Annotated in this window: 36 protein-coding genes (2 of these 36 running past the window's edge); 3 read left to right on the forward strand and 33 right to left on the reverse strand. The window is 38.3% G+C overall.

Annotation, left to right across the window (positions count from 1 at the left end):
- From OOZ15_RS00775 to OOZ15_RS00820, 10 genes are all read right to left on the reverse strand, one after another.
- Nucleotides 1-1,134, reverse strand: the 5' portion of a protein-coding gene (locus tag OOZ15_RS00775; RefSeq protein WP_265953750.1) for a tetratricopeptide repeat-containing sensor histidine kinase. The gene continues 912 nt to the left of window position 1, outside the view; 1,134 of the gene's 2,046 nt are visible here — the first part of the coding sequence; its start codon is at nucleotides 1,132-1,134; its stop codon lies off the left edge, out of view.
- Nucleotides 1,135-1,278: 144 nt separating this feature from the next.
- Complete coding sequence (locus OOZ15_RS00780) at nucleotides 1,279-3,231, reverse strand: DUF349 domain-containing protein (protein WP_265953751.1); 1,953 nt, start codon at nucleotides 3,229-3,231, stop codon at nucleotides 1,279-1,281.
- A 125-nt stretch (nucleotides 3,232-3,356) separates the two neighbouring features.
- Nucleotides 3,357-4,484: a chromate efflux transporter gene (gene chrA / locus OOZ15_RS00785; RefSeq protein ID WP_265953752.1), complete on the reverse strand. Its 1,128-nt coding sequence runs from the start codon at nucleotides 4,482-4,484 to the stop codon at nucleotides 3,357-3,359.
- Between the two features lie 3 nt (nucleotides 4,485-4,487).
- Entirely contained in the window at nucleotides 4,488-4,931 is a 444-nt protein-coding gene (locus OOZ15_RS00790; RefSeq protein WP_265953754.1) for a DoxX family protein, read from the reverse strand.
- A gap of 70 nt (nucleotides 4,932-5,001) precedes the next feature.
- Nucleotides 5,002-5,736, reverse strand: a complete 735-nt coding sequence (locus tag OOZ15_RS00795; protein WP_265953756.1) for a shikimate dehydrogenase family protein — start codon at nucleotides 5,734-5,736, stop codon at nucleotides 5,002-5,004.
- Nucleotides 5,729-6,748, reverse strand: coding sequence for a DUF368 domain-containing protein (locus OOZ15_RS00800; RefSeq protein WP_265953758.1), 1,020 nt, complete (start codon nucleotides 6,746-6,748; stop codon nucleotides 5,729-5,731). The genes OOZ15_RS00795 and OOZ15_RS00800 overlap by 8 nt, the downstream gene beginning before the upstream one ends.
- A gap of 4 nt (nucleotides 6,749-6,752) precedes the next feature.
- Nucleotides 6,753-7,667 (reverse strand): polyprenyl-phosphate transporter, encoded by a 915-nt coding sequence (locus tag OOZ15_RS00805; protein WP_265953760.1) that lies wholly within the window; start codon nucleotides 7,665-7,667, stop codon nucleotides 6,753-6,755.
- A 32-nt stretch (nucleotides 7,668-7,699) separates the two neighbouring features.
- Nucleotides 7,700-9,100: a tetratricopeptide repeat protein gene (locus tag OOZ15_RS00810; RefSeq protein WP_265953762.1), complete on the reverse strand. Its 1,401-nt coding sequence runs from the start codon at nucleotides 9,098-9,100 to the stop codon at nucleotides 7,700-7,702.
- An 87-nt stretch (nucleotides 9,101-9,187) separates the two neighbouring features.
- On the reverse strand, nucleotides 9,188-10,381 hold the full coding sequence (locus OOZ15_RS00815) for an aspartate aminotransferase family protein (RefSeq protein ID WP_265953764.1): 1,194 nt from the start codon (nucleotides 10,379-10,381) through the stop codon (nucleotides 9,188-9,190).
- The gene (locus OOZ15_RS00820; protein WP_265954074.1) at nucleotides 10,378-12,159 is read right to left on the reverse strand and encodes an OstA-like protein; all 1,782 of its coding nucleotides are present in this window, start codon (nucleotides 12,157-12,159) and stop codon (nucleotides 10,378-10,380) included. The genes OOZ15_RS00815 and OOZ15_RS00820 overlap by 4 nt, the downstream gene beginning before the upstream one ends.
- A 304-nt stretch (nucleotides 12,160-12,463) precedes the next feature.
- Here OOZ15_RS00820 and OOZ15_RS00825 point away from each other — a divergent pair, with 304 nt between their 5' ends.
- Both OOZ15_RS00825 and OOZ15_RS00830 read left to right on the forward strand, forming a co-directional pair.
- The gene (locus OOZ15_RS00825; protein ID WP_265953766.1) at nucleotides 12,464-15,625 is read left to right on the forward strand and encodes a SusC/RagA family TonB-linked outer membrane protein; all 3,162 of its coding nucleotides are present in this window, start codon (nucleotides 12,464-12,466) and stop codon (nucleotides 15,623-15,625) included.
- 10 nt (nucleotides 15,626-15,635) lie between these two features.
- Nucleotides 15,636-17,087 (forward strand): SusD/RagB family nutrient-binding outer membrane lipoprotein, encoded by a 1,452-nt coding sequence (locus OOZ15_RS00830; protein WP_265953769.1) that lies wholly within the window; start codon nucleotides 15,636-15,638, stop codon nucleotides 17,085-17,087.
- Nucleotides 17,088-17,271: 184 nt separating this feature from the next.
- Here OOZ15_RS00830 and OOZ15_RS00835 read toward each other — a convergent pair whose 3' ends face one another.
- The 13 genes from OOZ15_RS00835 to OOZ15_RS00895 all read right to left on the reverse strand — a co-directional run bounded on the left by OOZ15_RS00835 (nucleotide 17,272) and on the right by OOZ15_RS00895 (nucleotide 37,979).
- The gene (locus OOZ15_RS00835; RefSeq protein WP_265953770.1) at nucleotides 17,272-18,543 is read right to left on the reverse strand and encodes an adenylosuccinate synthase; all 1,272 of its coding nucleotides are present in this window, start codon (nucleotides 18,541-18,543) and stop codon (nucleotides 17,272-17,274) included.
- A gap of 19 nt (nucleotides 18,544-18,562) precedes the next feature.
- Entirely contained in the window at nucleotides 18,563-19,006 is a 444-nt protein-coding gene (locus OOZ15_RS00840) for a Fur family transcriptional regulator (RefSeq protein ID WP_265953771.1), read from the reverse strand.
- Between the two features lie 41 nt (nucleotides 19,007-19,047).
- The gene (locus OOZ15_RS00845; protein WP_265953772.1) at nucleotides 19,048-21,252 is read right to left on the reverse strand and encodes a RelA/SpoT family protein; all 2,205 of its coding nucleotides are present in this window, start codon (nucleotides 21,250-21,252) and stop codon (nucleotides 19,048-19,050) included.
- Nucleotides 21,253-21,396: 144 nt separating this feature from the next.
- Nucleotides 21,397-21,927, reverse strand: coding sequence for a hypothetical protein (locus tag OOZ15_RS00850; protein WP_265953773.1), 531 nt, complete (start codon nucleotides 21,925-21,927; stop codon nucleotides 21,397-21,399).
- 79 nt (nucleotides 21,928-22,006) lie between these two features.
- The gene (locus tag OOZ15_RS00855) at nucleotides 22,007-22,132 is read right to left on the reverse strand and encodes a hypothetical protein (RefSeq protein WP_265953774.1); all 126 of its coding nucleotides are present in this window, start codon (nucleotides 22,130-22,132) and stop codon (nucleotides 22,007-22,009) included.
- 156 nt (nucleotides 22,133-22,288) lie between these two features.
- Entirely contained in the window at nucleotides 22,289-24,241 is a 1,953-nt protein-coding gene (locus OOZ15_RS00860; RefSeq protein ID WP_265953776.1) for a glycoside hydrolase family 43 protein, read from the reverse strand.
- Between the two features lie 24 nt (nucleotides 24,242-24,265).
- Entirely contained in the window at nucleotides 24,266-26,326 is a 2,061-nt protein-coding gene (locus tag OOZ15_RS00865) for a family 43 glycosylhydrolase (RefSeq protein WP_265953779.1), read from the reverse strand.
- 2 nt (nucleotides 26,327-26,328) lie between these two features.
- On the reverse strand, nucleotides 26,329-29,439 hold the full coding sequence (lacZ, locus tag OOZ15_RS00870; RefSeq protein WP_265953781.1) for a beta-galactosidase, LacZ type: 3,111 nt from the start codon (nucleotides 29,437-29,439) through the stop codon (nucleotides 26,329-26,331).
- Between the two features lie 18 nt (nucleotides 29,440-29,457).
- Complete coding sequence (locus OOZ15_RS00875) at nucleotides 29,458-30,678, reverse strand: glycoside hydrolase family 88 protein (protein WP_265953783.1); 1,221 nt, start codon at nucleotides 30,676-30,678, stop codon at nucleotides 29,458-29,460.
- 6 nt (nucleotides 30,679-30,684) lie between these two features.
- Nucleotides 30,685-31,956 carry a BNR repeat-containing protein gene (locus tag OOZ15_RS00880; RefSeq protein ID WP_265953785.1) on the reverse strand — a complete coding sequence of 424 codons (1,272 nt, stop codon included), beginning with the start codon at nucleotides 31,954-31,956 and terminating at the stop codon, nucleotides 30,685-30,687.
- A gap of 39 nt (nucleotides 31,957-31,995) precedes the next feature.
- Nucleotides 31,996-33,240, reverse strand: a complete 1,245-nt coding sequence (locus tag OOZ15_RS00885; protein WP_265953786.1) for a DUF2264 domain-containing protein — start codon at nucleotides 33,238-33,240, stop codon at nucleotides 31,996-31,998.
- Between the two features lie 116 nt (nucleotides 33,241-33,356).
- Entirely contained in the window at nucleotides 33,357-34,952 is a 1,596-nt protein-coding gene (locus OOZ15_RS00890; RefSeq protein WP_265953789.1) for a RagB/SusD family nutrient uptake outer membrane protein, read from the reverse strand.
- Between the two features lie 18 nt (nucleotides 34,953-34,970).
- The gene (locus OOZ15_RS00895; RefSeq protein WP_265953790.1) at nucleotides 34,971-37,979 is read right to left on the reverse strand and encodes a SusC/RagA family TonB-linked outer membrane protein; all 3,009 of its coding nucleotides are present in this window, start codon (nucleotides 37,977-37,979) and stop codon (nucleotides 34,971-34,973) included.
- A 1,040-nt stretch (nucleotides 37,980-39,019) separates the two neighbouring features.
- On the opposite strand from OOZ15_RS00895, the gene OOZ15_RS00900 reads away from it, so the two are divergent.
- Nucleotides 39,020-39,811, forward strand: a complete 792-nt coding sequence (locus tag OOZ15_RS00900) for a DUF3405 domain-containing protein (protein WP_265953791.1) — start codon at nucleotides 39,020-39,022, stop codon at nucleotides 39,809-39,811.
- A 61-nt stretch (nucleotides 39,812-39,872) separates the two neighbouring features.
- On the opposite strand, the gene OOZ15_RS00905 is transcribed toward OOZ15_RS00900, so the two are convergent.
- The 10 genes from OOZ15_RS00905 to OOZ15_RS00950 form a co-directional block, all read right to left on the reverse strand.
- Nucleotides 39,873-40,751 (reverse strand): hypothetical protein, encoded by an 879-nt coding sequence (locus tag OOZ15_RS00905; protein ID WP_265953793.1) that lies wholly within the window; start codon nucleotides 40,749-40,751, stop codon nucleotides 39,873-39,875.
- Nucleotides 40,752-40,754: 3 nt separating this feature from the next.
- Nucleotides 40,755-41,828 (reverse strand): glycosyltransferase family 2 protein, encoded by a 1,074-nt coding sequence (locus tag OOZ15_RS00910; protein WP_265953796.1) that lies wholly within the window; start codon nucleotides 41,826-41,828, stop codon nucleotides 40,755-40,757.
- A 2-nt stretch (nucleotides 41,829-41,830) separates the two neighbouring features.
- Complete coding sequence (locus tag OOZ15_RS00915) at nucleotides 41,831-43,129, reverse strand: HlyD family secretion protein (protein ID WP_265953798.1); 1,299 nt, start codon at nucleotides 43,127-43,129, stop codon at nucleotides 41,831-41,833.
- A 2-nt stretch (nucleotides 43,130-43,131) separates the two neighbouring features.
- Nucleotides 43,132-45,333, reverse strand: coding sequence for a peptidase domain-containing ABC transporter (locus tag OOZ15_RS00920; RefSeq protein ID WP_265953799.1), 2,202 nt, complete (start codon nucleotides 45,331-45,333; stop codon nucleotides 43,132-43,134).
- A gap of 24 nt (nucleotides 45,334-45,357) precedes the next feature.
- Nucleotides 45,358-46,911, reverse strand: a complete 1,554-nt coding sequence (locus tag OOZ15_RS00925) for a redoxin family protein (RefSeq protein ID WP_265953800.1) — start codon at nucleotides 46,909-46,911, stop codon at nucleotides 45,358-45,360.
- A gap of 404 nt (nucleotides 46,912-47,315) precedes the next feature.
- On the reverse strand, nucleotides 47,316-48,908 hold the full coding sequence (locus OOZ15_RS00930) for a cysteine peptidase family C39 domain-containing protein (protein ID WP_265953801.1): 1,593 nt from the start codon (nucleotides 48,906-48,908) through the stop codon (nucleotides 47,316-47,318).
- A gap of 268 nt (nucleotides 48,909-49,176) precedes the next feature.
- Nucleotides 49,177-49,854, reverse strand: a complete 678-nt coding sequence (locus tag OOZ15_RS00935) for a response regulator (RefSeq protein WP_265953802.1) — start codon at nucleotides 49,852-49,854, stop codon at nucleotides 49,177-49,179.
- A gap of 781 nt (nucleotides 49,855-50,635) precedes the next feature.
- Nucleotides 50,636-54,022, reverse strand: coding sequence for a VCBS repeat-containing protein (locus OOZ15_RS00940; RefSeq protein WP_265953803.1), 3,387 nt, complete (start codon nucleotides 54,020-54,022; stop codon nucleotides 50,636-50,638).
- Nucleotides 54,023-54,319: 297 nt separating this feature from the next.
- Nucleotides 54,320-55,969, reverse strand: a complete 1,650-nt coding sequence (locus tag OOZ15_RS00945; RefSeq protein ID WP_265953805.1) for a RagB/SusD family nutrient uptake outer membrane protein — start codon at nucleotides 55,967-55,969, stop codon at nucleotides 54,320-54,322.
- An 11-nt stretch (nucleotides 55,970-55,980) separates the two neighbouring features.
- Nucleotides 55,981-57,671, reverse strand: the 3' portion of a protein-coding gene (locus OOZ15_RS00950) for a SusC/RagA family TonB-linked outer membrane protein (protein WP_265953807.1). Its footprint extends 1,387 nt past the window's final position; the window shows 1,691 of its 3,078 coding nt (coding positions 1,388-3,078); the start codon falls outside the window, past its right edge; it ends in the stop codon at nucleotides 55,981-55,983.

Below are 57,671 nucleotides of genomic sequence, written 5' to 3' on the forward strand. Positions count from 1 at the left end.
GTGGGCAGCCAAACCTTTGGTGTTGTCGCTGTTGAAAATACTATCGGTGTAATTTTTGAATTGCTCGTGATAAGTCAAGGCTTTTTCATAGTCCCGGGTTTGTTTGTAGATATAGGAGAGGATTTCAGCGCTTTGCTTTATTTCTTCAAATGAATTTAATGCTTTGCCAGCGGTTAATGCTTCTTCGGCATAGGTTTTTGCGAGATCAAATTCATTCAGGTGGCAATACGCTTCGGCAATCCCATTCAGTAAAGAGGTTTTTCCTCTGGGATCATCAATTTTTTCATAGAGCGAGAGCGATTCCATAAAAGTTTTCAAGGCTTCTTCGTGCCGCTCCGTTTCGACAAACAATTTTGCTTTGACCATCAAAGCAAAAGCTAACCAGTCATTATACCCCAACTCTTTGAAAATGGAAATACTTTTTTCAATATTCTCAAACCCTTTATCAAATTCTTTTACCCTCAGTTGAAAATCAGCCAAATTACTCAAGGTTTGCCCCTGAGCCAGAACATGACCTGTTTGTTCATTGATCTTTTGGGTTTTTTCAAGGAGGTTTAATGCTTTATGATATTCTTTTTGAGTACCGTAGGTGAGCCCGAGGTTTTCATAGGCCATTCCCAGGTATAAAAGCTCATCTTTTGTTTTGTCTTTTGCTTTTTCACCAATGTTGATGGCTGTTAGACTAGCTTCAACAGAATTTTTGATGTCCCCGTCATAATCATAAAAAATAGAGAGACTGTTGTAGCATGTCAGTATATATTGCAGATTGTTTATTTCCAGGGCTTTTTCAAGTGCTTTTTTGACCAGGGGAATTGACTTTTTATATTCGCCAAGTTCACTGTAATAAAATCCTAAATTATTATTTGCTTCAATAATACCTTTGGGATAATCAATTTCGTTTGCCAATTGTAGGGACTTTTCTGCATATAGCTTTACCGTATCGTTGTTTACGTAGTAATGCCATTGAGCATAAGCATTAAGCAGATTGATGTATGCAGTATCTTTTGTCTTCCCGGGAATATTCCTAAAACGCTCAATCTCTTTGGAAAGGCTGTCTATTTTCCGTGTTTGTCCATAGGCAAGATTGCCAAAAAGCAGACATAACAGTAAAATATAAAGTAGTTTAAACTTCATTTAGGGACTAATATTGCTGCAAAATTTAATATAAATTCCATTAAATGGGCTATTTTTTCGATGTTCTGCTCGAAAATGTGTTAAGTTCTATTTGAAAATATCTATTATTTTGTTGATGTTTAAAAGTTGATCACAATCTCACTCCTAATCCATGTTCTTCAATTTTTTCAGCTTTGCTTTCCACAAATTAAGATCTTCTACGTGTTTTTCTATATTTTTTTGAACCTCTTTTACTATCGGGTTTGATTCATCGGCATTGATAAACTGAAGGTTGTTTTCCAATTGACGTATTTCTGATTTCACCTCGTCAATCTTTCTTCTGATATATATTCTTTCGTTACTGATTAACGAATCATTGTCTGAATTGGCCAATTGATCCAGTTTGTTGCCATATTTGATAAGTTCAGCCTTTTGTTTGTCAAGATCCAGCTTTTTGAACAGGGCATCCAAAATTTTATTGAACTTACCCTCGATATTCTTTTTGTTGTACGGAACCCTACCTATTTTTTTCCAATCGGCAATAAAACTTTTTATTTGCTCAAGGTCTTTTTCCTTGTCGCCCGACAGTTGATATTCTTTTAAATCATCCAAAAAGGCTTTTTTCTGTTCAAAAGCATCCATTTCTTCTTTGAAATGTTCGTTCTTTCTGGCGTGAAGTCTGTCAAAATAATGATTACAAGCCGTTTTGAATCTGTTCCAAATCTTGTCGGAATGCTTTCTGGGCACATGACCTATCTTTTTCCAGTCAGCTTGTATTTTTTTCATGATAGGAGTGGTGCTGTCCCAATCATCACTGTCTTTCAGGGATTCGGCCGTGTTAACCAGCTCCATTTTCTTATCAAGATTCTTTTGTTGCTCCTTTTTCAGGTTTTTGTAATAGGCATTTTTATTTCGGTTGAATTTCCGTACCGTTTCTTTAAAAGATGCCCAGGTTTGTTCATTCACTTTGTAGGGAACCCTTCCGGCATTGAAAAAATCCTCCCGCAGGGCTTCCACTTCCTTGATCTGTTTCTGCCATCCACTATGGTTACTGGCAGGTTTTAGGGTGATAATCTCGATCTTTTTGATGATGTCCTGTTTTACAACCAGATTAGCTTCATGAATGGCATCCTGATTTTTAAAATATTCCTGACGCTTTTGATGGATTGCCTTGGTTGCGGCACTAAATCGGTTCCAAATATCTTCGCGGTGTTCGCGGTCAACCGGACCAAGATCTTCTTTCCATTTTTTGTGAAGTAATTGCAACTCTCTAAAAGCTTTGTTTACATCCCTTATTTCGGCGAGGGCTTCTGCCTGTGTTATAAGTTTTTCTTTCTCTTCCAGGTTGTGTTTAAAGTCTAAGTCACGCAAATCTCTGTTGAGATCCAGGAAGTCATAAAAAATTTCCACATGATGATGGTAAGTGCGCCAAACATCGTTGTAGTTTACTCGAGGAACAGGTCCTGCGTTACGCCAGCGGTCTTGCAACTCCTTGAAGTGCTTATAGGTGTCGTTGATGTTTTCTTCAACATTGATAAGCCCTTTCAACTCTTCAATAATTTCCAATCTGTTTTCCAAACTGGATTTTAAGCGATGTTCTAGATTTTTGTAGTATTGGTTGCGTTTGTCTTTGTATTCAGAATAGACCGTGTTGAAACGCTTTTTGGTAGCCGAGGTGTAGTTGAAATCAATCTCATTGCCGCCATCGTTTATAAAATCTTCTTTTTTCTGTTCGAGTAGCTCTTGATATTTTAAATCGAATTCAGATTTAATCTGATCGACATGATTTTTAATGGCTTGAATTTTTTCTTTTCTGACCAGCTTTTCAAGTTCATCGACCAATTTGTCCATACTTATGGCATGGTAGTCGAGCATAGGGATCTTATGCCTGTCCTTATGTCCGTCATCTTCAGCATCTTCAGCATTCGATTCGTCGATCTCATCCTGTGGATCATCTTCCTCTCCTTCTTTTTCTGAAGTGGGATGCTCATTTTCTTCATCTTTTGAGGCCGGTGAAGCAGCGGTTTCTTTGGTTTCTACTAGGGATGTGTCTTTATTAGTATCATTCTCACTTCCATCTGCAGCCGGCTGCAGGTTATCGTCTTTTTCTGCTAACATTTCTATAAATGTTTAAGGTTCATCAATGCTTTGGACTTGAAAGATACTAACAAGTATGAAATTAGCCAAGTTTTTAAAGGTTTCAGCGCGAAATATTTACGTGGAGTAGTAGGGCTATCTGGTTGTTAAGCTACAAAACTCAATAAATAGCCCAATAAAGCCCCACCAATCACTGTCCACATGGAATTTACTTTTTTAAGGCCAAAGAGTAAGCCTATACTGATGAGGGCGATAACAATTGCTTTCCAATCGGTTAGGGTGTCTTTACTCATTTCAATCAATACGGCTATCATAACGGCTACTGCTGCGATATTCACACAGTCGAGGAAATAACCGAGTAGTTTGGATTGCCTCATTTTTGGAACAAGCGGGTTGAGCACCAAAACAAAAAGAAAAGAAGGGAGGAATATTCCCAATGTAGCCATAATAGCTCCCCAAAACCCGGTCATTTGATATCCGATAAAAGTTGCGGTTGATAACACAGGCCCGGGCGTGAACTGACCAACAGCTACCGCATCGATGAGTTCTTGTCTCGTGAGCCAACCTTTGGTCACTAATTCAGCATCAAGATAGGCAAAAAGCACATAACCACTTCCGTATAAAACGGCACCCACTTTAAGGAAGGTCCAAAACACTTTTAGGGTGGTTACAGTCGTGACGCTCGCTGTAGAAACCTGAAGCAATAGCAATGGAGAAATAGTTTTTAAGTTAGCTGAAAGCTTGTATCGTGTGTAGAAATACAAGGCACCGATAATACCTGCACTTAAAAGTGCAATAACTTCATTGACTCCCAGCAGGCTTACGATAAGGACAAGGGCTCCTAAAACACCAAGCTCCCAACTTTTTAAGGCTTTTTTACCCAATCTTAAAATTGCTGAAGCGATAATAGCCAACACAGCAGGTTTTATACCAAAAATAAAAGGTTCCACTTGTGGTAATTGTCCATATTCGGCATAAAGCCATGCAAAAACTCCGGTAATAACCACCGCCGGAAAAACAAAAGAGATACCGGCAACAAAGAGGCCGGGAATCCCGCCACGTTCGTGTCCACAGTGCATGGTCATTTCAGTTGAATTGGGACCGGGGATTAAATTGGTGGCGCCTATCAAGTCCAAAAAATGTTGCCTGTCCATCCACTGTCGTTTGTTTACAACCTCTTCCTCCATCATGGCAATATGAGCTGCAGGCCCGCCAAAGGAGATACAACCTAATTTGAAAAAGAGTAGGGCAATTTCTTTTAAGTGTATTGTCATTTTTTATTCAGTTTCACGGTGGTTTTGTCGGGTTAGCCATTTGTCGATAGACCAGAGACCTCCTCCTTTTATAAAAAGGAAAATGCTACCGAGAAGCATCGCCCAATCGGTTCTGCTGCTGTGCATCATTTGCCAAAAGCCGTCAATAGATAAGATTTTCATCTTTGTAGTCGCTATGGCTGTAAGCATGATGGTTATAAGCGGAATAGAAGCCAGTCGTGTAAATAGCCCAAGAAGAATGAACAAGCCACATAGAATTTCAAAGAAACCGACAAACGAACTTAAGAAATCCGCAGCCGGGAGACCGATTTTTTCAAATCTTCCCGCACCTCTGACAGCAGGAAATAAAAATTTTTGAATCCCTTCTGAAAGGAAAACCACACTAACCATCAAACGGATAATGAAAGTCGTTGTGGAAGGGTCTGTTTTTAATATTCTTTGAAACATAATGAGGCTTTTGTTTCAATCAAAGATAAATAAAAATTTTGTGGAGGGCTGATGTCTAAAAGCCGAAAAACTAATCATTCCATATCTCCCAAGCTTTTTCTGCTTGCAATTTTAGCATTTTGTGTCCATTTACAGCCGTGGCCCCTTGTTTTTTGGCATGGGCCATAAAGCTGGTTTCAGACGGATTATAAATAAGGTCGTATACCAAGTGTTGATCGCTTAAAAACTCATAGGGAATGGCAGGTTTTTGCTCTACATTTGGAAAGGTGCCCAAGGGTGTACAGTTCACAATTACAGTATATTCAGAAATTACATCTTTGCTCAATTCATCATAAGTAAATCGGTCTTCTTTGGCAGTCCTTGAAACAAATTTAATGTCGATTCCCAATGTTTTTAGTGCATGGGCCACCGCTTTGGAAGCTCCGCCCGTACCGAGGATCAAAGCTTTTTTATGGGATGGTTTTATGAATGGAGCGATCGATTTTTCAAAACCGTGAACATCAGTATTGTATCCGGTGAGTTTACTATCGCTTACTTTTACAACATTTACGGCGCCAATTTCAGCAGCTTTGCTATCCATTTCCGTTAAAAAAGGAATGATAGCTTCTTTATACGGAATAGTAATATTAAACCCGACGAGATTCGTGTTCTTCTGTAAAACCGCTTTTATTTCTTTTATATCCTGAAGGTCAAAATTGACGTAGGAGTGATCATCCAGCCCTAATTCTTTGAATTTTTCAGTGAAATATCCCTGAGAGAAGGAGTAGGAGATGTTTTTGCCTACGAGTCCGAAAAGTTTATCCATTTTTGATCGTTTTTTTACCATACCAGTCCAGTGCCAAAACAATAAGCACCCCTAAAATAATAAATCCGATAGAAATCCAGGTTTGGGTATCTTTTATATGTGGAATGAACCGCTGATAGTTGACGATGATTTTTTCTCCGGCTGAATCTATCATGATTTCGCCTTGAGTGTCTAGTTTGTATATGGTCTTTTTCCACGGCCATACAACGCCTAGTGAACCACCGATAAATCCAAGGATAATGGCAGTGGTGATATATTTAAAATGTTTTAAAACGTAACTCAGCAAATGGGAAAGTGTAACCAGTCCGGTCACAGATCCCAGTGTGAAAACCCCTAAGATTTTCAGCATTTTTATGCGTTCGGAATTCTTTACAAAACTGAAATCCTTGCGAAAAACTTCCGCCAGGGTATCGTATAAAGCATTAACCGAATCAACCAAAAGCAGGACGTAATTTCCCAAAAGAATAAGGATAAAAGAACCGGACAATCCAGGGAGTGTCATTCCTGAAACGCTAATAATTCCGCAGAAAAAAACAAAGATGAGGTTGTCGTTTTGTTTTGCCGGACTAAGAAAACTGAGCGAGATTCCGATAAGCACACCCAAGAGGCAAAACGAAACAGTTTTTCGGTTCCAATGGTCATAATCCTTGGCGATGTAATAAATAGAACCGAGAATCATCCCGAAGAAAGTGGCCCAGACATAGAGCTCGTTTTTTGCGATAAAAAAATCGAGTAATTTGGAAACACTGAAATAGCTCACTAACATTCCGAGGAGAAGCAAACCTAAAAACCGTCCGTTGATGTATCTGTAGAAACTTACAAAGCGACCGTTCAAGATCAATTTCAGGGCTTTAAGGTTGATTTTTTGAAGCGAATAGATAAATTCCTCGTAAAATCCGGCAACAAATGCGACCACACCTCCTGAGACCCCGGGCACCTTGTTGGCAGCACCCATGGCCAATCCTTTTATAAAAAGGAAAAATTTATCGAGAAGTGTTCGCGTTGGCTGCATAAATTTATGCTTTTTTTGTTGCTATTTTTTCAAGCAGAAAGATGACTAAAAAACCGATAAACGCAAAAATTATTGCCCACAATATTTTAGGATCACCTTCATATTTAAACGGGGAGGTGCTTTGGCTTAGTGTAATGGTTTTATCCCCTATCTTTTTTATTTCAGTCACCAGTTTCCACGGCCATATTTTATTGAGCGATCCGAGGATAAATCCGGTCAACACCGCTAGGGTAGTATTTTTGTAATTGTTGAAAAGGAATTTGAGCAGTTTGGAAAAACTCAGGAGGCCAAAAACAGCTCCCAAAGCTATAATTGAAAGGGTCTTGATATCTCGAGTGTTTACAGCACCCAAAACAGTTTCGTAGGCACCTAAGAGTACCAAAATAAAGGCGCCGGAAATCCCGGGTAGTATCATCGCACAAATTGCAAGGGCACCTGCAAAAAACAGAAAAACGTTACCGCCCGATCCGTGTAGGGGAGGGAGGATGGTGATGTAATATGCAACAGCTGCCCCAAGGATGAATCCGATAATGGTGATTGCTTTCCAACGGGTGATTTGTTTACCCACAAAAAAAATACTGGCAATGACAAGACCAAAGAAAAAGGACCAAAGCAAGACAGGTTCGTTCTCCAAAAGCCATTTTAATAGTTTGGCAAGGGATAAGATACTGATGATTATACCGAGAAAAAGGGCAGCCAAAAAATTCCCGTTGATATGTTTCCAGGCCTTTTTGATGCCTTCCTTTCTGAGAATGGAAAAGGTTTCCAGACTGATGTTATTAATAGAAGTTATAAGCTCTTCGTAAATCCCCGAGATAAAAGCGATAGTTCCTCCGGACACCCCAGGAACAACATCGGCAGCGCCCATGGCAATTCCTTTAAGTGTGATGATGAGGTAGTCTAAAAATGATCTTTGCATACTTTGTTCTTAGGCGAACAAAAATAGCAATTTTAAATCGATGAATTTTTAAAACTATGTATTATATTTTTTACGGTTTTTCTGTTGTAAACTCCCGGGAACAATACCTCCATGGTGTCATGTTCTTCATAATTGTGCATTAAGGCATTTTTAAGGTGATATGTGCCTTTTAAAGCGTCGGATGACAGATAATACATTCCCGCCAATCGGTATTCGAGATCTGCGTGTTCCGGATAGAATTCCAAAGCCTGTAACAAGGCGTGAATAGCGCTGTCATATTCCCCAAGTTTTAATAGGATATCAGACCAAGAGATCCATGTTTCCAACTCATAATTGCCCAATTCTATTGTTTTTTGATAAGATAAATCTGCTTCTTCATAAAAATGAAGGAGTTCGTTGATCTTGGCACTGCGTTTCCAATACAACACATTTTCACTATCAATATTGATCGCCTTGTTGATATAATAAAGCGCTTTTTGATAGTTGCGTTGTTTGAAATAAAAATCGGTTATGGCCAACCAACCCTTGTCTAAGAGTGGATCTTCATGAACCGTTCTGTAGTAGAATTTTTTGGCAAGGTCGTAATTGCCCAATTTATCATGACATTTTCCTATTCTCAGATAAGCAAAAGAAGTAGGGTCGTCCAAACCGAGGGTAATCTCATAATTTTCGATGGCCTCGTTATATCTTTTCAAACGTTCCAAGACCCGCCCTTTTTCTAAGTATGCCCCTATAAAAGTGTCATCGGAATAGATAGCGAAATCGAAACTCGAAAGCGCTTCTTTATACATCTTTTTACTTACAAATTGCTTTCCAAGCTGATGCCAGGCCACTTCACAATACGGATTTTGATCCAGATATGAGTTCAGGAAAGTAATGGCACCATCGTAGTCTTCCAAAAAATCAAAACAATAAATCACATTATAAAGCGCCGCATAATCTTGATAATCTTCGTTCAGACATTGAATAAAAGCATCTTTGGCTGATTCATAATCGTCAAGGAACAAATATTCCATTCCGAGGAGGGAATAGATGTCTGAATTGTTATCAGTCATAGATAGCGCTTCGTACAACAGTTCTATGGCTTTTTGATGATTGTCTTGTTTTGAGTAAATGTTAGCTTTTTGAATATAGATCTCTTCATTTGAAACTTCAATAGCTTCAATTTCATTTAGAATGGTTTCCGCTGTTTCAAATCGATTTTCAAAAACCAAAATCTCTACATGCAAGAGCTTGAGTTCTGATGATGTAGGGTGTTGTTGGAGACCGATCTGTATGGCTTTTTTTGCCAAAGCGACCTTTGCGGAATCTAAATAGTGATGAACGATCTGTTGAAAATCCTCTGAATCAAAGAAATAAACATCGTTGGTTTTTAGCATTGATTCAAATTTTGCTAACGGGAGGTTATGGTCTTCGTGAGCACTAAATGGCATAGGCGATGCGTTTTTAGATTTCTACGTTAATAAATTTAGGGTTTGAAGCTTTATAATTGAACCAAAAACCGTATTGTTATTAACAAATTAGTTAACATTATGGTTGTTCCATGCATTCAATAGTTCCAGAATGATGTTGCAACCTTTTTCAATTTCTTCATTGGAAATGGTCAATGGAGGTGTTATTCTAACGGCTTTTGACTCGAAAAGCAACCAAAATAGAATAAGCCCTTTTTTCATGGCTTCTACTACTATAAAATTGGCGATTTCGGGTTTTTCTGTAATCATTGCCAACATTAAACCTTTTCCTCTCATTTCTTTAATCAAAGGGTGTACCAAAAGCGAACGGAAAAGCTTTTCTTTTTTGAGTGTCAGTGCCATTAAATCCGATTCGGTCAACTCTTTAAGGGTAGTCAGTGCGGCGGCGGCAATAACAGGGTGACCCCCAAAGGTGGTGATATGCCCCATTTTAGGCGATTCCTTTAGTAGTGCCATAGTGTCATGAGAAGCGGTAAAAGCCCCAACGGGCATACCGCCGGCCATGCCTTTGCCCATAACGAGTATGTCGGGAGTAATCCCGTAGTTCATAAAACCAAACAGTTTCCCGGTGCGCCCGAATCCTGGCTGTATTTCATCTAAAATCAACAAAGCACCGACTTCTTCACAGCGCTGTTTTACTTTTTTTAGGTAATCGTTCTCAGGTTCGATAAATCCGGCTCCCCCTTGAATGGTTTCTAAAATGACTCCCGCTGTTTCCGTTGTTATCTTTTGTAGGTCAGCCTTATTGTTGAACTCTATAAAACTGATCCCAGGCAGTAACGGACGAAAAGCTTGTTTGCGTTCCTCAAAGTCCATTAAACTCATGGAGCCTTGTGTGTTGCCGTGATAGGCATGTTTTGCTGCAATAAGTTGTCCTCTTCCAGTGGCGCGTTTGGCCAATTTCATGGCACCTTCGATAGCTTCCGTTCCCGAGTTGACTAAATAGGTGGTCTTCAAAGATTCAGGAAGTTGTTTTGCCAGAAGTTTTGTAAACGCTACGGCCGGTTTTTGAATGTATTCCCCATACACCATGACATGCATATAGGAGGCAGCCTGCTCTTGAACGGCTTTTACAACCCGTGGATGGCTGTGACCTAAAGTATTGGCAGAGACCCCTGCGACAAAATCCAAGTATTTTTTTCCGGAGGTGTCATAGATGTACGACCCTTTGGCATGAGATACTTCTACACCCAGCGGACTGGGACCGGTTTGCGCTTGATATTTTAAAAAATCCTCTTTCACTGCTTCGCTTCTTCTTTTGAAGATTTTTTAGGTACAGTAGCTTTGGCTTTTGAAGTGGTTTCCTTGGGTTTGGGCTTTTCCTTTTCCGGTTTTTCTATGGTTTCTTCTTTCGGGGCAAGATTAGGATTGTCTAAGTCGATAGGATTGTTAACGCCTTTTATCACCGGAAGTTCCAGGTTGTTGTCTTCTTCACTGTACAGGTCTTCCTTACTGCGGATCATTTCGTCTCCCCGCCAGTAAAAACCTCTGAATTTACGTCCGTTTACCGGTAATTCATCATCTGGGTAGATATTACCTTCAACATTGATAAAAGATGTGGTATTGTCAATTTCATCATTTTCCAGAGTCATCTGAATGAGCCCGCACTTACGCTTGTCAATCCCTACAAACTCATCATTGTCATTCCAAAGATAGTAGATGAGTTCGGCGTTTTTCACAATATCGACAACCCGCAATTCGTTTTCTTCAAACAAACCATAAAGGGATTTTCCTTTGATCTGGTTGTACCCCTGCTTTAAGGAATCTTTAAATTTCACCCCACTAAGTGAGTCCTTTTGGATAATAAATGCACTTTCCCATACTTTTAAGGAGTCTATCTTTTCTGTTTCCATATCAGATATAATATGGATGCTGTCGCCCGTCATCTGTGTCTCCCCACTCCATAATATCGGCTGGTATGCGGGAATTTTGTTTTCCGGAATGTTTTGGGGTATGGTGGTAATCAGTTGTGTAACGCCGGTCTTTTCGCTGGAATGAATGGAATCAGATTTTCCGCTGAGGTCAGTCTTATAAAAACGGGCATCCCTGTACCCTCTAATGACACGTTCATTTTCCTTTCCGGTAACCATCAGGGTGTCGGCATGGATGTACATAGAATCTTTCTCAAAAAGACTCACAGCAACGGCTCTCTTTGTCACAAGCACCGAGTCTTTCGCCTTGTACACTTCAGCATAATGTCCTCTTAAAACCCCGTTGTTTACAGTATCTATCACTTTGATGTTGTTGGTGGCTGAAGCAAATTCTGTTGCCTTGTCAAAATAAAGACTGTCACCATAGATAATACGGTCACTATAATCTATTCGGGTGTTTTTCACACCATAACCGGTTTCATCCGTGGTGTTGTAATAACCGCGTTCACAATACATTTTGTAATCCTCACCAGTCACTGTTGAAGGCCCATACATATAGGCGTTTTTAGTGCCGGTATAATAGTCCATTCGAGCTGAATTGATCACATAATCAGGATTGGTGATTTTGACATCGCTTTTGAATTCATATTTGTCAATCTCCATATAAAACCTACCCCTGTTGCTTGTCAGGACATTGACACTGTCTTTTACGGTACCAAAATTATCGTAATAAGCTTCTTGGGTATTTCTGTCAAGTTCGAGTTCTTCAGTGGTGAGGGTCATATTGTTATTCCGTAGGACCACTTTTTCTTTGGCGATAGCAATTTTGGTCGTACCATCATATTCCACATATTCACTGTTCATTTTGATGGAATCACCTTGCTGAAAGAACACATTTCCATGGGCTTTAATACGATTGTCTTCTTGATAATAGATGGCGAGATCACACCAAAGGTCAATACCTTGATGTTCAAACTGCACTTGCCTGTCGTCTTTACTGAAAATGGCCGCACCCGGATATTTATTTTCGTCTTTGTTGAAGTCCCCTCCGTGTACAATGGTGATCTCTTTCTTTTCCTGTGCATAGACAGTAGAGGATGTCACAACGAGAATGAGGCAGATATATTTAAATAAGTTGTTCAAAAGCATGGAATTTTGCTCCAAAAATAAAGTTTTTTCGTTTAGTGGGCGGTTTGTTATGAAGAATTTATCAAACATAGATTAAGTGCGTTATCGTAGAATAAAATAAATGATAATGAAATGAAAATTTATTTTTTGTGAATTAGCTATTAGTAAAAAAGCATGCTTTTACATAAATGATTCATATTATAAAGGTGTATGAATTTAAAATTTAAGAAAAATTAAGCTTTTTTAACAAAAAATTATTGTTTAGTATAGATTCTTAACATTTATTTTTTACATTCGCCGGAGTTAATCTCAAACTAAATTCATAATGAAAACAAAGTTACATGTATTTCTAATGCTTATTACAGCATTGATTGTGCAGTTTACTTTCGCACAAGAAAAAACCGTGACAGGAGTGGTAACCGATCAAGATGGTTTACCATTACCTGGAGCGAATGTGGTGGTGAAAGGAACTACCAATGGAACACAAACAGACTTTGATGGGAATTATTCCATCAAGGCCAACGCAGGAGACATTTTGGTGTTTTCTTTTGTTGGGCAAAAAACAGAAGAGCGTACCATAGGTGCTTCCAGTACTATTGACATTTCACTTGCGCAAGATGCGCAAGCATTGGATGAAGTGGTTGTGACTGGATTGGGAATCAAAAGGGAGAAAAAAGCTCTTGGATATTCACAACAATCCGTAGGTGGAGACCAATTGGTTCAGGCTAGGGAAACCGATGTTGCCAATGCACTTGCAGGTAAAATATCCGGGGTGCAGATCGTAGGTAACAGTAGTTCTACCTTCGGGCAATCCAGTATTAGATTAAGAGGGAATGATGATCTTTTGTATGTTGTGGATGGTATTAGAATCTATTCATCAAGTGATATCAATACCGATAATGTGGCTGATATATCAATTCTTAAAGGTGCATCGGCAACCGCTATTTATGGTCCTGAAGGAAGAAATGGAGTTGTGATTATAACTTCAAAACAAGGAACACCTGGGGCAGCAAAATTTGAGATAGATCACTCTTTGGCAATGAACACAGTATCTGCTTTACCTGACTTTCAAAATGAATATGGCGGTGGTTATAGTCAAGAATTTAATGTTTTTAATTATGACCCCGCTACAGATCCTGCATCATGGGCTTCGTTCGACGGAGATTTATACCCTGATTTTTGGGCTGATGAAAGTTGGGGGCCGAGATTAGACGGACAAATGATTAGGCATTGGGACAGTTGGATTCCAGGAACACCTGAGTTTGGGGAAAAGCGAGCTTGGACTCAATCGCCTAACGATGTAAGAAGTTTTTACGATACAGCTCTGACAACTAACACCACACTGGCTTTTTCTAAAGCCGGGGAAAAGTACAACGTTAGAAGTACAGTGTCTTATATAGATCAAAACGGGGTGATACCTAATTCGGGGAATAAATCGACTAAAATTTCGATTAATGCAGTTTATAATGCCACTGAACGGTTGAAATTTATTGCTAACCTTAATATAGAGGATAGGGATAGGGTAAACAATCCAGATCAAAATTACGGGAACCTAGGATCTAACTTTAATCAGTGGTGGCAAAGACAGCTTGACTTTAATAGGTTACAAAACTACGTTCGTAATGCACAGGTAGTTTCCTGGAATATTCGTGGGCCTAGAGATCCGAGACCACTTTATTGGGATATGCCTTATTTTCATTCTTATGAAAATGAAAGACATTGGTCTAAAAACACTTATTTTGGAAAAGTTGGAATTCAATATGAGATCAATGATCAACTGAGTTTTAATTTTGACGTTAGAAAAACTTTCCATTCCTGGATGGAAGATGACAGGGCGACAACCATTAGTTTGTTAGACCCTGCATGGTATGATGAGTTTCACCAAAGACATGAAAGACAAGATTTCTTTGCTATGCTTAACTATAGCAACCGTTTTATGAACGATAACTTAGATGTTGATGTTTCTGTAGGTGGAGAAAAGGTAGAAAAAGATTGGAGAAGACTTTATGCGACTACCAATGGAGATTTGACCATTCCTGATTTTTATAACCTATCCGGTTCTCAGGATCCTATAACAGCAGTAAATAGAAGAGAACAAGAAAAAAGAGATGCCTTGTTTGCAAAAGGGTCGATAGGTTATAAAGGCACCTTGTATTTAGATGGTTCTTATAGGATGGACTGGTCTTCAACGGCAAGAGCTGAAGCTAACCGAGTGGATACTTACGGAGCTTCATTGAGTTTCTTAGTGCACAACATCCTTCCTGATAATGACTTTTTATCTTTTGCCAAGCTTAGAGGGGGATTTGCAAGTGCTCCATTTTTCCCGGATCCTTATTTAACAAAGAATGTGTATAATGTAAATGCATTGTACCAAGGATATGGGCGTCTTTCGGTATCAAACAATCAGGAGAACCCGATTTTAGAAGGAGGTATTAGGGATGAAATTGAAGTAGGAGCTGAATTACAGTTTCTTAGAAATCGAATTGCACTAGATTTGACATACTTTAATAGAGTAGACAAAGGTCTTCCTATCAATGTGCCACTGGATGGTGCCACAGGTTATTCAAACATTACCGTTAACAGTGGAAAACAAACCACTAAAGGATATGAACTAGCTCTGGTTGGTGATGTTATAGCTTCTGAAAATGTAACTTGGTCACTTGGAGTGAACTTTGCTACTTTAGAACGCGTAGTTGATGAATTATACCCGGGGATTGATGCCAGGGATTTAAGTACATATACCTCAAACATGAGGCTACAGGAAAGAGTAGGAGAAGAATGGGGACTTTTTTACGGAACCGGATTTGCTACTGATGATAACGGAAACATTATGTTTACCGAAAATGATGGTGTTTATTATTACAGTATTCAACAGAATAAATTCTTAGGATCTTTACTACCTGATTTTACTGGAGGTATTACTTCGAATTTACAGTACAACAACATTTCTTTGGCTCTTGGATTCGATTTTCAAAAAGGAGGAAAATACTACTCGAGAACAGAGCGGTATATGGATCACTCCGGTCTTACTTCTTATACTGCCGGGTTGAACGATTTGGGTAATCCAAAAAGGGATCCTGTTAATGAAGGTGGAGGAGAGCATGTTGTTGGAGTTTTACAAACAGGTACTGATGATGCCGGAAACCCAATCAGTGATGGTACCGTGGTTGACGCTTATGTAGACCCACAAGAATTGTACAATTCAGGTAATTTGGGTAATATCTATGAGAACAACCTTCACGATGCTACTTATATAAAATTACGAACTGTTCGATTGACCTATAATTTCCCTGAGGATGTGGTGAAAAAGTTGAGCCTCTCAGGAGCTTCATTAGGATTATTTGGTAACAATCTTTGGCTGATAGATTCTGATATGAAATGGGTTGATCCATCGGAGTTGGAAAAACGAAGTGAGATCAACTGGGCTGAATCAGGTACTTTACCTATGACCAGAACAATAGGTATGAATCTAAAGTTAACTTTTTAAAAAAAATCACATGAATAACTTAATTAAAAAAATAGGATTGATTGCGTGTCTCGCTGTAGTATACAGTTCGTGTGACAATATCGATTACGAGGACACTAATGAGAACCCCAACGGACCAACTGCTGCGGTTACTTCACAGTTGTTGGCGAATGCACTTTCTAATATCCCGGACATTGTTGTAGATGAAACTCCTATTATATATATGCAACATATAACGGAGGGGCAGTATCCGGGAGCTTCCAGATATACAGGTTTGACCTATAGTTATGATGGGTGGTACATAGGCCCCCTGCAGGATTTGAATAGGGTTATAGAACTCAATGAAGACCCGAGGACTGCCGAAGAGGCTCTGGCTTATGGGTATAACGACAACCAGATAGCAGTTGCTAAATTGGTTAGAGCATACTTTTTACATTATATGACCGATCGATGGGGAGCACTTCCTTGGACAGAGGCATTTATGGGGATTGAAAACCCACAGCCTAAATTTGATACCCAAGAAAGTATTTACGATTATCTATTTGCTGAAATCGAAGAATCCTTACAGTTAATTTCCCCCGGAGAGTCTGGGCCAAGTGGAGACTTTTTCTTAGGAGGAGATATGGGAAAATGGGCGTCATTTGCCAATAATCTTAAAATGACTATGGCGTTGCGTATTTCAGATGTAAAACCAGGTCTGGCTCAAACCAAATTTGAGGAAAGCGTAGCCTCAGGATTATTAGTGATGTCCAATGCTGATAATATAGAATATAACTACGGTACAGATGATGCTAGTGATAGTCCGTGGATGGATAACTTTAGAACACGGGAAGATTATATCCTTTCCAGAACTATGATAGAGTCGTTACGTGAGAATCAGGATCCAAGATTGTTTGAATATGCCGAACCGGCAAGGGATAGTGTTTCTCCGGTTACTAACTTCCCCGACGGATCCGATGAGCCTTATGTAGGTGCTCCTAATGGTACAGTTAACGGGAATGTTCCAAGTTACTCCTTTATCAGAAATGAAATTATTTATGAACCGGATTATCCATCACCTATTTACACGGCCGCTCAGGTCAAATTTGCTTTGGCTGAGGCTGCAGGAAAAGGATGGAGTGTAGGAGGAAGCGATGCCGCTACCTTGTATGAAGAAGCAATAACAGCTTCCATGGAATATTGGGGAGTAGAAGCTGCAGATATTGATAGTTACATCGCAGCTCATCCTTATGGTGGTATTGAAGACATCGCCTACGAAAAGTGGATAGCCTTGTATTTGAATGGACCCGAGACTTGGGCTGAGTGGAGGAGGTTAGATGCTCCTTATTTAGAGCCTTCAGAAAATGCCAGTGACCCGAGAATTCCGGTGAGACATGCTTACGATGCTTCTATTGCCGATAACAATAAAGCGAACTATGATGAAATGATATCCTTCCAGGGACCGGATAATTTACACACTAAATTATGGTGGGATGTAAATTAACTTTGGAATAAAATAAGAATATAATTGTTCTCACTTTTATAGCTTCATAAAGCTCTATGAGATTTTTCTTGTAGGGCTTTATTTTTTTGTTGAGTGTTATAAATAATTTGTTTGAAGGGAATAAGAAAGCCGATTGATTTGTGATAACCAATCGGCTTTTTAATGTTGTTTATACGGAGAGAAACTACCTATGAATAGTCTGTGTCCTATCCGGACCTACAGATACGATCTTGATAGGAACATTCAGTTCTTTTTCAAGGAAGTCGATGTATTTGTTTAAAGCTTCAGGAAAATCCTTTTCGCTGCTTATTTGGGTCAGGTCTTTATCCCAACCATCAATTTCGGTATAAACGGGAGTTATATTTTCCGCTTCAATATTGTATGGTAAATGTTTAATAGTTTCACCTCTGTAGTTGTAGGCAGTGCAAACTTTCAGTTTTTTAAACCCACTTAAAACATCGGCTTTCATCATCATAAGTTGTGTAACGCCATTTACTTGAACGGCATACCGCAAGGCTACCAAATCGAGCCACCCACATCTTCTCTTTCTTCCGGTGGTAGCACCAAATTCTTTTCCTACACGCCCAATAGTGTCTCCATCTTCATCAAAAAGCTCGGTAGGGAAGGGGCCACTACCCACTCGGGTGGTGTAAGCCTTAAAAATTCCAAAAACCTCGCCTATTTTTCCCGGAGCAATCCCCAAACCGGTACAAGCTCCTGCTGCGGTGGTATTGGATGAGGTTACAAAAGGGTATGTCCCAAAGTCGATATCGAGTAACGAACCTTGTGCGCCTTCGGCAAGAATAGATTTTCCATTTTGTTGCGCTTGGTGAATGTACTCTTCACTATCGATAAAAGTAAGGGTTTTAAGTACTTTAACCGCTTTAAAAAATTCGGCTTCCAACTCATCCAAATTGTATTGAATATCTACATTGTAAAAGTTGATCATGGCTTCGTGCTTATCAGCCAGCATACGGTATTTTTCTTTCCAGTTTTCCAGTTCGAGATCCCCTACGCGGATTCCGTTTCTTCCGGTTTTGTCCATATAAGTAGGACCAATTCCTTTTAAGGTCGAACCTATCTTTGCTTTTCCTTTGGAAGCTTCAGAAGCAGCATCCAGAAGTCGGTGTGTGGGAAGGATAAGGTGTGCCTTTCTGGAAATCAATAGTTTTGACTTGATGTCAATATTGAATTTCTCCAGATTTTCCAGTTCTTTTTGAAAGATCACGGGATCGATAACAACCCCATTCCCAACGATATTGATTGCATTCTCGTGAAAAATCCCGGATGGAATGGTGTGTAAAACATGTTTTATACCGTCAAATTCTAAGGTGTGTCCTGCATTGGGACCTCCTTGAAAACGGGCAATAATATTATAATCTTTGGTGAGGACATCTACGATTTTACCTTTTCCTTCATCTCCCCATTGTAATCCTAGTAGTAAATCTACTGCCATTGTCTGTAAATAAAAATTATTAGCTTTTTTTGTTTTTGGTGCCGTAAAAGTATAACGAATGGTTCTCAATCTTAATGTTGAAAACCTCTTCGATCGTTTTTTGGATATTTTGAATGCGCGGATCGCAAAACTCCATCACTTCCCCGGTATCGGTCAAGATAACATGGTCGTGCTGTTTGTCGAAATACGATTTTTCATAATGCGCCTGATTTTGCCCAAACTGGTGTTTCCTCACCAGATTGCACTCTAGAAGAAGTTCTATGGTGTTGTATAGTGTAGCGCGACTTACACGATAGTTCTTGTTTTTCATTTTGATGTAGAGTGATTCTATATCAAAATGTTCGTCGCTTTCGTAAATTTCTTGTAGGATAGCATATCGCTCAGGAGTTTTCCTGTGCTTGTGTTCTTCCAAAAACTTAGTGAACACGTTTTTAACGATTTCCTGATTTTTTTCGTTCGCCATGACTAAATCAACAAATTAAACTACAAATGTAGTGTTTAAAATTAAATTCGCCTTACTTTATCTATCCCATTAATCTTTTTCAGGTTCTCTAACAATTTTTTCAGAATTGTCTTATTTTTAACTTCTACGGTAATGTTGCCTGAAAAAACACCGCCTTCAGTTTCAAAATTGATGTTTTTCATATTTACGTGCATATTGTTGGAGATAACCTTGGTAACATTACTCACCAATCCAAGATTATCGATACCTCCCAATTTGATCTCTGCCGTAAACTCTTGTTGTGTGGAATCGATCCACTTGGCGGGAATGATTCTATAGGCATAGTTGGACTGAAGTGAAATGGCATTCGGACAATTCTTTTTATGAACTTTGATTCCTTCATTAACGGTGATAAATCCGAAAACGGCATCCCCCGGGATAGGACTGCAACAATTGGAAAATTTATAATCGAGTTTTTCTTCTTCTTTTCCAAACACCAGAAGATCGTATTTATTGGTGATTTCATCACGGTTAATTTCTTCTGTAGATGCGGGTTTGCGCATTCTGTTCTTGAAGAAATTGATGAAAGTGTTGTTCCGTGAAGCAGCAAAATTCTTCAGCATTTGATTGTCTATAGTGCTAATCCCAACCCTGTAGAACAAATCTAAGCTGGTTTTCATTTTAAAATAGACCACCAAGTCGTTTATAACACTCTCGTTGAGCGTGATCTTCATGTGTCTTAATTTACGACGGAGGATCTCCTTGCCTTCCAGGGCAATTTGTTTCTTTTCTTCTTTGAGTGAAGATTTTATTTTTGATCGTGCCCGTGCTGTAGTGGCATATTCCAACCAGTTTGCGTTGGGTTTCGAACTTTCGGATGTGATGATCTCTACTTGGTCACCACTTTTCAATTCGCGACTAAGTGGAACTAATTTCCCGTTTACTTTGGCACCACGGGTCTTTAATCCGATCTCGGTATGGATGTTGAAAGCAAAATCGAGAGGTGTAGCCCCTTTGGGGAGCGATTTGAGTTCGCCCTTCGGAGTAAAGACAAATATTTCCTGGGAATAGAGGTTGAGTTTAAACTCCTCTACAAAATCTACTGCATTTCCTTCTGAATTTTCCAAGGCCTCCTGCAAGCGATTCAGCCATATGTCTATTCCTTGCTCTTTTTGATCGCCGTGTTTGTATTTGAAATGAGCCGCATATCCTTTTTCGGCAATTTCATGCATACGCTCACTGCGTATTTGTACTTCGACCCACCGTCCTTTTGGTCCCATAACAGTTATGTGGAGTGCTTCATACCCGGTTGTTTTGGGTGATGAGATCCAGTCGCGCAAACGGATGGGGTTAGGCCTGAAGTGATCGGTCACGACGGAATAGATTTTCCATGCAAGGAATTTTTCATTGGCAGCATCACTTTTATAGATGATTCTGATGGCAAACTTATCGTAGACTTCATCAAAACTCACATTTTGAGCTTTCATTTTCCTGCGGATGGAAAAAATAGATTTTGGTCGGCCTTTGATCACATAGTTTAAACCTTCGGAATCTAAATTTTCTTTGATGATATTGCTGAAAGCATCAATATAGGCTTCTTGTGCTTCCTTACTATCCTCCATTTTATTCAAAATGTCCCTGTAGACATTAGGCTCAGTATATTTTAAACCGAGGTCTTCGAGTTCGGTTTTTATGTTATAAAGTCCAATTCGGTGGGCAAGGGGAGCATAAATATACAGTGTTTCCGAAGCGATTTTCACCTGTTTATGATCCACCATGGCATCCATAGTTTGCATATTGTGCAGGCGGTCTGCAATCTTAATAAGAATAACCCTGACATCGTCGTTCAGGGTCAATAGCATTTTTCTGAAGTTTTCTGCTTGCAGGGAAATATCTTGTTCGGAACTCAATTGGGAAATTTTGGTGAGTCCATCCACAATACGGGCTACGGTTTCACCAAAAAGGCGCTCTATGTCCTCAAGGGTATAAGAGGTGTCTTCAACTACATCATGCAATAAAGCTGCCGCAATGGCAGTTGCATCCAGTCCGATTTGCTGTGCTACAATCTTCGCAACGGCAATCGGATGGAAAATATAGGCCTCGCCACTTTTCCGGCGTTGGTCTTTATGCGCATCTACAGCCGTGTCAAAAGCATGCCTGATGAGCTTCTTGTCATCATCAGAGAGCGTTTGATAACTTATGCGCAGCAATTCCTTGTACTGCCTGGCGATTTCTTTATTCTCTTTTTCTACATCTAATACCCTCATATATTAAAAATAGCATAAACTTTAGTATTTAACAACAAAATTCATGCCTTAAAATAGATTAAGTCATTTATAAAGCAATCTAGATCTTAGAAGGTTTTAGGTTGGAGTTTTTAGACTTGTTTTTTATAGGACTGTCGATCGGTTTTATTTTTTCTCGATGGAATACTTGATCCTTTTCCCGGAATAACCTATGGTATAACCGTGCACTTTTTCTTTTCTAACTTCATTATCAATTTTGTATTCCAATGATAAAGAATTGTCTTTTACAATATAAATCCACTCTATATCTTTTTTACCAATACCCAGTCTGTCGATGGTTTTTGTTTCGCCTCCTATTATTTTGATGTCGGTAAGGGTTTCCCCGGTATTGTTGACCAAGGTGATGACCATATGGTTGATAAGAAACATCGCAAATTTGAAATAGAGTAAAGCGATGGAAATGTTGAGCAACATCAACCCCGAGGTTTTTAAATGTTTTTTACGCTTGTTTTTCCGGTTAACCACCCTAATAACCAACAAGAAGAGAATGCCAATGTTTAATATTGCGGCAATGGCAATAAAAATTGGAGCTATGAGAATTATAACCGGGGAATTTGTGAAATAATAGATAATTAAAAGTACAGTACTGATCAAAAATGTGAGCACTGCTGTATAAATGCCTGTTTTGTTAATCATAGTAGTTAGAGTAGGGGTAACACGTATAATTGAAAACGAATTTCATTTCAGAATATTTCATAAAGGGCTGCAGTCGGTTTTATTTTTTCTCTATGAAATACTTGATCCTTTTCCCGGAATAACCTATGGTATAACCGTGAAGTTTTTCTTTTCTGACTTCATCATCAATTTTGTATTCCAAGAAAAAGGATTGTCTTTTACTCACTAAGTGAGATTTATAATGCTCCGACGCTTGCCTGACGGTAGGCAGGCCTGTCTATCGGTAGACAGGCTTACCCCGAGGTTGTTGACCATAGTATAAAATGTGTGTTATGATATTATTACTGGAAGATTTGTAAATAAGTATCGATTGGTTAAAAAATTACTTCTTTTGTTGTTTGATGCTTTTAATACCGCTAAGAGTAGGGGACACCTTGTTAATGGCTCCTTTTTCTGAAAAAGTAAGACTGTCAATAGCAACTTCCCTATGATATCCGGCAGCATCTCCCATAGTGATGCCATTTGGAATTGAAAAACGATGATAAACAATATACCATTCATCTTTTCCCGGAATTTGGATTACTGAATTATGTCCCGTTCCATAAATACCTTTCTCAGGTGCTTTTTGAATAACCAAATTATTTTCCGGAATTTCCAATGGCCCCAACGGGTTGTCTGCTACAGCATATCGCACTCTATAGTCCGGGCTACGGGTATCATTTTCAGACCACATAAAATAATATTTTCCATTGCGGTAAAAGACTTCTGTTCCTTCTCTGTAGGTAGAATCGGGTGTTAAGACTTTCATCGTCTCTTTTTTTATGGAAACCATGTCAGGGTTGAGTTCGGCTCCGACCATATAACCGTTACCCCAATACAAATAGGATGTTCCGCTTGTTGGATCGGTAAAGACGTCGGGGTCTATCTCCTGTCCGCCGCTTATACCTTCAGGCTTAAAGTCAATCAGGGGTTTTCCTGAATCTACAAAAGGTCCGATAGGATGATCAGACACGGCTACTCCAATTTTTTGGGCAGCAGTATAGTAATAGAAATACTTATACATACCATTAATTTTCTTTTCAATAATACAAGGTGCCCAAGCATTCCTATCTGTCCAGGAGACCTCTTTTTTAAGGTCAAGAATAACTCCCTCATCCTTCCAGTTTACCAGATCATCTGAAGAAAAAGTTTTAAAGTAATGCCCACTCCAGGAATCAAAACCGTCAGTGGTCGGATAGAGATGGTATTTACCTGTTTTTTGGGCATACATAATTTCGGGATCGGCATAATATCCCTCCAGAGCGGGATTGTTGTTGATGTCGGATAATTTTTTAGGTTTTCCCCATTGTTGTATCAATCGTTTCAATTCGTTTCTTGTAATGGGAAGAATGGTTCCATGGCGGGGATGAAAGTCCATTGAAATTTCCTGATCTATGATTTCAAAATTTTGTAAGTCATCACTTTTGGTAAACTGATACTGCCCTTTCATATAGACATCATACATTAAAATATAGGTGTTTGTATGATTGAGCTTGAATACCCCTGAACCTTCTACAGCCTCACTGGTTTGTTGCTTGTATTCAGGGTCTTCTTTCCATTTCCCGGAAGTAAGATCGGTTGTAGTGGCCAGCTTAATCCCGTTTCCATGTCCTTCTGTTTTATAGAAGAGGTGGTAGGTGTCGTCTTTTAATATGATATCCCCATCAATACAGGACTTTCCGTTGGAAGGAAAGAAAAGTTGTTTGGGTTCACTTTCCAAATCGGTAAAATCTTGGTTCGCATAGGCATAATATATAATATCCGTTCCATCCCCGTGTTTCATTGAAAAATAGATCATATATTTTCCGACCTGTTTATCATATATGGTCTGTGGAGCCCACACCCGTTTTAAATCCTCATTTCCTGAAAATCGCTTTTGAAAATTGATAGCACTTGAAGACCAATGGATAAGGTCGGTAGATTTTAAAAGAACTATACCTCGATTGGAGCTCCAGCCTTTGTAGGAGGTCATATCGGTAGTAACCATATAAAAGGTTTTGCTATCCTCACCTCTTAAAATGTGTGGATCCCGGACTCCTCCGGTTAAACTTATTTCCTTAGAGTTCAATACAGGTTCGTTGTTGTTGAGGGTGTAATACTGATATCCGTCAAGACTAACAGCATAATGAACGGCTTCCTGTTCCACCTTATTTCCGGTAAAATATGTAAAAAGGTAGGCATTAAAATCTTTTTCAGGAATTTCTGGTTTTTCCTGCGCCGAGACATTTCCTATCAGCAAAAAACAAATTGATATTAAATAATATTTCATACTGAACTTTATATTGATTCTTTTCATTTTCTTAATAATTGATTGTGATATTTACTGACCGTATCTTTTTCCTATGATTAACTTATCGCCCGACAAATCCACTTCAAACAAATTCGGAATCCTTATATAACGATCGTTTTCATTTCTATGGCTGTGCAGCGACATCAGTGTTTTTCCCTCAAATGTTTGAAACAACATCCCATGTCCGAAATTGGGAGGAGTAATAGGCTCCTCCTCATGAATCCATGGACCGTCTAATGTTCCACTTTCAGAATATGCCACCCCTTGGGTATAAACATCGTGCACCCAACTCGTCCATATGATCCCAAGGCGTCCTGTACCAGTACGGAATAGGTAAGGACCATCCGTTACTTTATTAGGAACAATAGCTCCGTCTTCGTCTTTTTCTTTACTCCAAGGAGAATCACTGGCAAAAAACATGATTTTTCTTTTACCTACCGTACCGCTCAAATCGGGTTTTAGCAATATTTTTTCCATGGTACCATTCCAATTCTGTAACCATTCATGGCAATATATCATATAGGGTTTTCCGTCTTTGTCAACCCAAAAGGTTCCATCCAATGTTGGTTTGTTTTCAGGTAAATAAACAGTATCCTTCATGGGAGTATAAGGACCATCGGGTTGGTCACTTACCAATACATGAGAAGCCCTGCGTTCTATGATATTACCTTTAACAGTGTCAATCTTCACATCCCTGTTGGTGAAAGTAGCAAAATAGTAGTATTTGTCGTTGTACTGATGCAGCTCAGCTGCCCATATCATAGGATTGGTTCCCATCCAAGAGTTAGGGTCTGTCATGGCAACTTCATAAGGCCCGTCCCAAAGTTTTAGATCTTTACTCTTCCACAACATACCTCCGGTTCCGGTCATATAATACATAGATGTTTTTTTATCGGCCAAGATTGCGGGATCGCTCAATCGGATAGAATCAATAGGGATATCTTTTTTTACCGGTATTTTTTTCTTGTCAAAAAAGTCAAGCTTCCATTCATTATACCATTTTATAACCGGCTGTCCGTTTACTACTTGTAACGGTAACCAGATATAGCGACCGTCTATATGATTTTTTGGGTTCCATCTATCCGCCATAAAAATAAAGGCATTTTCTTTGCCTGCCACTGGAAGTATGTAAGTACTTTGAGAGCGAAAAGTCACATCAGACTCCTTACCAACAGCCGGATTATTCAGAGGCTTCCACGGGCCCCATATTGATTTGGAACTGAAAGAGCGTGCCGCATTGGGATCCCAACCTGTAGCCCCGGAAGCAATCATATAATAGGTTCCATCTTGCTTAAATATAGCGGGAGCTTCATTATGCCCAGCCGGAGCTACAGTTACATATTTTCCGGTAAAATCGAGATAATCATCGGTTAATTCTGAAATATGGAGGCTTAGATTTTCTTCAGCGGAATGAATATGATAGGCTTTACCATCATCGTCTACAAACAAAGTCATGTCACGTGACATTTGTCCTTTTTCAAAATCCCGGTGGACGAATAATCCTTCTTTTACGGCTTTATGCCATTTAGGAGTCCACCACTTTAAGGAATCCTCTTCGGGGAGCGATTTTTTCCATTCGTCCTTAAAATTTTGTGGCCATTGTTTGGCATTTGGCCTAAACGATCTAAGGTATTGAAAAGGTCCTGTAGGATTATCACTTATCGCAACAGCAGTCTTTGCCGCACGATATCCTTGATCTTTTAACTCTAAATGAAACCACATCACATATTTTTCAGTCTTTTCATTATAAATTACTTTCGGGCGTTCCATAACACAACCTTTGGTAACTTCAGAATCAGGATCATCGCTTACCGATAATGCAACACCTTCTTTTTTCCAGTTGTAAAGGTCTTTTGAAGAATACACATTGATCCCAACATGGGCCTTACTCGTTTTCCCTTTGTGTTCCCCGTACCAATAATAGGTCCTGTTTTGATATAAAAACCCGCCACCGTGAGCATTAATATGAACCCCCTCGGTATCTTCCCAGATTGCTCCGGGACGAAAAATATTGTGTTTTTTGGTTTGTGCCGAGGCAAACTGACCAAAAACCAAACAAAGTATAACTGATAGAGAAAAGGCTCTTTTCATTTTTATTTTATTAATCGAAGTGTGTAAGTGTACTGATATGCCGGAGCCAGAAGACGATAGGCTTCATGAGGTAAGGCTCCCCAACTATTGTCTCCGCCAAGGCCTCGTTGTTTGTAATCCACATGCAGATAGACTTTATCTTCAGGATGTACATCGGTGGTGTGGCGTTGTGCCTTTGTAAGTCCGGGATCGATAGATTCCGTAGAAACATTTAAAGCGCTAAAGCACAAGGGTTGTTCTCCTGTGATCAAAAGTCCTTTACCATCTTCGTTTGTCAATTGTAGCCAGCGTACATCGGTTTTGTAACCTGATTCTTGAGGACGGATGTATTCCCATGTAAATTGATTGGCGACTTTGTCTTTGTATTGCCCTAAAAAAGCGGAGCTTTTCCTATCGGAATAGTTTTCCCAAGGACCACGACCGTAATATTCAATATTGTCAAATGCCTTGGCCAATTCCATCCGCATTCCAAAACGGGGCAATTCGGGTAATTTATCCTTGCTCAGATCGATATCGGCGGTAATTTTAATGCTTCCGTCATTTTGTATGTCATAGGAAATGGAATAAGGCACTTTCATCTCACTCAACAGATATTTTACATCTATACGGATACCTTTTTGAGCTGTTTTTTCAGTTTCTACTGATAATATTTCCATGTTCTTATGGGCTTCTTTCCACAAGGCTGATTTTTTGGGCATACCGTTACCAAAGTCATTGTCCGTCGGAGCCCTCCAGAAAAACGGAATTGGGAAATTTTCAATAGTTTTCTCAGTATCATTTTTGAAATGATAAGTGGTCAACCGGCCTTCTTTTAAATCAAAATCACCTTCAATTGTAGCTGTTTCGAAATGGAGTATTTCGTCTTTTGTTTGATATTTTAACTTTGAGTTGGTAGCAACAGTATCAAAGTTGATATCAAAATAATTGACCGTTCCCAGTTTGAACTGCTCCCTTGCCAATTCGTGACCGGCAGGGATCATGGGAATTTCGTTTATGGTGTAAGCATAGATATCCAACACATATTCAGCTTGATTGTCTATATTATTGATAGGAAGTGTAATGGTTTTTGAATCCCCTGGTTTTACATCTATTGTAAAATTACTCTGCTGAAAAACTTCACCGTTTTTTAAAATTTTCCATTGGAAGGAAAAAGCGTTTAAATTGGTGTGATTATACCGATTTGTCAAGTGAAGCTGATCGCCTTGAAGTTCAAACTTAATATTTTGATATACCTTTTTCACTTCCTGAAGCCCGGGATGTGGAGTGCGATCGGCAGAAACTAAACCATTGGCGCAGAAATTTTCATCGTGCTGAAGGTTTTCACCTCCCAAATCACCACCATAGGCCCAATATTCATTTCCGTTAGTATCTTCAGCTTTTAAGCCTTGATCCACCCAATCCCAAATAAAACCTCCTTGCATATGTGGACTGTTGTCAATAATATCCCAATATTCTTGGAAATTTCCGTTGCTGTTTCCCATCGCATGTGAGTATTCGCACATGATATAAGGGCGCTCTTGGTCAGATTCTGCGTAGCGCTTCATGTTCTTCATACTTGGGTACATGAGGGAAACAATATCGGTATTTGGGCTTTCACCAGCTTGTTCAAACTGTACCACTCGGGTAAGATCACGTTTTTTTAACCATTCGTATGCATCGTAAAATACTTGTCCGTTTCCACATTCATTCCCCATCGACCAGATAATGATGGAAGGATGGTTTTTGGTGCGTTCCAGCATTCGTTTGATACGATCCATATGCGCCGGAGCCCATTCCGGTAAATAAGCAGGGTGAACGGATTTGTCAAACGGAGCTTGAAACTCAGCTCCCATGGCGTGGGTTTCTATATTGGCCTCGTCCACCACATACATTCCGTATTTGTCACATAATTCATAGATGTATTTTGCATGTGGGTAATGGCTCATCCTGATGGCATTGACGTTGTTTTGTTTCATCAGGGCGATGTCTGCTTCCATGGTCTTTTTATCGGGGACATGCCCTTTGGTGCCGTGATGTTCGTGAAGGTTAACACCGTGTACAGTAACAGCTTTTCCGTTCACCATCAACTGTGCATTTTTGATTTCCACACTGCGGAAACCGGTTTTCCCCGAAATAACAGCCTCATCAGATTTATTGCCTTTCCATTTAATGAGGGAGGTGTACAAATACGGGGTTTCATCACTCCACACATTCACTTTTTTTATGGTGGAATTGAAGTTTACTTCTGAACTTGTATGAGTTACCTGCTTCTCTTTGGAATAAACTTGATTTCCTTCAGCGTCAAAAAGACTGAAAGTGATTTCAGCTTTCTTGTTTTTATTCTTTTTAAACGTTTTTAAATCTATGGTTACATCTAAAATTCCATCAGTATAAGTATCGTCCAAACCTGATTTAATAAAGTAATCACTTACGGTAAGTTTTGGCAAGGCCTGTAAATGGACACTACGTTCAATCCCACTCAATCGCCAAAAATCCTGATCTTCGATATAACGCCCGTCATGCCAGCGGAAGACCTGTACAGCCAAGAGGTTTTTCCCTTTTGAAAGGTAATCGGTGATATCAAATTCAGCCGGGGTTTTGGCTGCTTTGGTCATTCCGACTTCTTCTCCGTTTACAAACACACGGGCATAACCCGAAATAGAACCGAAGTGAAGAATAACCTCCTTGTCCTCCCAGGTTTCAGGGACTTCAAATGTTTTTCGGTAGCTTCCTACAGGGTTGTAATCGCTGTCTATAAAAGGAGGATTCTTTGGAAAAGGGTAGATGATGTTTGTGTAAATTGGAGTATCATAACCTTCCAGTTCCCAGTTGGAGGGCACTTTGATTTCATCCCAATTGCTATCGTCTATACCCTTCTGATAGAAATCCGCCGGACGATCTTTCGGTTTTTTCACCAAAGAGAATTTCCAGTTTCCGTTGAGACTTTGATATAGAGTGGATTGCTCCGGATTATCATTTTTTGCTGAAGTTTCATCGCTGTATACAATAAATTCAGCATGGGGCGCTTCCTTATTTCGCTCATAAACTTTAGGATTTTCCCATTCGTTTGCTGCTTTTTGTGAAAAAACGGTTTGTAATGTGATCAATAGGATTGGAAAAATAAACTTTTTCATTTGGTTAGATTGGATAATTTATTGGTTCATTTCTTTGTAACGTATCATAGCTTCTACCAGATAATAATCGCCATAGGACAGCGGGGTATCCACTTCGGTTTTGTTGGGCATGTTACCAACTCCGTGTTTCAGTATAAATCCGCCATTTTCACCCACTTTTGGCAGATATTCATCACTCAACAGCTTTTCTAAAATGGTTTTGGCGATGGTTTGATAGTTTTCTTTTTTATCTCCTTCGGAATAACTGCTTAACTCCAATAGGGCAGAAGCAATAATGGATGCTGCTGATGAGTCACGTAATGCATCAGGAATACCGGGAGCGTTAAAATCCCAATATGGAATGTAATCCTTCGGCATGTTGGGGTGGTTGATAAGGAAATCAGCTATATGTTGTGCCTGTTCCAGGTATTTTTTGTCCTTGGTTTCCCGATAGGTGGCTGTATAGCCATATAAACCCCATGCCTGACCACGTGCCCAAGCCGATTCGTCTGCCGTACCTTGATTGGTGATTTTTGCCCTTGCTTCTCCGTTTTCTTCCTTGTAGATCACTTCGTGATAAGAGCTGTAATCGGATCTGAAATGATTTTTTATAGTCGTATTGGCGTGATTCACAGCAATGTCATAATAAGTGCTGTCCCCACTGAATTTTGTAGCCCAAAACAGCAGTTCCAGATTCATCATATTGTCGATAATCACGACCAGATCATCATCCCCGGCTTTGTTCCACGGAGCGCTGTCCCATGAACGGATGGCCTTTACCGTATCGTTGTAGCGGGTAGATAAGGATTTCGCGCTGTTGAGCAGGATTTTTTCATATTCAGGATTTTTTTCCAGCCGATTGGCATTACCAAAGCTGCAATACATCATAAAACCAAGGTCGTGTGTTGAGGTATTGGATTGTTCTTTCTTCAAGTCTTCCAGTACTCTTTGAGCTTCTTGTTTCAAATCAGGAGCATTTACAGCTTCATCAAGATAGAGTAGGGTTCCGGGGTAAAATCCGCTGCACCACCAACCCGAATTACTGGTTTCCAATCGGTCTTCCTTGGCGTGATAGGTTTTGGGATATTGCCCGGAATCTATTTGCTTCGCCAGAAATTTGTATTGTTTTACCGCTGTTAGTAAGGTGCTGTCAATTGTTGCTGATAAGGTGTCTTCTGTTGAGGAAGTTTGTTTCTTGGTTCCCTGTTTGCAGGACAAGCAGCAAATCGTGATCAGTAGAAAAAGGAGTTTAGTCTTCATTATCGTTTATTTAGGTAGTTGTTTTATTTCTATAATTTTTACAGGCTGTGGTTTTATATCCGCCAGACCTTCACCATCGGCTTGGGTTACATTTTGCGAAAAAATGTGCAGTTCTTTATTTCTTTCCCAAAGGGATATATCATAATTAGGCTCCCATTGTCCGACAGAGGCTTCTGTAAGGTCTTGAATATTCCATTCTGTGTGCCCTACAGGAGTAGATGCCAGACTTATTCTGTTGTTGCGTTCTTCATCCCTGAAAAGTAGATGAACGGTGTTGTCGTTTACCAATATTTCAGGTCTTGAAATAGGAATTCTTTTGGTGCCGCCACCTCCTAATGCGAAAGTGGTCTTACGGAAGTTAGTATCCATCATTTTCCATGTGTCTCCGTCTAAATGAATGATTTTATACTGAGGGATGCTGTTATCGTTCCAATAAGTAGCAATATAGGGTTGACCCTTTTGGTCGGTGGTCATGGAGGTTTGATTGATGAGCTCACTATTTTGTGGGATTTTCCACGCATATTCTGCGGTTTTGGCTGTAATGGGAAGCTGGTATTGTTCACCATTTGATTTCTCCCAACTTTGTCCGCCGTCTTGGGAAATGGCATACCCCATATCGTGATTGGTGCTTACGTCCCAAGTCTCTCGCCAAACCCACGAAAGGTGTAAGTTTCCTTTTTTATCGGTGCACATCTGCCAATAGGCGCTGCGTTGCTCTTCTCCGTCAATCAAATTATGCTGAATTTGTGTCCAATTTTTTGTAGTGGTATCGTATGTGTTGATAACCATATTCCCGCGACCGGATTCCCCGGAACGGTAACAGAAAAGAAGCTTTCCGTTAGGCAAATTATAAAATTCAGGATAGGTAACATCTTTTTCCTGTTTGTTGGTCATAGGAAGTTCTTTACTGAGTTCCAACCCCAAAGGTTCCAGACTTTTGGCATATCGCAAAGGGGTGTTGTGTTGATCCCAACTTACATGCAGATAGTCTTCTGCATCAAGAGCAATACTGATGCTGTTATGGGCATCCTTTACATTTGCTGAATAAGGCGTGGTTTTCAATTCCCATTCTTGCTGATAGAGTTTACGCTTTCCCAAAACCATTTTCCCTGAAGGATCATAGAAAGCAATAAACTGATAGTCCTCGTTGCTTGTTAAGGCATTTTTCCTAAAAATGACTGTGTTTACTGAATTATTGCTCCAGCCTTTGCCTACTTCTGTTGTTTTAATAGTTTGGGGAGCACAGGCGTGAAAAAGTATTCCAATCAGTGGAAGCATCCATGGAAATAATCTTTTTTTTAATCTTTTTCTCACTATTTATTTTTCTTTAGAACTCCATATCCTTTTTTGTGACCAATCTTGAGAAGGCTGTGTCCAAAATGGATTTTCAGGAGATAATCCCAACACAAGAAAAACCTCTGTACAGAGGTAAAGACTACCTGTTGATATATAACCTTCTGCCATTTCCGGTTGATGTCCGTAAAACCCTAAAGTCAGCCATCCGTTTTTGTCAAACATATCTGTGGCGGACATGTGTTTTTGGATAACAGCTTTTAAAGCCGATCGTACCTGTCCGGGAGCCAGATTTTCGGGTAGTTTTTCAAAAAGTGCTATTTGTGATAATAATTGAAACGCCCCAAAACGATAGGTGATAGACCTTCCGATAGGAGGATAGGTGCCATCAGGAGCGATGAGTTGTTCCTGAAAAGAAGCATAACGTTGTGCTTTTTCCAGTGTTTTCGAATAATCTTTGATAAAATAGTTGTAACGCCAATGCTTGAATTGCTCTTGTTTTTCGATAAGTACTCTGATGATATCCAACATCATGGGTTGAATCACATAGCTGTTATAATAGTCCCAGTGAAATTCAGGGCCATCACCATAAACACCATCCCCGAGATACCATTCGTTGTGTTTGTTTAAAGCGTATTCAATTCGGACCATATCAGCCTTAGCCTTTCCTTCAAACTTTAAAATGGCTGCTTCTACTGTTGCGGTAAAAAGGAGCCAGTTGCTGTAAACAGGAGACAGACCTCTTGTTTGTTTCAATGCGTTTAAGACATTCAACTGTGTTTTTTTATCGAGTTTTTCCCACAACTGAGTTGGGGCCCTTAACAAGCCTTGAGCCAAAAAAGCAGCATCGACCAATGCTTGTCCGCCTTCACTGAAGTTCATATAATCCGGACTCTTCGGGTTGGTGGCGTTGGCAATACACTTGAGGGTAAGTTCGATGTATTTTTCTCTTAGTTTCCCTTCTTCGGAATTATTTGGTCCGAGTTCCAGCCAAGGTGCTATTCCGGAGAGGGTTCTTCCAAATGCTTCCAAATGACTGTATTTTCCCCGGTCTCCGTAGGGATGAGGTGCCATCTCTACCGGCATTTGTTTTTTGAGTTCATTTTTACTTAAAGCATTGAGGACAGGATCAACAATTTTGACAAGTGTTTGTACGAAATAGTCCCGATCGTCTGTGGGGGATGGCTCTTTATTCTGAAAAGGATTGGCTATACCCAAGGACGTGACTAGGAAAAATATGCTAACAGACACTTTTTTGTTAATGTTCATTCTATAGTTTGTTTATCTATTTAATAAATCTAATGAAACCTCACAGGTTTTCAAAGCCCGTGAGGTTTATTTGTTTAAAGACTTTTGTTTGTCTTTTTTTAGGTATGTTTTATTTATTAATATCCGGGGTTTTGTTCTAATTCGGCATCTTTATTCAATTGAATTTCAGTGAGCGGTATGGGGAACAACAAATGGGCATCAGTGATGCCTTCCACTCTCATTCCTTCCGGGGCCCCGTAATTTAAATCCACTCTTTCCAATAAGGTCTTGGTTCTCATCAGTTCCATTCTCCTGTTTTCTTCACCTAGCAATTCTCTAACGCGTTCATCTAGGATAAAATCCATTGTGATATCGGAGGCTGTTACTTGTGGTGCATTGGCGCGGGTGCGTAACATATTAATAGATGCAGCGGCACCGCCAGGGTTATCTTGTTTAAATTGAGCCTCTGCTTTTAATAGATAGGTTTCTCCAAGGCGCATCAGGATAAAGTCTTTCCACATCCCAAACCCAAAAGTATCTCTTGGATCAAAATGTTTCCATTTTAGGGTGTAGGGATTGAGGATAAATAAGGTGTCAGGACCTTCATATGGAACGGGTTCTCCAAAGAGTTCATGGGAGGGGTCGTTATAGGTATGCTCTCTTTTGATGTTGTACTGAGAATTTCGCATATCACCTTCGTCGTACAAATCATATAATACCCAGTTGTTTAAGCGTAATCTAGAGAGGCCTCGTCCACCCAGATCTTCTGCAGGAATCATCCCGTTACGGTTGTGGTAGGCGCCACCCCAAACCCTGCGGTGTTGTGGGTTTCCGGTACTTCCTGCCCTGACATCGCTAGGGTTTTCGTTTTCCAGAACCCAGATGGCTTCTGAATTCCCTTGTGAACGTCGCATATTCCCTTTAAAAAACATATCGGAAAAAGGATCGCCCGGCTGGTCGGATTTTACACCATAACGGGCTGTGACCAAACTAAGCCCCGGTGTGTTGATAACCAAATCACATTGGGCTTCTGCTTCAGCATTTCTGCCCATTCGTAAATAAGATTTGGCCAACAGGTGGCTGGCTGCAACACTGCTCACGCGTTGTTCGTGCTCGGTTTGACCCAGGTCAGGAAGGTTGGCTACTGCATATAGGAGGTCTTCTTCTATCAGGGCATTGATCTCTTCCACATTGGCCCTTACAAAATCAAATTTGGGTTCATTAACGGGTTCTGTAACTAAAGGAACTCCTCCGTATAGGGTGACTAATTCCTCATAGGCTTTTGCTCTAAAAAACTTAGCCTCCCCCAAATATTCAGTTAATTTTTCTTCGGTCATCCCGGTTATGTTTTCTCCATTGTTCTCAATGTTGAAAATTATATTATTGGTGTTTTCAATAATGTTGTATTCCCAGTTCCACATCCAGGAGGCCGCATTATCGTCAGAGGTAAGGGTGTTGTATCTAAAATGTGGTATCTCGACACCTTCAGGTTGTGTCGGCCAAGCGATATCAGTACCTACATTCCACACACTTACCCAACCCTGGTTGTCCGCTTTGGTGTAAAAGGAACTGGTTATTTCATACATAAGTGTAAGTGAGGCCTTTAAGCCTAAATCATCGGTTATTTCCGGGGAGTGTTGATCTTCCAGTTTTTCATCCAAAAAATCCTTGCTACAGGCAGTAACGACCAGGATTGAAAGGATTATTGTTAAAAATTTTGTATAGCGTTTCATTTGTTTAATTTTTTTAGGTTATAATGAAATGTTCAATCCCAAAGAGATGGTACGTGTTAAGGGGTAGTTGTTTTCCCAACCGTCGCCCCCTCTGGAAACCTGGTCGCTTTCAGGATCCCAACCTATCCAGTCTGTAAAGGTGTAGAGGTTTCTTCCGGCGACGTAAAGCATCATACTTTGTATGTTGTATTTTTCCAACAGTTCATTTGGAATATTGTAACTTAAGCGTACATCTTTTATCCTTAGGTAGCTGGCATCTTTTGGATGTTCGTATCCCTTATTATTTTGGTAAGCGACCAGGGAAGGCCATTCGTTGCTTTGATTTTCGGCAGTCCAGTATCCAACATCGGCAGGGATGTTACGGCGACCAACTTCATCGGTATAATAGATATCCGGATTGTTTCTTAACACACCCTGTACGGTTTGTAAAAAGAAGCTAAAGGTAAAATCCTTATACATAAAAGTATTGGTTAAACCTCCATTCCAGTCCGGTAGGGTATTGCCTAGAATTACACGGTCGTTCTCGGAGTCTATCTGTCCGTCACCGTTGATATCAGCAAACTTTATATCTCCGGGTCGGGCTGTGGGATCGTGATTCAAATGAGCTTCGGCAGCAATCTCATCTTCCTGCCAGATACCGAGTTTTTGGTAATCATATACCACGCCTAGGGATTCCCCTATAAACCATCTGTTAGCGATATCATCTTCACCGGTTCCATAAAGGTTCAGTATTTCATTTTTATAAGTAGAAAAATTCAGACGGGTTTCCCAACGGAAATCCCCTGTATTTACATTGACGGAGTTCAGGGTGATGTCCAATCCTTTGTTTCCTAACTTTCCGACATTGTCCAAAATATCACCGGATCCGGTGATATTGGGAATGTTCCTTTCTAGAATAAGGTCATCAGTCTTACTGTCATACACTTCCACGGTACCGCTTAAACGATTGTTGAAAAAACCGAAGTCAATACCAAGGTTGGCTGTGGTAGTGGATTCCCATTGAAGGTTGGGATTCCCCATTCCATCTATATAGGTACCTACCTGGGGCGAGCCTCCAAAGGGGTATAGAACGGTACCTAAGGTACTTTGAGTGCCATAAACCTCTACGCCCGGATTTCCATTGGTTCCGTAGGAAAACCTTAATTTCAATTGGTTGACCTTGGAAGCATTCTCCATAAAACTTTCGTTGGCGATGTTCCAACCAATGGCCATGGAGGGAAAAACACCATATTTGTCAGTGTTGCCTCCAAAGACAGAGGCTGCATCCCTACGCGCGGTAAGGGTGAGTAGGTAACGGCTGTCAAAGGAATAATTGATCCTTCCCATTTGAGAAAGCCAGCTCTGTCTCCATTTTTCAGATTCCGCGGAGATATTATCTGCTGATTCAATTTGATTGTAAGAAAGGGCATCACTAAAAAAGCCTACTCCAGTCACTGCTGTGTTTTGATAATTTTGCTCCTCTGCACTATACAGTAGGGTTACATCAAAATGATGTTTACCAAAATCCTTTGTATAGGTAAGCAGGTTTTCGACTACCCATCTTTTGGTTTCTGCGTTGTATTTGTATGCCGTACCATTGTTATCGTTAGCTGCACGGCCACTATAGGTAGCATTGTATCTAGGATTGTAGTAGTACGACGCACTTATTTTATATTCCAGGCCTTCTATTCCCGGTTTTAGGGTAGCATAGGCAGTACCTGAAAGGTTTTTGATATGATCTAGCCTGTCTTCAGTAAGTCCCAGTAAAGGGTTTTCAAAAAGTTGTTCGGGAGACATTGGGTAGATAATGTATTCCCCGTTTTCATCCCTGGGTACCGAATAAGGGCTCATGGCAGTTCCAAAAAGGAAATTAGCCCGGCCGCCATCGTAGTTATTGTTTGCAAAATAGGCATTTACCCCTGTTGATAACCAGTTAGTTACATCCAGGTCCAGATTGGTTCTGAAATTCACACGATTGTATTCATACCCTTTTATAACTCCTTTTTGATCCAGATATCCTCCTGAAATAAAATACTTGGCATTCTCACTTCCTCCGGAAAGGCTTACATTATGTTCTGTTATCAGTCCGGTTTGGGTAACTTCATCGAACCAGTTAGTTGTCCTTCCGGCATTATAATTTTCGATCTCAGCAGTATTGGGTAAAACATCAGTTTGCTCGAGCCCTCTTTGCTCCACATAGTGTGCGTATTTTTCGATATAGTCCTCTGGACCCATAGGTTCGAGTACATGTGAAAAATCCTCTAGTCCACTGTAAACACTATAGTTTATGGTAGGTTTTCCGGTTTTTCCACGTTTGGTAGTTATCAGAATAACCCCGTTGGATCCTCGGTTACCATAAATAGCAGTAGCTGAAGCATCTTTTAAGATTTCAATTGATTCGATGTCCCGGGAATTGATATCGTTCAGAGAGCCATAAAAGGGAGTACCGTCTACAACGATAAAGGCGCTGTTTCCAGCGGTAATAGAGTTAAGCCCCCTGACTTGGATGCCAGCGACACTTCCGGGGATTGAAGATTCTGTGGTTATGTTAAGTCCTGCGGTAGTACCTTGCAGGGCTTGTGTTACATTGGTTACAGGAAGGTTTTCCAAACGATCTTTTGGAACCGAAGCTACCGAACCGGTAATATCGGAACGCTTTTGGGTACCATAACCTATGACTACCACTTCATCGAGCTGTGCAAGGTCTTCTTCCATAACGACATTAAGTGTAGATCGTCCGTTGAGCGATATCGTTTGCGATTTAAAACCGATATAAGAAAATTCAAGGGTGGCGTCGGAAGCCACTCCGTCCAGTTGATAGTTTCCGTCAAAATCGGAGACCACTCCTATATTACTTCCTTGAACCATAATGTTGACCCCTGGTAAGGGGACGCCATCAGTTCCAGAAGTTATCTGGCCAGTTACGGATTGTTGTGCGTGTGTATTCTCTATTGCTAACAAACATGTGGAAAGCAATAAGAATAACATGAGAATTGGCGAATTTTTTTTCCGCCTCCAATGTTTTTTTAAATAGGATTTTGTCTTCATTATTAGGATGGTTTAAGAGTTAATTATGATTAATTAGTATTAGCAATACGATATAAATATATCGCATGCATTTTAGTAAAAGTAAATTTTACATTTATTATTTCAAAATATTTTAAAGGAAAAAATGTGGAATTAACATTTATGAGTAGAAATAGTAGTATTATTTCAATACTTTATAGAAAGTAGAGTAGGGGTTTTCAATCTAGAAAAGGGATAGGAGGCAGTAATTTTAAAGTTGTATTATGAAATATTGATTCAAAAATAACCCGGTACCTCTTTTTCAAGTGCACCGGGTTTTGGTCATGTGAGGGTTACAAACCAAACAAACTCAAATAAAACCTTCTAATCTTAAGATTCCCCGTATGCCTACCTATCGGCAAACAGGCTTGCATTGGGGGTATACTATTCACCTCTTCCGCCTTAGGCGGATCAGAACTGTCTTTTTCGGCAGTTCTGGGTGAGGTAAAACAAAAAATTTCAATTTTTTTTTGTTCAGTATAACCCGGGTTTTAAACATTGTGGTCATCTCATCACGATGAATGGAGATAAAGTACATTTTATCATTCCATTGCCTGTTTTCAATTCCCCGATCCAGAGGATAAAAAGCATATTCATAGCTCTCGGATCATATTGGTAAAGTGATACGGAAGCACCAGGTTTTAGTGCTCCGAATATATTGATTGTCCTTACTTGTTCTCCGAGGGTTTTCGGAGCGATCATCCGTCGTCTTGCATCGTGGAAACGGTGCTCTTCATAAGCCAGTTCAATTCGGCGTTTTGAGTTATCACAGCGTTATTTTAGTATTGGTAAATAACAAAAAATTGGATGCCCATTGAAATTTTCTTAGATTTAGACATTAATCCCTTAGGAGAGATTCAAGAAAGTCCTCTTTTAATTATCCTAGTGCTTTAAATAAATTGCGCTCAATGCAGGGTGTATGAGATATCAAAGCATGAATTCATTCATTACATTCGACGCAGAGCGTTGGGGAATTAAACCCAAAACTGTTCAACTGAATAACATATAATTACCCTAATACGATGAATATTGTCACGAATAAACAAGCCTTTCTTTTTTTATGCAACCTTCCATCAAAATCAGCTCTTAGTACTTTTAAAAAAATTTGTAGTTCGACAGAATCAATTCATGATCATACTACTTTATTATATCACCTCAAAGAAAGAATCGTGCCTAAAAATATAGAAAAGTTACAATGTTTTTGTTTTACCGATGACATTTTATACGAATTGGGTTATAATCCTTTAGGACCAAAACTTACGCCAGGAAACAACCACTTCCCTCTATTGAAATTCTTCAGAGAGTTTCCTGACTATGATTATTATTGGTGTATCGAAGATGATGTAAGGTTTGTAGGGGACTGGAAATTTCTTTTTACAAACTTTAATGAGGTTAAAGATGATTTTATTAGCACACATGTTCAAAGACATAAGGACGAACCGCAGTGGTTCTGGTGGAACTCACTAATGCATCATAATTATACCATTCCTGATAATAAAAAATTAAAATCATTTAATCCGATTTATAGGATTTCAAGAGAAGCTCTTATTTATATAGATAAAGCTCTTAAGGATGGTTGGTATGGTCACCATGAAGTTTTATTTCCTACACTTTTAGAAACCGCCGGCTTTGAAATATCAGATTTTGGTGGCGAAGGTGAATTTGTTCGAAAAGATAACCAATCAAAATTTTATATTGGTGATTATAAAAATAGTTTTGGAATAGATAATAGGATGGCGACATTTAGGTGGAGACCTATTTTTTCTGAAGTTGGTGATTTAAAAAATATGTTATACCATCCTGTTAAAGATTAATCTTAACCTTGCTCTAATTTCATTTTATTATCTGTGATTTGGATTACATTTTTAGGAAAGGCTACAACTTGTATAAATTGGATTTTTTAATTGATTTTTTGAGCAAAAGTAAAACAGTAATTTTATACTTAAACCCTAAAGAATCAAATAATTCGTTTAACATAAGCGAATGCGTAAAGATTAAATCAGAAACATTCTCATCTTTCAAAGATTTGTCACACTCAGCAACCAAATTACACCAAAAAGACTCTAATTGATCATTATATTTTAAATTTCCCGGCCTCAGGTGATTTTCAACTAAGCTTATTAACTCCGATTTATTATTCTCAAAGTTAGTATCACCCTCTGATATAACCTTGTTAACAGATTCTAAATCATTTAGTTGATCGTATTCTTCTTGCAGCAAGGTATTTATTAAGTGATAAATATCATCGATATTGTAATAAACGGTATTGCAAAAAATTATAATAAGTTGGATAACTATTTCAAACAAGCTGTTTAATGTATCTTCTTTATAATGTTGGAAAAGTTTTAAGATTAATCGAGAAATACCACATCTAAAGACAAAACACGAAATAGAAGGATAGGGCCTAATATTAAATGTACCATAATGAACACTGTCATTATCAAAATCTGCAAAAATTTTTATTCTTTCATCATGTTTTTCAGAATATCTAGAAGGATGTTTTTTTAAAAATTGTTTAAACCAAGCATCTATCTCTTGTGAGAAAGAAAAAGCGGAATTGGAATGAACAAAAAAAGTTAGCTTGATATGGTCTCCTCTTTCTCGACTTAACTCTATGAGATAATCATGATAAGCTCCTTTCAGCTCTTTTAAAAAACATCTTACCCCTTTGCTTAATGCAATGTGCCAATCGACATCACTATAATATAATGAAACATTTAACTCTTTATGTGCTACTAGCCCTTTATTGTACATTGCCTATCTTAATAAATTTATATCCCCATATGAAATCTCATTAACTTGTATAACCCCATCCCTTGTATTTTGCTTCATAATGATTCGATTATTAATTTGGGAAAAAAACATTATCATATCTTCGATATGTACTTTATCTGAGAGTAAATACAATCCCTCATCCAACATTGACTTTAATCCGTAATTAGTCTTATCTAATTTTAACACAGAATTCACATTATTACTTTTTAATTCAATAGACAAAGAATTTTCGCTCCAAATTCCTATTTCCCAAGAGTCACCATAAAGATCATTTGAATATTCATAAGAATGATTTTCAGGAAAAAGATTATCAATAGATTTAGAATTGACCAATTTATTGATCAATATTGTTCCTTTGTAATATTTATTACTACCTTGAAACATATAAAGTAATTCTGAAACAGCATGATTTATATGTTTAACATAAATTGATTTAATTCCCTTGTTGTTTTCTTCATTTTTAATTCTTTCATTATCATTATGAGTCAAAGCCTTCAAAAAGGCTTTTTTTATATAACTAGGTGTTCTACCTAGGTTTCTTAACCTGTTCCATAGATCATAATCATCAAAACCATATCCCTTCATTCTTTCGTCGTATCCTCTTAATCTTGTAAAATCATCTTTCCACATGGCTATCCTTCCAAAGCAATCCCTTTGCGTTGAATTTTTATCTATTCTTGCATAAATGTTCTCCTTCTCACTAAACATATCATTAAGATAATCAGCAAACCCTTTCCTGATAAAGTTATCAGCATCTACATTACATATTATATCCCCTGTAGCTAATTTTGAAACGGCATTTTTTGCATGACTCATATGAAAACTATCAGGATCTTCAGTTCTATAATACCTTAAAACTCCCATATCAATGTAATCTTTCATTTTATTTTTTATCCATACATCCATATCATCCCTAGAGTTGTAATTAAGTACTACAAATTCTACATTACTGTACTCTATATTATCTCTGATGTTTTGTGGAAGCGTTTCTTTTAAATGATATAAACGATTCATACAAACCGTACAAAATGAAATTTTATATTTTATGCCTGTCATTGCTAATACTTAAATAAATCTTTAAACTTGTAAAAGAACCTTTCGGCAACACTCAAATCCTCGGTGATAATCTCTGCACTGCCTAATAACTCCTGATTAAACACAAGGTTTTTATTATATGAAGTTTTCATGCCATTAGGTAAGTTGATGAACACAATATAATTTCCTTCTTCATCTGGAGAAACCGACATATTGTCTACATTGCCGACGAGCATACCGTATTGTTGGTATGAATAATTGTCCAATTTAACCAATACCTTTTGGCCTATTTTAACCTTTCCTGCATTTTGGGAGGGGATCGTAAGTTTCCCTATAAGATCATCTCGATTGGAGGGCAGTATCGAAAATACTACATCTCCTGAATTTACTTGTTGATGGGTTCCCCAGAATTCCTGATAGCTAATTATACCCTCAATAGAAGAAGACAGAACATATTTGTATTCCCAATCCCTGATAGCTCTTTTAAGGGAATTAAAGGACTGCAATAGGTTTTTCAAAAACTTAGTATCATCCTCGCTCTTATTAATATATGTACTCTTTAATGTTTGATCCGCCGAAGATATAGCTTCTCTCATCTGTGAAATCGAAATCGTCATATTATTCAGACTCTTTTGCATTTGCAGGAATTCCAATTCTTTAGATTCGTATTCTTGTTGTGAAATAACCCCTCTCTTATGCAATTTCCTATACCGCGATATTTCTTTTTCTTTAAACTTGAGTTCTTGTTCCAATATATCCCTTTGATTGGCCTGGCTCTTTAAACGGACCTTCACTTCATTCAATGATGATTTATTCCCACTAAGCTGACTATCATACGGGTTTAGCTCTTTAAACAAACTATAATCAATATAACTTTTTTCAAAAGCAATATAAGTCGGTTCTATTTCCCCTAAAATAAACCTTGATGTAATATTTATAGGGAAAGTAAAGCTACGAATATCATACTGTGCAGAATCAATGATCTTTTTTAAGGCTTTTATATCCCTGTAACGTGCAGTATTTTTAATCAGGGCCAATTCCTGATTGACTTCAACCGTATCTTTATTATTGATTAAAACCTTATCTAACTGCCCGGAATATCTGGCCACAACTTTTTCCGTTGGTTGTTTGGTGGTTATAACCACCTTGGCCACAACAAAATCAGGGTATTTAATGATAAAGGACAGGGTCAAAATGATGATGGTGAAAAAAAAGATAAGCGTGATTCCCCACCTGACAATCCAAGCTGGCGGTTTGGTTAAAATTTCCTGAACTTCTTCCGATCTAATGTTAAACTCTTCTGTAGGTCTAGTCCTTGGCATTTTTAATTAGAATTAATGTTTTCCAATTCGAGCTGATTCTTCACTAGATTGTAATAGGTTCCTTTTTCGAGGATTAATGAAGAATGCGTCCCAAGTTCTTCTATTTTTCCATCATCTAGTACAACAATCTGGTCGGCATTTTTGACCGTACTAAGCCTATGGGCTATAATGACCACAGTTTTATCTTTAAAAAGTGTGTTCAAATTTTCCATAATGATACGTTCGTTCTTGGCATCAAGTGCTGAGGTGGCTTCGTCAAAAAACAAGATATCAGGGTTTTTGTATATTGCCCTTGCTATAAACAATCGTTGTTTTTGGCCGGTACTGATACCAATTCCTTCATTTCCGATTTTAGTATTAAAGCCTAATGGGATCCCTTGTATAAAATCATAAATATTGGCTGCCTTAGCTGCTTTGACCAACCTTTCCCTGTCAATAATATCTTCACCAACAGCTATATTATATGCTATGGTATCATTAAATATATACCCTTCTTGCATAACTACCCCAGAGTTAGCTCTCCATAGTTTATGTGAAACAGCTTCAAGATTGTGTTCACCATAATTTATAATTCCTTTATTAGGATAATAAAACTTAAGTAACAGTTTCATTAAAGTGGTTTTTCCACTTCCACTGGCACCGACTATGGCCGTAATCTTATTTGCCGGGATTTTAAGGTTAATTTCCTTTAAGACATATTCATCACTTCCAATATATCGAAAAGAAACATTTTCCAGTGTTATATCCTGATATGGTTTTACTTTTTTGATATACTGTTTTTCCCTATTTTCCTCATTTTCTTTATCGTGTATTTCCCCAAGCCGCTCCATACTGATCTTGGCGTCTTGATATGACCTGATAAAACCCACCAATTGGGTTATAGGGCTGTTTAACTGGCCAATGATGTATTGTATAGAAAGCATCATACCTAAAGTTAAAGAGCCTTCTATAACCAGCACGGCCGATGTAAAAGTAATAACGATGTTCTTAAGCTCATTGATAACGGAAGAACCAACTCCTTGGGTTTGCTCAAGAGCTAAACTTTTAATAGAAACTTTAAACAAACGGGCCTGCACAAATTCCCACTGCCATCGTTTTTGCTTTTCGGCATTGTTCATCTTTATTTCCTGCATACCATTGATAAGTTCGATCACCGTGCTTTGTTCCTGACTTAATTCTGAAAAACGTTTATAGTCAAGCTCTTTACGCCTTTTTAAAAAGTACATGATCCAGAGCACATACATGATACTGCCCACTATAAAGATGAGGAAAATAATTGGGTTATAATAAATTAATACGGCACCAAAAACCACTAGATTGAACATAGAGAACAGGGTGTTCAATGTCGATCCTGTTAAGAGGTTTTCAATACGCTGGTGGTCGTTTATACGTTGCATGATATCCCCGGTCATCCTGGTGTCAAAATAGGAGATAGGAAGGTTCATCAGTTTTATAAAAAAGTCTGAGACCAGAGATATGTTTATACGTGTACTTAAATGCAACAATATCCAGCTCCTGAAAACATCTACACTTGTCCTGCCAACAAACAGCATTATTTGTGCCAGGAGTACCACATATATAAAGTTGATGTCTTGGTTCTGGATACCAACATCTACAATACTTTGGGTCAAGAAAGGAAAAATAAGTTGCAGCATGCTCCCCACAAAAAGACCGATGCATAGCTGAATTAAGAGTTTTTTATATTTAAAGAAGTATTGATATAGAAATTTAAGAGACTTCCTGTTTTCATCTTCCCATTTTTGCTTATTGAATTTAGGAGTAATTTCAAGTAATAAGGCGATGCCTTCGTTGGTGTTTTCATCAGCATTGTTGCCTATCCACCTTGAAATAAATTCATCTTTAGAATATGAAATGAGACCATAAGCGGGATCGGATACGTATATTTTACCTTTTTTTATTTTATAAACAACGGCAAAATGGTTTTTGTTCCAATGTACAATTAAAGGAAGGGGCGCTTCTTTAAGCTTATTAAAATCCAATTTTACACCCAATGACTTAAAGCCCATAGCTTCGGCGGCGTCACTTAGTTTTAAGAGATTACTGCCAACCCTTGTAGTCTCCGACAACTCCCTGATTTCTTGTAATGAAATTAATTTCCCATAGTACTTCGCTATAATACGAAGACAAGTGGGGCCACAGTCTTTGGAGTCGGGTTGTTTATAGAAGGGGAAGGAGACGCGCATGGTATTTCGATTTGAACATATATATTATTGGGCCAACAAATGCTCTATTCTCTCATACATTTTCTCGCCTGAGCTTGGGCGGGGAAGATTGTCATCCAACAGGGTCCCATTTTTGTCAAAGAGCAGATAACGAGGGATGCCAATACCATAAGGGTCTACCCCAAAATCTTCAGGAAAAAAAGAATCTAATTTCTCCGTAGCAAAAAAATGGTTACCTTCCAAACCATACTTTGCGACTGCCAATTTCCAACTTTCAAACGCAGACGCTTTATCAACGCTCACATATAATATGCTGATATCGTTATTGTGTAAAAACGTATGCAGCTCTTCTTTATGGGCGAACTCTTTGATGCAGGGAGAACACCATGTGGCCCACATATCTACCAATACAGGTTTTCCTTTAAACTCTGTCTCCAATAGAAGGGACAAGTTGTTATTTTCATATGTTTTTTCTATCCTCAATTGTTTATTATCCCCTGAAAAAAAAGCAAATGACGCAGGATGAGCCTTGGTCTTATCTGTGCTTGGATTTGGAGTTTTGTTTAAGTTTTTTATTATTGTATCATCGTTGAAATATTTTTCCGAAATGACATTTATATAAGGGCTTTCCGGAAAGTGTACTTTAAATACGGAAAAATCATTGTAATCGTCCTTAAATGGATTTTGATTAAACGAACGGCTAAACATTATTTTGATAGCTTTTATCTTTTCCTGCAGTTCATACGGCGCATTCTTATTGTATACAAACTTATTGTCCCATAATTCAGGAACCCCTGGAGGGGTCTCCCTGATGGACTCAGAAATATTGTCTAATACCCCTTTGGCAATGAGCTTGTTCTTGTATTCTGCATTGACTGTCCTAGACACCATATCAATATCTCTATACCTTTCGGAAAAAGGATCGTACTGTGTATAAAAATGTTTGGTGATTTTTTGGGCATCCTCTCCAGTGCTTCCCCGAGTCATGCCAAAAACACGATAAATAGCAGAAACAACAGCGGCTTCCGATGTTTTTTCTACCATTGCATAATAAGACTCTGAAATTTTACCATTATTTTTCATCTCCTTGAAAGGAACTATCAAGCTGTCTTTCAGTCGGGATGTTTTTTCAATAACAAGATCTGGGGAATGATTTTTAAATTTAGAAATAAACTCTACGAGGTGATTTACCTTACGCAGACTGGATGTGTGGAAAAGCGCCTGCCCCTCTTCGCTTTTTCCTCTAAAAGTTATTTGATGCCTGCCCAACGAATCCCTTTTAACAAAAAGGGTTATCTCGTCTCCGGGCTCGCAGATAAGATATGTTTTTGGGATAATGGAATTTGGAGCTATAGTTATGATTCCTGTTTTGTTCAAATGGAATGATTTACGGAAACTATTTTTTGTTACCATAGCTTCATCGTACATCAAGAAATAATGTTCCGGATTATCATCAAACGGCCTGCAAAAAGTAACGGACGAAGAATCGACTAATTGTTCAAAATGCCCTTTTATGGTTATTGAACTTTTTTTATTGCCAAGATTGCAAGAGATAAAAAAAATAAAGAGAATTAGTGGTACAATTTTTTTTAATAACATAACAAATAAATTAAACCTTTTGGGGCCATGACCCCAAAAGGCTGTTAATTAATCACAAAAATTCCAGCACCTCTCAACGGAACTAGCACAACCTACGGTTAATGAACCATCGCTACCAGTACAGGAACACCGAATAGGATACGGATATTCACACTCAGACCCATCATACCCGCCAAAAACGGTTTTGAGTTGTTCTCGTTGAAGCAATTCATTTGCTCCGAGGTTAAGATTCTTTAAACTTAATTTTTTCATAATAAAAAAATTTTAATAGATTATATTTGTCCTGAACATTGTAAGGCCATCAGGTATTGGCCTGCCTTTCGCGAAAAGGGTACTGTTCAGGCCTAAAGCATCTGCTTTGGGCCTTTTTATTTTTTTGTTAAAGGATATTTTATTAAGATAAATTATTGCAAAATTTCTTTTAAGTCATTCACACTATATTCTTTTGGTAGTTCAAAACCATTTATAAAAACCGTTGGGGTATGGGTAATCTTTTCAGTATCACACCAATTACTCATTTTCTCTATTTTTTCATATTGGCGCTCTAACTCCCCATTCATAGGGAATTTATGGGCGAAAGCTTTATAATCTTTATGTTCTGCCATATACCAATCATTGAGTACTTTTCGGGTTTTATTATTATCTTCCAGCTCATGAATAGCTAAAAAATGGGAAACTGGTTTTGCTTCTATGTCATCTTTCCCGGCTGTGAATAATATCTGTAAGTTTATTTTTCCATCATTAACCAATTCTTCAAGTACAGGGTGTGCTTTAGCACAAGGTCCGCAATAGGGGTTACAAACTTTTATCACGTGATATTTAGCCAAATCATTTTCAATTGATATTCCCAATTCTTTTGTACTTGTTGTTATTTTTCTAGATTTAAATAACAAACCTTCAAACACATTGGAATTATTCTTTACTTTTTTTAATTCCCTCTTAAAGACATTCAGTTCTCTTCCCCCCTCTATCAAAGGTTTTATTATAAACCACGCAACTATTGGCAACAAAAGCAATAAACTCAACAAAGGCAGTAACTTTACAGTTATTGGATTTTCATAGAACTTACCAACTAAAGAAATTCCTATTTCTCCTAAAAGTACCGCTTGAATAACAAGACAGAATTTACACCATTGCTTAATAACAACAGCCTGATAAAATATGCTAATGACTACAACCGGAAACATGAGAAAACTAAACCATCCCAAAACTGACAAGGACATCATAGAAATCCCATTGACAAGAAGGAATGTTATTGTAGCAAAAAAATAGGAGAATCCGAGTATGCTTAAACTTAAATTATTTTTAAGTATTTTGGAATATTTCGAATTAAGCACCGCATTACAATTAACTTTTTGACTGCCCCCGCCCCCAGAACAAAAACTCTGAAGTGTTGGGTTATGTTGATCTATTTCAAACCATAATAACATTCCTCCGGCGCCTAAACCAATACATTTTAAGATGAAATAAGCTGTAATACTAGTTACTGGAATTACACCATAAGTCTTTACAGCAGGGATGTATTGAGTAACAAACCATGTTAAAAACAATATGCCGCAACTCCATATTAAAACGTTTAATAACGTATTGCTAAATTTTCTTTCTTTTATACCCGGTTCTTTTGTGTCCTCTGTTTTTTCTACTAACAGACAAATTCCGGTCCATTGCTCAAGAAAAGCTTTTGTGGACATTCTTATAGATTTGTCAGCATCATCGTATAATGCGACCTCATTTTCGGAAAAATAATCCAACACATAGAATAATTCTCCTTTTTCTCCAGCTACCTGAACAATACATGGCAGTGGGAATTCACTTAGCTTTTTGGCATCTGCTTTTAATGCCAGATTTTCTATGTGGTATTTATTTAACGTATCAGATATTGACAGCAAACTCCCTTGATCAGGGTGCGAAAGGACGGAATCTTTCAAATACTTCAATGTATAATCTACATTGACTAACTTTAACAACCTTGTAATTGCTATTACAGAATTATCCATATAATTATACTCTATAAAAATTATTTACCTTGCTTTCAAAATCTAATCTTTAAACATTATATAATTCACCTCAATCCTAGGATAGAACACCATGACCTTATCTGAAACATAGATTATCTATTTAGGGCATGAAGTGTTATCCAAAACGAAGATGATATAGAAGATAAATATCTTTACTTGTTTATAGATCATCAACAAACAATATACGATAAGAAATATTTACAATCAGTAATCAAATATTCACAAATAGTAGTCAAAAGTGTAAAATTTATATAAATCCTTTTTCTTTAGCTGATAATACTAAATCCCTATCGCTATTTCCGCTAATATCTAACTTATATCTTAACAAATTTTTTCTTTTGTTGATCCCACTTTTAGTAAGTGGAAGAAGAGCTTCCAAATCTTTCATTTTTGCCCCATTGGATAGTTCGATTAACAATTGGGTGTCTATATCATCAATAATGAAATTCTGCTTAATTCTTTTGTTTAAAAGATGATCAACGGAAGCACTATAGAAGATATGCCCTTCCATAATCCTTTTAACAGCGTACAAAAAACAATCGCTGTCCACATCACTCTTTAACAGTAAACCATTGGGATTTAATTTCCTGATGATATTAATAAGTCTGTAATTATCATCGAGCAAAGTAATCACAATTATATTTATTCCGAGTATCTCGGATTTGATATATATACCCAAATCTTCGCCTGAAGTCATATTCATAGTATAACACTTGGGCATACTAATATCCAAAAACACCAAATCAAGTTTGCTTGAAAATTTTTGGTTGTCAATTAATTTAACGGCATCCGGAATATTTGTAGCGCTCTTTACATTAAAATCATACAACCCTTCTTTCCCCGAAATAGAGTTCAAAATTTGGGTATAGGCTTTGATGATCAAAGGATGGTCATCAACAATCAATACGTTAATAGTTTTTTTCATAGTAGTAGTTCTTCAATATAACATATTGTATATTACAAATTTGACAATACAATGTATATACCACTGAAGGCGGGCAGGTGTTTCGTTCTAAAACGGAAACTTTTATCTAAAAATCTTAGTTAAATTAATTAAAACCAATCCTGTTATAAACGTTTTTAGTTAGAATAAATATAAAATGTTCCTCACGGTATAAGAGTTAAACTAGTTTAATTAGTATGTAGCACTGCAATCGACTGTATCGAATGCATGCTTAGTAAAGGTATATTTTACACTTATTATTTCAAAATATTTTAAAGAAAAAAATTTATAATTAACATTTATGAGTAGAAATAGTAGTATTGTTTCAATACTTTATAGAAAGTAGAGTAGGGGTTTTCAATCTAGAAAAGGGATAGGAGGCGGTAATTTTAAAGTTGTATTATGAAATATTGATTCAAAAATAAAACCCGGGACCTCTTTTTCAAGTGAACCGGGTTTTGGTCATCTCATCACGATGAATGGGGATAAAGTACATTTTGTCATTCCATTGCCTGTTTTCAATTCCCCGATCTAGAGGATAAACAGTATATTCATAGCTCTCGGATCATATCGGTAAAGTGATACGGAAGCACCAGGTTTTAGTGCTCCGAATATACTGATGGTACTTACTTGTTCTCCGAGGGTTTCCGGAGCGATCATCCATCGTCTTGCATCGTGGAAACGGAGCTCTTCATAAGCCAGTTCAATTCGGCACTGTATTCAATTGAATTTTTTTAATAATGGTAAACTATAAAAACGTTATCTAATCAACTAGCTTTATCATTTGAATACTATCATTATTTTTTGATGCTACAATAAACGTTTGATCATTATGACTTAATAATTTAGCATCTCGTACATCTCCTTCGACCCAAACACCTAGCCTTTCATTATTAATTATATCAAAGCTTCCGTGCTCATTTCCTTTTAATAAAAGTCCTTTTCCGGCATCACAAGGTCCATATTCTACCTTGAATGGATAATAGTTTCCGACCAAAAACAAGTCCTGAATACCATCTCCGGTAAAATCTTTGGCAATGATCCCTTGAATAGCTGAAAATTGAACTTCTAACGGTAATGGATGTATTTCAAAATAGCCTCCCTTATTCTCCAGATATAGACTTTTTAGCTGAAAAACTTCCAAATGCTTAGCTTTTTCCAACTGTTCTTCAGAGAATACATCTTCCAATGTTGCTGATGCATATTGTTCATATTTCAAAAATTTCTTTTTTAATAATGGAAAAGCATCCTGTAGCTCATCCAGAGAAGCAATAGGATACCGTTTTCCTTGTATATAACTGCTAATCACCGGTGTTAATACTCCATCTTGTCGGAAATCACCAATGTAAACTTCGAGGGGTTCCGTTTCCGAGACCTTGAAAGGTGTGTTCATCCCCATGTTCCCAACAATTAGGTCAATATCACCATCTCCATCCATATCATTAGCTTCAATGCTTTGCCATAGACCATTACTTTTTGTAAGGCCATATTCTTTTGTATTTTCGATTAATTTTCCATTTTCATTGATGAATACTCTGATAGGTGTCCATTCACCAATCAGTACAAGATCTAACAATGAGTCTTTATTGATATCTATCCAAATTGCATCAGTAACCAACCCTGGGTTCCTTAGTTCCGGATTTACCACATCTGTTGTAAGGGTAAATTTAATCTCACCTGTTGATCTGTCTGTATCATTTCTCAAAATTCCACCCAAATCCGAATTTGGGTAATTTCCCGGGATACTCCCTCCTCCGACAAACAAATCATCATCACCGTCATTATCATAATCTCCTGCGGCAACAATACTTCCATTTGAAAAAGCTAAAGGTAAAGCTCCTTCTGGTGCTTTTTGGAACTTTCCGTTACCGTCATTAAGATAAAGCCGATCTATTAACATGGAAGATTCAACCTGTGATTCACTCCCACCACTAACTGTATACAAATCTTTATCACCGTCACCGTCTGCATCGAAGAATACAGAGGCAACAGTCTCAAATTTTTTTCCATCTCCCCAACTTTTATCATCGGATCTAATATATGTCCCACTTGGTTGGGAAATAAATAATTCATCAGATTGACCGAATGCCCCACCTATAAATATATCATCCATCCCATCATTGTTAATATCGGAAACTGACATTTTTGGACCGGATCTGGAACTTTGCTTTAAGGCAAGACGGTTTACCTTGAAATCTATATGTTTATTTTCATGATGAACGAAATCAACACCTAAGTTTTCAGCATTTTTAAAGATACCTTTTCTTGGCACTTTATCTTTTTCATGGTTGGGTTTAGATCTAGCCTGATCAAATTGAAGAAGTGTGTTTATCTTGATATTTTGTTTAGTTGAAACCCTGCCATTAGGCCACTGAATTTTAATGTCCACTTTACTTGATTTTCCTAATCCAACATGAAGGACGGGATCAACTGATGATTGATACCCCCTAACATTATAATTCTCTAGATATTGAACCAGTGAATCTGTATATATCCATATCTTTGCCCCCGAGGCATAGGTGTTTTTATCATCTCCCTTAAGCTTAACCCGTACAAAGTTGGTCTTTCGTTTTTCTACGGTATTATTCTTGTAAATACCAATAGGTTCATTTGTGTTACTGACCACCAGATCCAAACCTCCATCATTATCCAAGTCTGCGTAAGCAGCTCCAGTTGAAACGGTAGCATTTGAAAGCCCCCATTTTTCCGTAACATTCTCAAATATATAATCACCCTGATTTAGTAGCATGTAATTAGGAATCTTGGTGGAAGGCATTTTTTCAACCAATTCATAGATTACCTTGGCATACTCTTTCTTTCCCTTGTCGTTAAACAACTCTTTACCACGCGCCCTTACCTTTGCTATAGCTTTATCCATTTCAAACTTCATAAAATCCTTATTGGTATAATCCCGTAAATAACCATTGGTTATAAATATGTCTTTTATACCATCATTGTCAAAATCAGCAATTAAAGGTGCCCAACTCCAATCTGTATTTGAAATACCGGCCAATTGACCTATTTCACTAAATTTGGGTATTCCTTTAGCGTTCAATCCCTGGTTAAGCTGTAACATATTGCGCATTTGCTGCTTATGATAACCACTTTCAATAGCTAATTGATAACGATCATATTCATCTGGTCCCTTTAACAACTTTTGTCTGTAATTATCTTCAGGAAGCATATCCAAGGTAACCAAGTCTACACGCCCATCATTATTCAAATCAGCAACATCATTTCCCATTGAAAATTTTGACAAGTGATCAAAGGATTTCTTGGTAACATCCTCAAATGTTCCATCGCCTTTGTTTAGGTATAAAAAATCTTGCTCTTCGTAATCATTAGACACATATATGTCTGGCCAGCCATCTTGATTCAAATCGCTTATAGCTACTCCCAATCCAAAGTTTAACCCGCTACCGTGAATACCGGCACTTTCGCTTACATTTACATAATTATCGCCATCATTTCTATACAAAGAATTTCCAAAAAAAGGATGTCTTGTATTTCGTAATTTGGTGCTATTGTAAAATGGCGAATAGAACGTTTTTGAATGGTTTAATAGAAACATATCCAAATCTCCATCCAAATCATAATCAAAAAAAGCTGCTTGGGTGCTTAAACTTCCCTTTGCGTCCAAGCCATAAGCTTCAGCCTCATCAACAAATTTTGGCACATAACCATTTTGTGTCCCTTTATTTATAAACAATTGATTTGCACGATCCTGATCGTTTCCTAAACCCGAATAACAGACATATATATCTAATAACCCATCACCATTAACATCGGCAATGCTTATTCCTGTCTTCCATCCTTTTTTACCCTGTACTCCTGCTAAAGATGTGACATCTTCGAATTTAAAGTTTCCCTTATTTATATAGAGCTTATTTTCAACAACATTTCCTGTTAGATAGAGATCCGCTAATCCATCACCATTAAAATCACCTATCCCTACTCCGCCACCATTATACATATATTCATACTGCATCACATTAAGTTGTTCTGTTTCGGTGACCTTATTTATAAATGAAACACCTGTCTGATTGGGTTCCAAACGCTCAAATAAAGTATTCTCTTTCTCCTTACAGCCTACCATGATTGTACAAAATGAAAAGATGAAAAAGTTCAGAATTCTTTTTATACGTCCCATACACTCTTAAAATTTAACAGGCTCTCAACCTTATTTTACTCACTAAGTGAGATTTTATCCCGATAAAGGGAGCTCCAACGCTTACCTCGAGGTAGTATATAATTGCTCAATCCGTATCCGTATATAAGGGTTACCCGAAACTGTATTACAATACATGGCAGGTAACCCTTTTTATCTAAAAAAGCTTACTCACTAGGTGAGATTTAAAATGCTCCGACACTTGCGTCGAAATGGTTTTTAGGTTTTTCTGTCTATTACCTTACAGGTTTGCCCCAAGGTAGTTAATTACTTACGATTTTACCAACCATTAATTTGCTTGGCAGCAGGATTCTTATCTATTTCATTTTGCGGGATGGGCAACACGTACAATTTGTTAGGAAATGTACGCTCTTCAAATTCAAAACGAGTATATTGATAATTATCCCCATCTTTTTCGATCCTCATACCATATAGTGGTCCATTTAACAAGCTTTCTGCTATGCGCCACCTTCGGATATCAAAGAATCTATGCTCCTCAAAAGCAAGTTCTATTCGTCTTTCATTCCTAATTTTATCTCGCATTTCATTTTGTCCTAACCCAGCATTAAGATTAGGTATTCCTGCTCTTTGTCGTATTAAATTAATTGCATCATAAACAGTTGCATCTGGTCCAAAAGCTTCGTTCTGGGCCTCTGCATAGTTTAACAATACCTCGGCATATCTCATAAATATCCAATCTTGATCGCTGGATTGAGAGTAAATTATTAAATCCTCATCCTGAAATTTGCGAAGGAAGTATCCTGTATGCATAAAAGCATCTGGACTTCCTTCCAGACCTCCTTCGTATAATTCTACTTCACGACCTCGAAACATAGTTCCATCGTGAACTACAGTAGCTTCAAAACGAGGATCAAGGTTTTCAAAAGGATTGTTTGGATCGTACACTGCGGATGTTGCTTGTGGTTCTCCATCAATTGCATCATATGCATCAACAAAATTTTGGGTAGGTAAATTACCTCCCCAGCCACCATCACTGGTTCCCTTATATGTATTTGGGGTGTTATAGACGTCAAATCCAGCTCCTTGCGTACCTCCTGCATTGGTTTGGTGGTGCTTGTCCGGATATTGAAACTTCTTCGCAAAAATGATCTCCTCATTGTTTTTGTCAAGGAAAATTGTCTTGTAATCAGGGTACAAGGTATATTCAGTACCTATAACCATATTTGCCGCTGCTGCTGCATCTTCCCAACGTTCGGCATAAAGTAACACCCTACTTTTTAAAGCATATGCTGCGCCAACTGTTGCCCTTCCTGCTTCTGTATTTGCTTTAGTTGAGAGCAAAGTAGCAGCATTGTCCAAATCACTTACAATAAAATTTACTACTTCATCGTAAGTGGATCGAGGTATTTGCAGATTATCTTCCAGGGTAAGACTCTTATCGACAATGGGTATCCCTGTTGGCTCATTACCACTTGACTTCAATCCGTATAACCTTAACAGTTCATGGTACATAAAGCCTCTTAAGAAATATGCTTCTCCTATAAGTTGGTCCCTAAGAGCTTCATCTTCCAATCTGTCCAGGTTCTCCAACGCTGAATTTGCTTTACGTATCAACCCGTAATAGTCTCCCCAAGTTTCACCCCAAGGCACATTACTAGGTAAGAAATCCCCGGTTTGTAACTGATTGGAATGGGTCCATCCCATACTAACATCCCCATCATCGGTTGTCCCATCCAATAAATACAGTCCTTTAGCCCATCCTTGATAATTACGATCAAACCCGGACGGCATACCTCCATAAATTGCATTTATAAACTGTGTAGCACCCTGTGGGTCTGTCCATACCAATTCTTCTGTAAGCGAATCTTTAGGAACTTGATCAAGTATATCCTTTTCACAACTAAAGAACATTGCAATGTACATTAATGCACATCCAAATTGTAATATATTTTTAATTTCTCTGTTCATTTTACTATTCTTTAAAAGTTAATGTTTACCCCTACATTCCAAATTCTTAATTGAGGATAACCCCATCCTCTACCTTGACTGTTTTCTGGATCGTAGTTTTCAATCTTAGACCATGTTGCAACATTATTTGCCCTAGCATAGAGACGTATCCCTGATATAAAATTTTCTTTAAAGTTGGCTACAGGGACATTGTATGCCAGTTCTACATTTTTAAGACGTAAGTATGAAGCATCCTTCAACCAAAAAGAAGATTCTCTATGATTGTTGGTGGCCTCTATTAATACACGAGGTTCGCTTGCATTGGGATTATCAGGTGTCCAACGATCTAGATTCTGCTTATATGCGCCCGAAGTACCCAAAAAGAACGGCCATGCAGCCTCTCCGCTATAATATTGATTTACATTGGTAGCTCCTTGAAACAAGAATGAGAATTCAAAATCCTTAAACTCTAAACTTCCCCTATAGCCAAAAATTATTTCCGGCGTGTTTGAAACTCCAATGGCAGTACGATCGTAATCATCTATTAGACCATCAGGAATTCCTTCAGGTCCATTAATGTCAGCATACCGGATATCACCCGGAGCTGTGTCGTCAAAATGGGTTGGTGCGCCATCTATTTCTTCTTGCGATTGGAAAAGCCCTAGGGCGCGTAACCCAAATTGGGTTCCAAGAGGCAGGCCTGTCCTTCTGATGTTTGGATTATCCGTTTCTGGTTCATCTATGAACACAACTTTATTTTTGGCATAGGTTAAATTCGCATTCATGGAATAGCGCAAATCATCATTGATGCGATTTGTATGCCCTAGTTCAATTTCAAATCCTTTGTTATCAACTTTTGCCAAGTTTTCAATAGGTAATGCCACTCCCAATAGACTTGGAACAGAAAGGTTCCTGTCTCCTAAAATATCACTTCTCTTATCACTGAAATAGTCAAAGGTCATCGTTAACTTACTGTTCCAAAACCTTGCATCAAAACCAATATTTAATTTTTTAACGGTTTCCCAAGTCACATCGGGATTGGCCAAACGCCCCTCCACAATGGCCTGCTGCACATCTGCATCCCCAAAAACAGCATTACCGCTTACATTATATGACTGTAAATAGAGGAATCTTGAATCTCCTAAGCGATCATTACCTAGTACACCGTAAGACCCTCTAAGTTTTAAAAAATCTATGGTCGATGAATTTTCCAAAAATGCTTCTTTGGAGATGATGTAGGCCATAGAACCCGATGGAAAGAATCCCCATCTTTTTTCTGGGGCAAATTGTTCCGATCCATCTGCACGGAAACTTCCTTCAAGTATGTACTTGTCATTGTATGTCCAATTGACCCTACCCACAACACCTTGTCTTCCACTACTACCGGAATATCCTGAGTTATTTCGGTTGGCCGTGCCTCCAAAATCCATTTCATCAATGGCCAAAGTAAAACCGTCTCTAAAAGCGCTTGTAAAATTCCATAGCTCTTTTGTTTGCGTGTACAAAACTAATCCCGATAGACTACTTTTTCCAAAGGTTTTCTTGTAATTCAAATGGGTTTCAAAGGTGACTGATTGATAGTCGTTATGATCTTGATAAAGAGATGAAGCAGCGTCTGCCCCACTGGGTTGTTCTTCAAAAGTGCCATCAGAGTTTAGCGTATAATAAGGTGTTTTTATAAAGAACCAATCTTTTTTATCGGTAATTGTTTTATCATAAGATA

It is taken from the genome of Galbibacter kalidii, from assembly GCF_026241135.1.
GTDB lineage: Bacteria > Bacteroidota > Bacteroidia > Flavobacteriales > Flavobacteriaceae > Galbibacter.

Coding starts and splice junctions, on each gene's coding strand:
- OOZ15_RS00780 (WP_265953751.1), bottom strand. CDS start 3,231: ATGTTAGCAGAAAAAGACGATAACCTGCAGCCGGCTGCAGATGGAAGT.
- chrA (WP_265953752.1), bottom strand. CDS start 4,484: ATGACAATACACTTAAAAGAAATTGCCCTACTCTTTTTCAAATTAGGT.
- OOZ15_RS00790 (WP_265953754.1), bottom strand. CDS start 4,931: ATGTTTCAAAGAATATTAAAAACAGACCCTTCCACAACGACTTTCATT.
- OOZ15_RS00795 (WP_265953756.1), bottom strand. CDS start 5,736: ATGGATAAACTTTTCGGACTCGTAGGCAAAAACATCTCCTACTCCTTC.
- OOZ15_RS00800 (WP_265953758.1), bottom strand. CDS start 6,748: ATGCAGCCAACGCGAACACTTCTCGATAAATTTTTCCTTTTTATAAAA.
- OOZ15_RS00805 (WP_265953760.1), bottom strand. CDS start 7,667: ATGCAAAGATCATTTTTAGACTACCTCATCATCACACTTAAAGGAATT.
- OOZ15_RS00810 (WP_265953762.1), bottom strand. CDS start 9,100: ATGCCATTTAGTGCTCACGAAGACCATAACCTCCCGTTAGCAAAATTT.
- OOZ15_RS00820 (WP_265954074.1), bottom strand. CDS start 12,159: ATGCTTTTGAACAACTTATTTAAATATATCTGCCTCATTCTCGTTGTG.
- OOZ15_RS00825 (WP_265953766.1), top strand. CDS start 12,464: ATGAAAACAAAGTTACATGTATTTCTAATGCTTATTACAGCATTGATT.
- OOZ15_RS00830 (WP_265953769.1), top strand. CDS start 15,636: ATGAATAACTTAATTAAAAAAATAGGATTGATTGCGTGTCTCGCTGTA.
- OOZ15_RS00835 (WP_265953770.1), bottom strand. CDS start 18,543: ATGGCAGTAGATTTACTACTAGGATTACAATGGGGAGATGAAGGAAAA.
- OOZ15_RS00840 (WP_265953771.1), bottom strand. CDS start 19,006: ATGGCGAACGAAAAAAATCAGGAAATCGTTAAAAACGTGTTCACTAAG.
- OOZ15_RS00845 (WP_265953772.1), bottom strand. CDS start 21,252: ATGAGGGTATTAGATGTAGAAAAAGAGAATAAAGAAATCGCCAGGCAG.
- OOZ15_RS00850 (WP_265953773.1), bottom strand. CDS start 21,927: ATGATTAACAAAACAGGCATTTATACAGCAGTGCTCACATTTTTGATC.
- OOZ15_RS00860 (WP_265953776.1), bottom strand. CDS start 24,241: ATGAAAAGAATCAATATAAAGTTCAGTATGAAATATTATTTAATATCA.
- OOZ15_RS00865 (WP_265953779.1), bottom strand. CDS start 26,326: ATGAAAAGAGCCTTTTCTCTATCAGTTATACTTTGTTTGGTTTTTGGT.
- lacZ (WP_265953781.1), bottom strand. CDS start 29,439: ATGAAAAAGTTTATTTTTCCAATCCTATTGATCACATTACAAACCGTT.
- OOZ15_RS00875 (WP_265953783.1), bottom strand. CDS start 30,678: ATGAAGACTAAACTCCTTTTTCTACTGATCACGATTTGCTGCTTGTCC.
- OOZ15_RS00880 (WP_265953785.1), bottom strand. CDS start 31,956: ATGCTTCCACTGATTGGAATACTTTTTCACGCCTGTGCTCCCCAAACT.
- OOZ15_RS00885 (WP_265953786.1), bottom strand. CDS start 33,240: ATGAACATTAACAAAAAAGTGTCTGTTAGCATATTTTTCCTAGTCACG.
- OOZ15_RS00890 (WP_265953789.1), bottom strand. CDS start 34,952: ATGAAACGCTATACAAAATTTTTAACAATAATCCTTTCAATCCTGGTC.
- OOZ15_RS00895 (WP_265953790.1), bottom strand. CDS start 37,979: ATGAAGACAAAATCCTATTTAAAAAAACATTGGAGGCGGAAAAAAAAT.
- OOZ15_RS00900 (WP_265953791.1), top strand. CDS start 39,020: ATGAATATTGTCACGAATAAACAAGCCTTTCTTTTTTTATGCAACCTT.
- OOZ15_RS00905 (WP_265953793.1), bottom strand. CDS start 40,751: ATGTACAATAAAGGGCTAGTAGCACATAAAGAGTTAAATGTTTCATTA.
- OOZ15_RS00910 (WP_265953796.1), bottom strand. CDS start 41,828: ATGACAGGCATAAAATATAAAATTTCATTTTGTACGGTTTGTATGAAT.
- OOZ15_RS00915 (WP_265953798.1), bottom strand. CDS start 43,129: ATGCCAAGGACTAGACCTACAGAAGAGTTTAACATTAGATCGGAAGAA.
- OOZ15_RS00920 (WP_265953799.1), bottom strand. CDS start 45,333: ATGCGCGTCTCCTTCCCCTTCTATAAACAACCCGACTCCAAAGACTGT.
- OOZ15_RS00925 (WP_265953800.1), bottom strand. CDS start 46,911: ATGTTATTAAAAAAAATTGTACCACTAATTCTCTTTATTTTTTTTATC.
- OOZ15_RS00930 (WP_265953801.1), bottom strand. CDS start 48,908: ATGGATAATTCTGTAATAGCAATTACAAGGTTGTTAAAGTTAGTCAAT.
- OOZ15_RS00935 (WP_265953802.1), bottom strand. CDS start 49,854: ATGAAAAAAACTATTAACGTATTGATTGTTGATGACCATCCTTTGATC.
- OOZ15_RS00940 (WP_265953803.1), bottom strand. CDS start 54,022: ATGGGACGTATAAAAAGAATTCTGAACTTTTTCATCTTTTCATTTTGT.
- OOZ15_RS00945 (WP_265953805.1), bottom strand. CDS start 55,969: ATGAACAGAGAAATTAAAAATATATTACAATTTGGATGTGCATTAATG.